The organism is Vibrio sp. FF266, assembly GCF_041439695.1.
GTDB classification, from domain to species: domain Bacteria; phylum Pseudomonadota; class Gammaproteobacteria; order Enterobacterales; family Vibrionaceae; genus Vibrio; species Vibrio tasmaniensis_A.
Window position 1 is genome coordinate 70,750 of record NZ_JBGOOO010000001.1, and the last position, 57,671, is coordinate 128,420.

Annotated in this window: 51 protein-coding genes; 20 read left to right on the forward strand and 31 right to left on the reverse strand. The window is 43.6% G+C overall.

The annotated features are described in order from the left end of the window. Window positions 1–64 precede the first annotated feature (64 nt). From cyoE to ACED59_RS00330, 4 genes are all read right to left on the reverse strand, one after another. On the reverse strand, window positions 65–1,039 hold the full coding sequence (cyoE, locus tag ACED59_RS00315) for a heme o synthase (protein WP_069595552.1): 975 nt from the start codon (window positions 1,037–1,039) through the stop codon (window positions 65–67). Next, window positions 1,029–2,084: a heme A synthase gene (locus ACED59_RS00320; protein WP_017097018.1), complete on the reverse strand. Its 1,056-nt coding sequence runs from the start codon at window positions 2,082–2,084 to the stop codon at window positions 1,029–1,031. The genes cyoE and ACED59_RS00320 overlap by 11 nt, the downstream gene beginning before the upstream one ends. Before the next feature lie 116 nt (window positions 2,085–2,200). Beyond that, window positions 2,201–2,809, reverse strand: coding sequence for a hypothetical protein (locus tag ACED59_RS00325; RefSeq protein WP_017097019.1), 609 nt, complete (start codon window positions 2,807–2,809; stop codon window positions 2,201–2,203). Then, the gene (locus ACED59_RS00330; protein WP_331283858.1) at window positions 2,802–3,698 is read right to left on the reverse strand and encodes an SURF1 family protein; all 897 of its coding nucleotides are present in this window, start codon (window positions 3,696–3,698) and stop codon (window positions 2,802–2,804) included. The genes ACED59_RS00325 and ACED59_RS00330 overlap by 8 nt, the downstream gene beginning before the upstream one ends. Between ACED59_RS00330 and ACED59_RS00335 the strand changes: the two genes are divergently transcribed. After that, window positions 3,637–3,867, forward strand: a complete 231-nt coding sequence (locus tag ACED59_RS00335; protein WP_009845660.1) for a DUF2909 family protein — start codon at window positions 3,637–3,639, stop codon at window positions 3,865–3,867. The two genes, ACED59_RS00330 and ACED59_RS00335, sit on opposite strands and share 62 nt — an antisense overlap. 62 nt (window positions 3,868–3,929) lie before the next feature. Here the strand turns inward: ACED59_RS00335 and ACED59_RS00340 are convergent, their stop codons facing one another. The 4 genes from ACED59_RS00340 to coxB are packed head-to-tail and all read right to left on the reverse strand — an operon-like array spanning window position 3,930 to window position 8,456. Then, entirely contained in the window at window positions 3,930–4,814 is an 885-nt protein-coding gene (locus ACED59_RS00340) for a cytochrome c oxidase subunit 3 (protein ID WP_017097020.1), read from the reverse strand. A 38-nt stretch (window positions 4,815–4,852) separates the two neighbouring features. Then, window positions 4,853–5,527, reverse strand: a complete 675-nt coding sequence (locus ACED59_RS00345) for a cytochrome c oxidase assembly protein (RefSeq protein WP_017097021.1) — start codon at window positions 5,525–5,527, stop codon at window positions 4,853–4,855. An 11-nt stretch (window positions 5,528–5,538) separates the two neighbouring features. Further along, window positions 5,539–7,200: a cytochrome c oxidase subunit I gene (gene ctaD / locus ACED59_RS00350; RefSeq protein WP_017097022.1), complete on the reverse strand. Its 1,662-nt coding sequence runs from the start codon at window positions 7,198–7,200 to the stop codon at window positions 5,539–5,541. Beyond that, window positions 7,197–8,456, reverse strand: coding sequence for a cytochrome c oxidase subunit II (gene coxB / locus ACED59_RS00355; RefSeq protein ID WP_017097023.1), 1,260 nt, complete (start codon window positions 8,454–8,456; stop codon window positions 7,197–7,199). The genes ctaD and coxB overlap by 4 nt, the downstream gene beginning before the upstream one ends. Before the next feature lie 523 nt (window positions 8,457–8,979). Between coxB and ACED59_RS00360 the strand changes: the two genes are divergently transcribed. Continuing rightward, window positions 8,980–10,704 carry a phospho-sugar mutase gene (locus ACED59_RS00360; protein WP_029223817.1) on the forward strand — a complete coding sequence of 575 codons (1,725 nt, stop codon included), beginning with the start codon at window positions 8,980–8,982 and terminating at the stop codon, window positions 10,702–10,704. A 127-nt stretch (window positions 10,705–10,831) separates the two neighbouring features. Here ACED59_RS00360 and ACED59_RS00365 read toward each other — a convergent pair whose 3' ends face one another. The 4 genes from ACED59_RS00365 to yegD form a co-directional block, all read right to left on the reverse strand. Next, window positions 10,832–11,464: a LysE family translocator gene (locus tag ACED59_RS00365; RefSeq protein WP_017097025.1), complete on the reverse strand. Its 633-nt coding sequence runs from the start codon at window positions 11,462–11,464 to the stop codon at window positions 10,832–10,834. A gap of 150 nt (window positions 11,465–11,614) precedes the next feature. Next, window positions 11,615–12,247 (reverse strand): fumarylacetoacetate hydrolase family protein, encoded by a 633-nt coding sequence (locus ACED59_RS00370; RefSeq protein ID WP_009845667.1) that lies wholly within the window; start codon window positions 12,245–12,247, stop codon window positions 11,615–11,617. Between the two features lie 390 nt (window positions 12,248–12,637). Continuing rightward, the gene (locus ACED59_RS00375) at window positions 12,638–13,693 is read right to left on the reverse strand and encodes a porin (RefSeq protein WP_017097026.1); all 1,056 of its coding nucleotides are present in this window, start codon (window positions 13,691–13,693) and stop codon (window positions 12,638–12,640) included. A gap of 510 nt (window positions 13,694–14,203) precedes the next feature. Continuing rightward, the gene (gene yegD / locus ACED59_RS00380; RefSeq protein ID WP_009845669.1) at window positions 14,204–15,556 is read right to left on the reverse strand and encodes a molecular chaperone; all 1,353 of its coding nucleotides are present in this window, start codon (window positions 15,554–15,556) and stop codon (window positions 14,204–14,206) included. 424 nt (window positions 15,557–15,980) lie between these two features. Between yegD and ACED59_RS00385 the strand changes: the two genes are divergently transcribed. Then, complete coding sequence (locus ACED59_RS00385; RefSeq protein ID WP_009845670.1) at window positions 15,981–16,289, forward strand: DUF1289 domain-containing protein; 309 nt, start codon at window positions 15,981–15,983, stop codon at window positions 16,287–16,289. A gap of 128 nt (window positions 16,290–16,417) precedes the next feature. On the opposite strand, the gene ACED59_RS00390 is transcribed toward ACED59_RS00385, so the two are convergent. The 6 genes from ACED59_RS00390 to ACED59_RS00415 form a co-directional block, all read right to left on the reverse strand. Next, entirely contained in the window at window positions 16,418–16,768 is a 351-nt protein-coding gene (locus tag ACED59_RS00390; RefSeq protein WP_017097028.1) for a HopJ type III effector protein, read from the reverse strand. Between the two features lie 104 nt (window positions 16,769–16,872). Then, window positions 16,873–19,446 carry a quorum-sensing autoinducer 2 sensor kinase/phosphatase LuxQ gene (gene luxQ, locus ACED59_RS00395; protein ID WP_017097029.1) on the reverse strand — a complete coding sequence of 858 codons (2,574 nt, stop codon included), beginning with the start codon at window positions 19,444–19,446 and terminating at the stop codon, window positions 16,873–16,875. Beyond that, window positions 19,446–20,540, reverse strand: a complete 1,095-nt coding sequence (locus ACED59_RS00400; protein WP_017097030.1) for a substrate-binding domain-containing protein — start codon at window positions 20,538–20,540, stop codon at window positions 19,446–19,448. The genes luxQ and ACED59_RS00400 overlap by 1 nt, the downstream gene beginning before the upstream one ends. A 306-nt stretch (window positions 20,541–20,846) precedes the next feature. Beyond that, window positions 20,847–21,161, reverse strand: coding sequence for a GIY-YIG nuclease family protein (locus tag ACED59_RS00405; protein WP_009845674.1), 315 nt, complete (start codon window positions 21,159–21,161; stop codon window positions 20,847–20,849). After that, complete coding sequence (locus ACED59_RS00410; RefSeq protein WP_017097031.1) at window positions 21,162–21,818, reverse strand: YceH family protein; 657 nt, start codon at window positions 21,816–21,818, stop codon at window positions 21,162–21,164. A gap of 63 nt (window positions 21,819–21,881) precedes the next feature. Beyond that, complete coding sequence (locus tag ACED59_RS00415) at window positions 21,882–22,082, reverse strand: hypothetical protein (RefSeq protein WP_009845676.1); 201 nt, start codon at window positions 22,080–22,082, stop codon at window positions 21,882–21,884. 195 nt (window positions 22,083–22,277) lie between these two features. Here ACED59_RS00415 and ACED59_RS00420 point away from each other — a divergent pair, with 195 nt between their 5' ends. The 3 genes from ACED59_RS00420 (at window position 22,278) to ACED59_RS00430 (ending at window position 23,790) form a co-directional block, all read left to right on the forward strand. Further along, complete coding sequence (locus ACED59_RS00420; protein WP_004730049.1) at window positions 22,278–22,592, forward strand: DUF496 family protein; 315 nt, start codon at window positions 22,278–22,280, stop codon at window positions 22,590–22,592. Window positions 22,593–22,762: 170 nt separating this feature from the next. Next, window positions 22,763–23,389, forward strand: coding sequence for a D-Ala-D-Ala carboxypeptidase family metallohydrolase (locus tag ACED59_RS00425; protein WP_009845677.1), 627 nt, complete (start codon window positions 22,763–22,765; stop codon window positions 23,387–23,389). 164 nt (window positions 23,390–23,553) lie between these two features. After that, window positions 23,554–23,790 (forward strand): hypothetical protein, encoded by a 237-nt coding sequence (locus tag ACED59_RS00430; protein ID WP_009845678.1) that lies wholly within the window; start codon window positions 23,554–23,556, stop codon window positions 23,788–23,790. 32 nt (window positions 23,791–23,822) lie between these two features. Here the strand turns inward: ACED59_RS00430 and ACED59_RS00435 are convergent, their stop codons facing one another. Then, the gene (locus tag ACED59_RS00435) at window positions 23,823–26,414 is read right to left on the reverse strand and encodes an ATP-binding protein (RefSeq protein WP_029223818.1); all 2,592 of its coding nucleotides are present in this window, start codon (window positions 26,412–26,414) and stop codon (window positions 23,823–23,825) included. A gap of 813 nt (window positions 26,415–27,227) precedes the next feature. Between ACED59_RS00435 and ACED59_RS00440 the strand changes: the two genes are divergently transcribed. Further along, window positions 27,228–28,664, forward strand: coding sequence for a glyceraldehyde-3-phosphate dehydrogenase (locus tag ACED59_RS00440; protein ID WP_017097033.1), 1,437 nt, complete (start codon window positions 27,228–27,230; stop codon window positions 28,662–28,664). 245 nt (window positions 28,665–28,909) lie between these two features. Here the strand turns inward: ACED59_RS00440 and ACED59_RS00445 are convergent, their stop codons facing one another. Continuing rightward, on the reverse strand, window positions 28,910–29,989 hold the full coding sequence (locus tag ACED59_RS00445; RefSeq protein ID WP_017097034.1) for a hybrid-cluster NAD(P)-dependent oxidoreductase: 1,080 nt from the start codon (window positions 29,987–29,989) through the stop codon (window positions 28,910–28,912). A 112-nt stretch (window positions 29,990–30,101) separates the two neighbouring features. Then, a complete protein-coding gene (hcp, locus tag ACED59_RS00450) occupies window positions 30,102–31,763 on the reverse strand; it encodes a hydroxylamine reductase (RefSeq protein ID WP_017097035.1) in 1,662 nt (553 codons plus the stop codon). Between the two features lie 276 nt (window positions 31,764–32,039). Here hcp and ACED59_RS00455 point away from each other — a divergent pair, with 276 nt between their 5' ends. Both ACED59_RS00455 and ACED59_RS00460 read left to right on the forward strand, forming a co-directional pair. Further along, window positions 32,040–32,270, forward strand: coding sequence for a hypothetical protein (locus ACED59_RS00455; protein ID WP_009845683.1), 231 nt, complete (start codon window positions 32,040–32,042; stop codon window positions 32,268–32,270). Between the two features lie 53 nt (window positions 32,271–32,323). Next, the gene (locus tag ACED59_RS00460) at window positions 32,324–33,487 is read left to right on the forward strand and encodes a carboxylesterase (protein ID WP_012600309.1); all 1,164 of its coding nucleotides are present in this window, start codon (window positions 32,324–32,326) and stop codon (window positions 33,485–33,487) included. 109 nt (window positions 33,488–33,596) lie between these two features. On the opposite strand, the gene ACED59_RS00465 is transcribed toward ACED59_RS00460, so the two are convergent. The 3 genes from ACED59_RS00465 to ACED59_RS00475 all read right to left on the reverse strand — a co-directional run bounded on the left by ACED59_RS00465 (window position 33,597) and on the right by ACED59_RS00475 (window position 35,814). Next, on the reverse strand, window positions 33,597–34,211 hold the full coding sequence (locus tag ACED59_RS00465; RefSeq protein ID WP_009845685.1) for a LysE family translocator: 615 nt from the start codon (window positions 34,209–34,211) through the stop codon (window positions 33,597–33,599). 100 nt (window positions 34,212–34,311) lie between these two features. Beyond that, window positions 34,312–35,259: a LysR family transcriptional regulator gene (locus tag ACED59_RS00470; RefSeq protein WP_009845686.1), complete on the reverse strand. Its 948-nt coding sequence runs from the start codon at window positions 35,257–35,259 to the stop codon at window positions 34,312–34,314. A 93-nt stretch (window positions 35,260–35,352) separates the two neighbouring features. Beyond that, on the reverse strand, window positions 35,353–35,814 hold the full coding sequence (locus ACED59_RS00475; RefSeq protein WP_017097037.1) for an Lrp/AsnC family transcriptional regulator: 462 nt from the start codon (window positions 35,812–35,814) through the stop codon (window positions 35,353–35,355). Between the two features lie 243 nt (window positions 35,815–36,057). Here ACED59_RS00475 and yjeH point away from each other — a divergent pair, with 243 nt between their 5' ends. Further along, window positions 36,058–37,329 (forward strand): L-methionine/branched-chain amino acid transporter, encoded by a 1,272-nt coding sequence (yjeH, locus tag ACED59_RS00480; RefSeq protein ID WP_017097038.1) that lies wholly within the window; start codon window positions 36,058–36,060, stop codon window positions 37,327–37,329. A 46-nt stretch (window positions 37,330–37,375) separates the two neighbouring features. Here yjeH and ACED59_RS00485 read toward each other — a convergent pair whose 3' ends face one another. Continuing rightward, window positions 37,376–38,833 (reverse strand): PLP-dependent aminotransferase family protein, encoded by a 1,458-nt coding sequence (locus ACED59_RS00485; protein WP_017097039.1) that lies wholly within the window; start codon window positions 38,831–38,833, stop codon window positions 37,376–37,378. 90 nt (window positions 38,834–38,923) lie between these two features. On the opposite strand from ACED59_RS00485, the gene ACED59_RS00490 reads away from it, so the two are divergent. Together ACED59_RS00490 and ACED59_RS00495 are read left to right on the forward strand one after the other, a co-directional pair. Then, on the forward strand, window positions 38,924–39,583 hold the full coding sequence (locus ACED59_RS00490; protein WP_371704960.1) for a pyridoxamine 5'-phosphate oxidase family protein: 660 nt from the start codon (window positions 38,924–38,926) through the stop codon (window positions 39,581–39,583). Window positions 39,584–39,666: 83 nt separating this feature from the next. Then, window positions 39,667–40,569, forward strand: a complete 903-nt coding sequence (locus tag ACED59_RS00495; RefSeq protein ID WP_029223819.1) for an urea transporter — start codon at window positions 39,667–39,669, stop codon at window positions 40,567–40,569. Between the two features lie 6 nt (window positions 40,570–40,575). Here ACED59_RS00495 and ACED59_RS00500 read toward each other — a convergent pair whose 3' ends face one another. Beyond that, a complete protein-coding gene (locus ACED59_RS00500; RefSeq protein WP_017097042.1) occupies window positions 40,576–41,583 on the reverse strand; it encodes an AraC family transcriptional regulator in 1,008 nt (335 codons plus the stop codon). Between the two features lie 134 nt (window positions 41,584–41,717). Here ACED59_RS00500 and ACED59_RS00505 point away from each other — a divergent pair, with 134 nt between their 5' ends. The 6 genes from ACED59_RS00505 (at window position 41,718) to ACED59_RS00530 (ending at window position 48,528) form a co-directional block, all read left to right on the forward strand. Next, the gene (locus ACED59_RS00505) at window positions 41,718–42,068 is read left to right on the forward strand and encodes a hypothetical protein (RefSeq protein WP_012600300.1); all 351 of its coding nucleotides are present in this window, start codon (window positions 41,718–41,720) and stop codon (window positions 42,066–42,068) included. Then, entirely contained in the window at window positions 42,062–43,285 is a 1,224-nt protein-coding gene (locus ACED59_RS00510; RefSeq protein WP_017097043.1) for an HlyD family secretion protein, read from the forward strand. Before ACED59_RS00505 ends, ACED59_RS00510 begins: the two co-directional genes overlap by 7 nt. A 725-nt stretch (window positions 43,286–44,010) precedes the next feature. Continuing rightward, window positions 44,011–45,249: a cytosine permease gene (gene codB / locus ACED59_RS00515; protein WP_032499239.1), complete on the forward strand. Its 1,239-nt coding sequence runs from the start codon at window positions 44,011–44,013 to the stop codon at window positions 45,247–45,249. 9 nt (window positions 45,250–45,258) lie between these two features. Continuing rightward, entirely contained in the window at window positions 45,259–46,536 is a 1,278-nt protein-coding gene (locus ACED59_RS00520; RefSeq protein ID WP_017097045.1) for a cytosine deaminase, read from the forward strand. A gap of 361 nt (window positions 46,537–46,897) precedes the next feature. After that, entirely contained in the window at window positions 46,898–47,110 is a 213-nt protein-coding gene (locus ACED59_RS00525) for a cold-shock protein (RefSeq protein ID WP_004730009.1), read from the forward strand. Window positions 47,111–47,511: 401 nt separating this feature from the next. Beyond that, window positions 47,512–48,528: a GGDEF domain-containing protein gene (locus ACED59_RS00530; RefSeq protein WP_029223820.1), complete on the forward strand. Its 1,017-nt coding sequence runs from the start codon at window positions 47,512–47,514 to the stop codon at window positions 48,526–48,528. A gap of 257 nt (window positions 48,529–48,785) precedes the next feature. Here the strand turns inward: ACED59_RS00530 and ACED59_RS00535 are convergent, their stop codons facing one another. Then, window positions 48,786–49,388 carry a malate synthase gene (locus tag ACED59_RS00535; RefSeq protein ID WP_009845698.1) on the reverse strand — a complete coding sequence of 201 codons (603 nt, stop codon included), beginning with the start codon at window positions 49,386–49,388 and terminating at the stop codon, window positions 48,786–48,788. A gap of 170 nt (window positions 49,389–49,558) precedes the next feature. Here ACED59_RS00535 and ACED59_RS00540 point away from each other — a divergent pair, with 170 nt between their 5' ends. Then, a complete protein-coding gene (locus tag ACED59_RS00540; RefSeq protein WP_017097047.1) occupies window positions 49,559–51,091 on the forward strand; it encodes a DUF3612 domain-containing protein in 1,533 nt (510 codons plus the stop codon). A 914-nt stretch (window positions 51,092–52,005) separates the two neighbouring features. Here ACED59_RS00540 and ACED59_RS00545 read toward each other — a convergent pair. Continuing rightward, window positions 52,006–53,577, reverse strand: coding sequence for a DEAD/DEAH box helicase (locus ACED59_RS00545; protein WP_017097048.1), 1,572 nt, complete (start codon window positions 53,575–53,577; stop codon window positions 52,006–52,008). 164 nt (window positions 53,578–53,741) lie between these two features. After that, complete coding sequence (locus ACED59_RS00550) at window positions 53,742–55,097, reverse strand: diguanylate cyclase (protein WP_371705170.1); 1,356 nt, start codon at window positions 55,095–55,097, stop codon at window positions 53,742–53,744. A 273-nt stretch (window positions 55,098–55,370) separates the two neighbouring features. On the opposite strand from ACED59_RS00550, the gene ACED59_RS00555 reads away from it, so the two are divergent. Beyond that, window positions 55,371–56,579, forward strand: coding sequence for a DUF3541 domain-containing protein (locus ACED59_RS00555; RefSeq protein ID WP_017097050.1), 1,209 nt, complete (start codon window positions 55,371–55,373; stop codon window positions 56,577–56,579). Between the two features lie 97 nt (window positions 56,580–56,676). Here the strand turns inward: ACED59_RS00555 and ACED59_RS00560 are convergent, their stop codons facing one another. After that, window positions 56,677–57,288 carry a trans-aconitate 2-methyltransferase gene (locus tag ACED59_RS00560; protein WP_017097051.1) on the reverse strand — a complete coding sequence of 204 codons (612 nt, stop codon included), beginning with the start codon at window positions 57,286–57,288 and terminating at the stop codon, window positions 56,677–56,679. A 45-nt stretch (window positions 57,289–57,333) separates the two neighbouring features. Then, a complete protein-coding gene (locus ACED59_RS00565) occupies window positions 57,334–57,603 on the reverse strand; it encodes a hypothetical protein (protein WP_017097052.1) in 270 nt (89 codons plus the stop codon). Window positions 57,604–57,671: the final 68 nt, after the last annotated feature.

The following is a 57,671-nucleotide window of genomic DNA, read 5'->3' on the forward strand; positions in this document are numbered from 1 at the left end:
TATACAGCTATCAGAGCTATCAGAGCTATCAGAGCTATCAGAGCTATCAGAGCTATCAGAGCTATCAGAGCAAATAATGATCCGCCAACAGAGCAACAAACAAAATCATAAGATGATAAATGGAGAACTTGAAGGTCTTCATCGCCATGTTAGGCTCATCACGATACTTAAGTACCCAAGCGTGATAAACAAACCCACCGTTGAGTATCAATGAAGCGCTCAGATATATCCAGCTGCTCATGCCGACCAATACAGGCAATATACACACGATGCTAAGCAACAAGGTATAGAGCAAAATAGAAGTCTTGGTGTATTCGATTCCGTGGGTCACAGGCAGCATGGGGATGCTCACTTTGGCATACTCGTCACGACGGTGAATTGCCAATGCCCAAAAGTGCGGAGGGGTCCAGATAAAGATGATCATCACCAACAACCAAGCGTTTGAATGCAGCTCGTTGGTGACTGCCGTCCAGCCCAAAAGCGGAGGCATAGCGCCTGCGATCCCTGCAATTACGATGTTCTGTGGCGTCGCTCGCTTCAAGTACATGGTATAGATCACCGCGTAGCCCAATAAGCTTGCAAAGGTTAACCAAGCGGTGAGTTGATTGACCCACACCACAAGCGTGACGAAACCAAGTAAGCCAATACCCGCGGCAAAGCTGAACACGCGCGCACTACTCAGTTCACCGGATGGTAAAGGTCGTCGATTTGTTCGAGTCATTTGTCCATCGATCTTTTTGTCGATCAAATGGTTAAACGCAGCTGCCGAACCAGCCATTAACCCTATCCCAATCATCCCGAACAGAGTTTGTTGCAAAGGCAATCCATTCGGCACAGCCAAACACATTCCAACCAATGCAGTTAGCAGCATCAAAGCCACCACTTTCGGCTTGGTCAGTGTTAAATAGACCTTCCAAACAGCTTTGTTTTTTGCAGCCGTTTCGTTATTTAAAGCGATGTCATTGCTAGCTGCTATCTTAGGACTTGAGGCTACGCCTTGAACCACCACTCCATGTTGTGTTGACGTTCTACTGACCATGATTACCTCCTTGTAATACACTGTTCTTCACCAAGCTCTCACTCGGTTTGCGTTGCCAGACCACAAAATTGGTCACCACCATGCTGATTAGCAACATCGCTGCGACTAGGTTATGCAAAACCGCAACTGAAATGGGTAAATGAAACCATACGTTACTGATCCCAAGGCTGATTTGAGTAAACAATACTAATGCGACAATCACGCTCAGCTTTTGGTGAGGCACTTGGCCAAATTTCCATAGCTGGTACACGATCATCAGCACCGTTAACGTCGCCAAAATAGCCCCGAACCTGTGCATGACATGGATGGTGAGCCTTGCGGGATATTCCAACACACCAAACTCATAGTTATCATGGCCGTGTTGAGCAAAATCAAACGCATTTTTGAAGTCGAGATAGCTCATCCAGTTACCTTCACATATGGGTAACTGTGTACACACCAACGCGGCATAGTTCGACGATGTCCAACCACCAAGCAGTATCTGCCCGACCACAATGAGTAGCCCGAACAGCGCCCAAGCCTTAAGTGACGAAGTATACGTAGCCTCACCAAAACGGCTTTGAAATTGAGACAAACGACAGTAGAGCAGACACAATAGCGACAGTAGCGTGAAGCCCCCCATCAAATGTGCCATAACCACAACGGGCATCAACTTGAGAGTCACCGTCCACATTCCAAGCAAAGCCTGAAATATTACGGTTGCCGAGATAAGTAATGGTAGCCCAGCTGAAGTAATGTTCTTCTTAATACACCAAGCGACGACTACAAAGATAAGCAGCCCTAATGTTCCGGCAAAGTAGCGATGAATCATCTCTATCCACGCTTTGTCTGCTTCGAGAACACGTTCTGGAAATTGTAGATTGGCTTGATTCACTGCTTGGGCATCAGAAGGAACGGTTATCTTGCCGTAACACCCTGGCCAATCAGGACAGCCAAGGCCAGCATCCGACAAACGGGTATAAGCGCCGAGCACGATCACGATAAGGGTTAATAAGATCGTTAATCTCATCATGTGTATGAGTAAATCAGGGGCTCTATTCTGCATCGTTTATCTCCCTATATTTATTCCCTTTTCGCTAACAACACTCAGCATTAACGCAATTTGCTACAGCCCACCAACTCAAGCTCATCAATTCCAGCTTATCAACTTAAGCTAATTAACTACCCAACTCGTGACAGCTTAAGCAGCTTTCTTAGATCATGAATCATGCCTTTAGATTGACTAACTAACTGAGACGGGTCAGAAACACTTTTGTATTCCATGACCAACTGCCCCAGTGGGTCAATAATGACAATCGAAGCAGGCGAAAACTCAGTGCTTAACTGATCACCACCAGCTAACAAAGATAAATCCGGCTTATCGAGCGAACCCGATAACGAATTACCTTCTGAGACAAAAACAACGGCAGTCACGCGCTCTTTGTTTTTCCCTAACGCTAAGTAGCTTTGATTCAAATAATGAAGCTGTTGTTCACACAAGCTTTCGCACTCCATCGGTGCGATATAACCCACTAACCACCCTTCTCCAGCCATGGGTACCGTTACTCCGAAATCCGCAAGCGTGGTTCTTGGTTCTACCAATTCGCCTGAGTTAGTGACACCTGAGGTATACCAATTCTGGTCTAGCACAGTTTTGGCGATAATGGCTGGCAAAGCGAAAATTAAAACAAGTCCAATTAATACCAAGCGCCCTTTAGTACGACGGCTTCTGAGCTCAGCCATGTTTGCCTCGGTAATTTCCCTGTTCACTTGTGCTTGAGATTTATCCATCCTTGTTCCTCGTGATAGGTGTTGCCTTTAGGTACCGATAGCCAATCAACATCGTCAAAAACAAAAGTACCGCAGCCATAACAAACCATTGAAATGAGTAACCAAAGTGCTTCTCAGATTTCATCGCCGTTGGACGCCATAACATTTCATAGGGCCATGCATCTAAACTCTGAGGTTGGAAGACAAAGGGCAGCACTTCTTGCCCGGTGTACTGTGATAGCGCTGTTATGTTGATGTTCTGAATTCTTTTAGGCATTGTGTTTTCTAAACCCAGCTCATGACTTAGAGGGTTCAACGAACGAGTGTACAAACGCCCTGACATATTGGTTGGTAGTGTTATGTTTCCTAGTTGTGGAAGCTCTCTTCTGTCATTACTTGCCGCAACGAACCCCAGATCGATCAATAACTGCTTTTCAGCCACTAAGGAATTGTTTTCATCTTTAAAGCGAACCTCACCCAACATGTAAATCACATACCCCACTGTTCCTTGGTTAATCTGGTTGTCTAACAAAACCACTAATCCACTGGGTGTTTCCAGCTCCACGTCAACTCTCAAACCATTTAAAGACGGCAGTTCAGATGCACCTTGCATTTGTGTACGCGAGCCCTTCCATTCAGAGATAACCGTATCCAATGACCTAGACGATTGCTGCGCTCTTTCTGATAGCTGCATTTCATAGCGCAATTTCTCGTTACCTCGATCTAACTGCCACAAACCCAACTTGATTAAAATGCCGACTGAAACCACAGTTAAAACAACCGCTATCCAAAAACCTTTACTGCGGGACTTGTGTTCATAATCAATCAATCGGTTTGGAGTTATCACTATGGCGTCATCTACCTTTGTGTTGTTGTTTAAAATTGTGTTAGTCGCTTTGCTGTTCTTCATCGCTTTCAATTTGATGAAAGGCCTAATTCAAATCGCCTCAGGTAAACACAATGGCAAAAGACTGAGTCACTTCTTAGGTCGCCGTGTGATGCTGTCTGCCATCGTAGTGCTATTATTGTTACTTGCCCTAGCCTCAGGCACCATCACTCCAAATCCAAGACCTTACTAAGGCATTCAAGTTTTCAAACTTATTTATTCTTCAAAACACGACTTAAAGCAGCCCGTACATCATCAAAGTACATAGACAAACACGAACAGACCTAACCAAACCACATCAACAAAGTGCCAATACCAACTGCCCGCTTGGAACGCAAAGTGGTCTTTCGGAGTGAAGTGGTCTTTCGCAACTCTTGCCAGCAACACGATCAAAAAGATAGTTCCTAAACAGACATGCAAACCATGGAACCCAGTCAACAAGAAGAAGGTATTGCCGTAGATACCAGACTGAAGTGTCAGCCCCATCTCTTGATAAGCGTGAAGATACTCTTCAACTTGAAAGAACAGGAAGAAGCCAGCCAGAACAATGGTTATCTCCAACCAGACGATCAAAGCCATACGCTTATTTTGTTCAAGACTGATATGTGCCATGTGCAGCGTCACAGAGGAAAGCAGCAGGATAATGGTGTTCTTAAGCGGGATACCTTGCCAAGGCATGGCTTGTGTCGTTACGCCATCAGGGGTAGTCGTTAATGGCCATATCGATTGGAACATCGGCCACAATACTTCATGGGTCATTTCATTATTACCCGCACCACCAATCCAAGGTACAGAAATCATACGAGCATAGAAAAGCGCGCCAAAGAAAGCGCCGAAGAACATGATTTCGGAGAAAATAAACCAACTCATTCCTTGTCTAAAAGAACGAGATATCTGCTCAGAATAAACGCCACTTAATGATTCTGTGATCACATTGCTGAACCAACCTGCGAGCATGTAAAGCAGCACAGCAAACCCGACTAACAACACCGCTTTGCCAAATACACCACCGGCTGCGTCGGTGCCCATATTTTGCACCGTCAAGCCAGCACCAACCGCGACCAAAAACAGTGCTACAGCACCCACTAATGGCCAGTGACTTTGATGTGGAACGAAATAAACTTCCTTTTTAGAACTCATCGTTCAACTCCTTATGTTGATACTGGTTCTGTAAATCCCTAGTTACTTGCGAGTGTGCTCGCTTTTGGTGAGCCAGATTGTAGTGTGCTCAATGTTGATGTACTCACTTCAGGCTTACTTGCCTTTCCACTCACCTGACTCGTGATGTTAAACAGCGTATATGAGAGCGTGAGTGTATGTATCGATTCTGGAATATCTGGCTCAATGTAAAATATCAAACCCATTTCTGCGCTCTTGTGCCCGTCCAATGGCTGCTGATTAAAGCAAAAGCATTCCATCTTATTGAAATAAGTTGCCCCAATACCTGGAGAAACCGATGGTACGGCTTGGCCAACCAATGAGGCTCCAGAGAGGTTTTTGGCAATGTAGTTAGTTTGAACCACCTCACCAGGATGAACCTCTAACACTCGAACTTCAGGCGAAAACTGCCACGGCATATCTGGCTTAATGTGCGACATGAATTCCACTCGAACAGTACGAGAGTAATCAGGCTGCATTCCCTGAGGTTGAACGGCAGAGACCGTGTTGGTTTTGCCGTTGATCCCCAAGGCTTCACACATTACGTCATACAGAGGAACCAAAGCGAAACCGAAGCCAAACATCGCAACCACGCTCAACACCAAGTAGCCCGTCAGCTTTTTAGTCGATCGCTTATTAGACAGCTGCTTGGGTTGTTTATTATCTTGATTGGGGTCGCTTTGCTTATCACTCATAGCTCATTCCTCTAATCAACTTTAGGTGGATGAGTAAAGGTGTGGTGAGGCGCTGGGCTTGGTACTGTCCATTCTAGCCCTTCAGCCCTATCCCAAGGCTTGCTTGGTGCAGGCTCTCCGCCTCTTACGCACTTAATAGCTAGCCATAAGAAAATCAACTGAGACAACCCAAAGGCAAAACCTCCAATCGACACGACTTGGTTAACGTCAGCAAATTGAATGGCGTAATCTGGAATACGACGCGGCATGCCCGCTAGCCCTAAAAAGTGCATAGGGAAGAACAGTACATTAACTGAGATTACCGACGTCCAGAAATGCCACAGACTGAGCTTGTGGTCGTACATATGCCCAGTCCATTTCGGCAGCCAGTAATAAGCTGCGGCCATAATTGAGAACACGGCGCCTGTCACCAGAACATAGTGGAAATGAGCCACAACAAAATAGGTATCGTGGTATTGGAAATCCGCAGGCACGATAGCAAGCATCAATCCAGATAACCCACCAATCGTAAACAAAACAATAAAGGCAATCGCAAACAGCATTGGGGTCTCAAAGGTCAAAGCACCCCGCCACATGGTCGCCACCCAGTTGAAGACTTTCACACCGGTCGGCACCGCAATCAGCATAGTGCAATACATGAAGAACAATTCGGCAAATACTGGCATACCCGTGGTGAACATGTGGTGCGCCCAAACCAAGAATGACAACAATGCGATACTACAAGTCGCGTACACCATAGAGTGGTAGCCAAACAGACGCTTACCACTGAATGCTGGAATGATGGCTGAGACAATACCAAAAGACGGCAAGATCATGATGTACACTTCGGGGTGCCCAAAGAACCAGAATATGTGCTGGAACATCACTGGGTCCCCACCACCAGCGGCATCAAAGAAGCTTGTCCCAAAATATTTGTCAGTCAGTACCATGGTCACAGCCCCGGCGAGCACGGGCATCACGGCTATCAGCAAGAAAGCGGTAATTAACCAAGTCCATACGAACATCGGTAGCTTGAACCAAGTCATGCCCGGCGCGCGCATGTTCACTATGGTTACGATCACGTTAATCGCCCCCATGATCGAACTGATCCCCATAATATGAACTGAGAATACGAATAGCGCGGTGCTGTCTGGGCCATAAGTTGTTGAGAGTGGCGCGTAGAAGGTCCAACCAAAGCTCGGGCCGCCCCCTTCTGTAAACAAAGATCCGATTAAGATTAGAAACGCAAAAGGCAGAATCCAGAAACTGAGGTTGTTCATTCTCGGCAGCGCCATATCTGGTGCACCGATCATCATCGGAATCATCCAGTTAGCCAAGCCCGTAAAAGCGGGCATTACTGCGCCAAACACCATGATCAAGCCATGGACAGTCGTCATCTGATTAAAGAAATCGGGCTCAACGAGTTGTAACCCTGGTTGAAAGAGCTCTGCACGGATCACCATTGCCATGGCACCACCCGTTAAGAACATCGCAAAACTGAACCAAAGATATAATGTACCAATGTCTTTATGATTGGTTGAGTAAAGCCAACGCGCCCAACCTTTGGGTGCCGCATGTGAGTCGTGATCATCAACAGGCAAATCATTATTGCCTAGTGTACCTTCCGTAGAATGGCTCAGTGCTTGGTCTTCTGCTGGAGCCGATTTCACCGGCTTTTTGATTGGTGAACTCATAACTGCTCCTTAGCATCGTTTTGTGCTTCATCCATTAAGCCTTGCGTTCCATCCGTTGAACCTTGCGTTTCGTCCGTTGAACCTTGTTCGTCAGAAGCTTGTTCCCCGCCTTCTTGCTTGGCTTTATAAGCGTTCACATCTGAAGCCTGAACAATATCGCCCGTATCATTACCCCAAGCGTTTCGTTGATAAGTCACGACCGCTGCGATCTCTTTCTCGGTTAACTGATTATCGAATGCTTGCATCGCCGTCCCGCCACGACCATAAACAATAGTGTCGATATGAACATCCACATCGCCAAGCGCAATAGGGCTTCCTTTTATGGCAGGAAATGCTCCGGGAATACCTTCGCCGTTAACTTGGTGACACACCGCACAACGAGTTTTATACACCTCTTCGCCAATGGTATTGAGATCTTCCAAGGAAAGTGACGCATCTAATGCATCTTGCGCAGCTTGCTGTGCGTCTACCGCCAATTCTTTTTGTTCGGCTAACCATGCGTCATACTCAGCTTCTTCCATCGCATGCACCACTATCGGCATAAAGCCATGAGCACGACCACATAACTCAGCACACTGGCCTCGATAAACACCGGGCTCATCTATCTTTGTCCAAGCCTCATTGATGAAACCCGGAATGGTATCTTTCTTAACGGCAAAAGCTGGTACCCACCATGAGTGAATAACATCATCGGAAGTCATCAAAAAGCGGACTTTACGATTGATAGGCAGTACAAGTGGCTTATCAACTTCTAGCAGGTAATGCGCGCCTTTCACTTCAATGCCTTCAATCTCTTTATCACTGGTTGCTAGGAGGCTGAAAAACTCAACGTCTTCACCAAAATAGCTGTAATGCCATTTCCATTGTGACCCTGTGATTTTAACGGTCAGATCTGATTGGGAGGTGTCTTCCATCGCTATCAAGGTTTTAGTGGCGGGTATCGCCATAGCGATAAGGATAATAATAGGGATGATGGTCCAAAGAATTTCTACTTTCGTGCTTTCGTGAAAATGAGCAGCAACCGCCCCCTTCGACTTTCTGTGCCTCAGAATCGAATAGAACATCACTCCAAAAACAACAAAGGCAATCGCACAGCAGATATAGAAGATCAGCATATGAAGCTCGTATACCTTACCGCTGATCTCAGTGACACCTTGAGTCATGTTGTATTCAGTGCTTGCATGCACCAAAGGCGACACCAAAACCACAACAAAACTTTTCAAAAGCCACGCTAGCCTAACCAGTAATCTTTTCAAAAGATCTCTCCTTATCCTTCCTAATTGGATACTTGCGACCTAAATGTCGTTGCGAGCTGTGTTTCGTTACGAGCTATATTCGTTGCGAGCTACGTTTCATTACGAACTACATGTCATTCCGAGCCAGACAACATTCATTGTTATTCCAGCTGAACATGAAAAGCTGAATCTCAATCTACAACTCACATGGAGCTAGCCTGTAAACGGGCTGCTGACCTCATCTGAACTTAAGAACCAATACGGATCATAAGTGTTGTAAGTTTCCACTAAAGATTCAAAAACGACGAACTTGTTAAGTTTTGTTATATTTATGTAAAAGGCTAGTTAGTGATATCCAATTGTTCAAGGTAAGTTTACTTATTAAACAGTCAATTATTTGAAGTGGCTTTACCCATATGCCTTTCCCTTACTGTTGGAATTTATTTTAAATCGAGTTTTACGATTGCTTTCATAGAAATGATAATCAGTATCATTTAAATTAAATCAACAGAAAGACACCCCGATATTAAAAGGTTTAGTGATTATGCAAGATGCAATGAACTGGTTAGCGAGAGACCCAGACCCAAGAACTCGTGAAGAGCTTCAATACCTTATCGATGAGGGAATGCACGACGAACTTGAAGACCGCTTTATTCAACGATTAGAATTCGGAACGGCGGGACTGCGCGGCAAAGTCGGATGCGGCCCAAATAGAATGAACCGCTTGGTCATACAAGAAACAGCAACAGGCCTTGGCCACTATTTAATTGAACATGTCGAAAATGCCTCTATGCGTGGTGTAGTGGTTGGCTACGACGGTCGTTTAGATTCAAAGCAATTCGCGATTGATACAGCTTCTGTACTCACCGCTTTAGGTATTAAGGTTTACCTAACTTCGAATGTTGCAGCGACACCTATCGTTGCCTTTGGTATTGAGCACTTCAACGCGGCAGCGGCGGTTGTCGTGACGGCGAGCCACAACCCGCCGGAGTACAATGGCTTCAAAGTGTACTGGGAGAATGGCGCTCAAATCATTCCCCCTCATGATGCAGGCATTGCTGCTGAAATAGACATCGCATCGACCAAGGCCATCCCATTGATGAGCCTTAGTGACGCTGAAACACAAGGTAAGTTGGTATGGTTAACTGAAGGCTATTATCAAACGTACCGCGCTGCGATCAACCAGAGCCCACACGTGAGTAAAGAGATCGAATCGGCGAACACCACCATCACCTATACCGCTATGCATGGTGTCGGCGCACAAATGGCGGAAGATCTACTTCATGATTCTGGATTCCATAAGGTGTTCAGTGTTGCCGAACAGAGAGAGCCAGATGGTCACTTCCCAACCGTGAACTTCCCCAACCCGGAAGAAAAAGGCGCGATGGATCTTGTGGTTAACTTAGCAAAAAGTGTCGATGCCGACATCGCTTGCGCTAATGACCCAGATGCAGACCGATTTGCGGTTGCCGTTCGAACCGATGATAAAGTCAGAACTGAAGATGCTTCCTATAAAATGCTCACGGGTGACCAAGTGGGTGTGTTATTCGCGCACTACTTGCTATCAAAGCCACACACTAAAAACCAGTTAGTTGGTAACAGTATCGTATCTTCAACTCTACTTGAGAAAGTGGCTCAATCCCATGGTGCGACTTACTTCCAAACGCTGACTGGCTTTAAATGGTTAGCGAATATTGGCATGCAATTAGAAGATGAGAAAAACGAGTTCTTGTTCGCCTATGAAGAAGCATTAGGCTACACAATTGGTACTCAGGTACGAGACAAAGATGGGCTGTCTGCTATCGTCGTGTTTGCTCAACTGGTTGAGGAGTTAAAATCTCAAGGGCGAACCGTTTGGGATCTTCTCGCTCAAATTTCATTTGAACATGGGGTTCATACCAACGCGCAGCGAAGTATTGCCCTAGACCCAGATTCACCATCGATTGGTTCTAAGCTCCGCTCAGCACAGCCTAAAGCGATTAACGGTGTCGCTATCTCTGTGATTGAAGATCTGCAGTCTTCTTTACGCTTCGTCATTGGAGGCAATACTGAAGCCATTAACCTGCCTGCAAGTGACGTACTCATCTATCACCTCGAGGATGGTTCACGCATTATCGTAAGACCTTCAGGTACAGAGCCAAAAGTTAAGGTTTATTATGAGACGGTAACAAAGTTCGAAGGGACAGAAACCTATGACGATACTCGCAAGCGCGGTGAAGAGTACATGGATAAGCTCATCGAACAACACCAGAAAGAGCTGAACTCTTAGCTCATCATTCTTTCAAAACATCAGTTCAATGAAGTACAATATGTAACTGATAGACATAAAAAATGGACGCTCGAAGCGTCCATTTTTGTATCGGCGGCCAACCCCAATAAACTGTTTGAGTTGCAGTCTACGAGGTAAAGAAAGAAGACAGCATCCACACCGCTAACACGATGAAAACTCCGCCCATCACTTTTTGCTGATAGGTACGAAACTTAGCATTTTCTACCAAAGATTTACCAATAGTACCCACTAACGCCACAAGTAAAAAGTTGAACGTCAAACCTAGCACATTCAGCAATAAGCCCAGAACGAGCATCTGCTCACCCGAAGTCGCTTCAATACTCGTCGATACAAACTGCGGTAAGAACATCACGAAAAAAACCAACGCTTTAGGATTAAGCAGGTTACTAATAAGTGCTCGTTGGTAGTACGCTTTTGCAGCACGGTTGTCGCTTAACTCAGGCGTACTGCCCTGTTCTGTTCGAAGACAATCCCACCCCATCTTTAATAAGTATGCACCGCCTAATAGATGAAGGGCTTTTAAAGCCACTGGACTCATCGCAATCAATGCTGAAACGCCCATTGCTGCCAATACTGTCAGGATAATTCCAGAAGTCGCATTACCTAAGCTCGCAAACACACCGACTTTACGGCCATAGCTCATGCTTGAGCTTGCGATGAGTAACATATCAGGGCCTGGTAAAAGGAGAAGAGCTACAACGGCCGTCAGGTAAACAGGTAGGATGGTTAAATCGATCATGGGTTTCAGTATTGATAAAAATGGAGGCGAATTTTATATCAATTACTAACACCCTTCCAGATGCAATCAGTTGCTAGGTGTTAAATTAATCGAATTAAACACCATCAATGAACAGTAAAGCCAATTTATTAACTAAATACAAAAGACTAATTAACGTGCTACCCACTCGATCTCAATCACAGTGGTTTCGCCACACTTTAGACGACCAAGGAAAATATCACCTTGATGTACCTCTCCAACACCTTTCGGAGTGCCCGTCATCACAACATCACCGTCAAGCAAAGTCGTATAAGAAGATAACTCTTCGAGGATGGTCTGTGGGGAATAAAGCATCTGTTCAACATGCCCTTTTTGAACGCGGACACAGTTAATAAATAACTCTATGTTTAAGTCAGAGAGGTCCAAGTTATCTATGGGAACAAAGCGACTAAAAACAGCAGAACCATCAAAAGCTTTAGCACGCTCCCAAGGCAGACCTTTCGCCTTCAAACTACTTTGTAACTCGCGTTTGGTAAGGTCTAAACCTAGCCCCACGGCAGAGTATTCACCGTTTTCAACAATGAAGCAGATTTCAGCTTCATAATGTAACGTTTCTTGATGGAAAGATGATAGAGAAGACGTAACGCTAGTGCTCGGCTTATTAAACACCACCATAGAGTCAGGGATAACATTATTAAGCTCTTCGATGTGATCAACATAATTGCGCCCAATACACAGTACTTTGCTGGGTGTTGCTGTTCGTTTCGAATTCATCAATTGCTCCTGATCTACAACGCTGCTCATAGTTTGTCCCTAAACTGTTTTTTGGAGCGCAGAGTTTACCGCATCATTAAAAGAGAATCTTCGGCAAGATGGTTATCAATATCTAAATTCTGATCTTTAGCTCAATTAAATGATTTAAATACTTTTATTCGAAGATCGCGACGTATAAGAACTGATGACAAGAGCCATAGCAGCGTAGATCATAGCTGCGTAGACCATCGCTACGTAGATGAAATGAATGGCAAGGTAACATGAAGGGAAAGCTAAAACAGATGCATATAGAACGAAAGCAGCCCTCTCAAACCAAAAGGCTTGAGAGGGCTTAGCATGGTGTCTAGGACAGTATCCGAAAAGATAAATTTAAGGAGTAAACACTATGCATAATAGTGGTCAAACTAAATGAGTCGCGACTTATAGGTAGAAACGAGCACCAATAGTCCACTTGTCGTCAGTTTTTCTGTTGTCTGCATCGTTTAGATCAAACTGATAGCCAGTGTAGCCAACAACATTACTCGTAAAGTTGTATTCAGCTTGTAGAGCTAGCTCTTCACGGTCAGTTTGTGTTGCCGCGCCTTTCGTCGCTTCGCCTTCAACAACTTCGTAGTTAACGCTTAAGTTTAAGCTGTTCGCTAAAGCGTAAGCCGCTAGCAATTCATATGCATCACTTTCTTCAAGGCCTACGTTCATGTTTTCGTTTGAAGCGTAGATACCTGCTAGGTATAAACCTGAGCCGTAAGAACCGTATGCAGCAGAAACTAGGTGAGATTCAGCCGTCTTAGAAACACCACCCTCTTTGAAGTCACCAGTGTTGAAGGCATAACCCAATTTAACACCAGCGATTGAGTAACCAAGAGTCGCTTGAATACGGTCATCGTAAGACACCGTTGAACGAGTAGTAACAACAACACCACCAAGAACGTTTTCAGTGTCAGTCGTTACGTCATTGCTGCCCTGCCAACCTAGACCAAAGCTAAGCTCACCCGCTTCACCAAAATCAAATCCGTTGCGGTAACTTGCCATTTTGTCTGCACGACCAGTACCTAGTGCACCGTGGTTGTCGTATAAGAAATCGTTCGCGAAAGCGATCGGCATATCAGTAGCTGAAGCTACATCGTAGTATGGCGCCCACTGCGTACCTGCAACAGCACGACCTAGCTCATCATGAGTTAAACCTACGTAACCAAGACGAGTAGTAAACGATTCATCACCACCGTTTAGGTAGTTAAGCGCCCATTCGCCTTTAGCGTCAGCTGTGAAGCCATTGCCTAATTCTTGCGTAGCATTAAAGTTGATGCGTGGTGAGTTTGTACCAACATCCGTATCGCCTTTCTCTGAACCATTCAGGTTTACAGAAACGTGACCACCAACAGAGAAGGCTGTACCGTCTTCGTTATAAAGCTCTACCGCAACTGCCTGTGTACCAAATACTGCACCAGAAATTGCTAGCGCTAAAAGTTTCTTATTCATTGTCATATCCATTTGTAACTGGGAGAGTGATTCCATAACAACCTCGTGCTTACGGAGAGGTTGTTACCTGCATTTAACAAGTGGGAAAACACTAATATACGACTGACAAAAAAGTTGCATTAAAATATATAAAATAAAAAAAATCGCGCTATAAAAATAAAAAAAACCATTAAAAACAAATAATTAATAACAAACCGTAAGCTAATTTTTGGTATATTTTGATATAAAAAACCTTCAATTTTTTGATTTTCCAATCATAAAAACAGCATTAGACACTTAGGCTACAAACGACTTTCCAGACCATTCTGCGACATACCATTAACTTAGAAACATCCTGTAACATAATGAGCCGTGCTGAAATATTTAGCCTTGTGAAACAATTCCCAATTTGAACTAGGAAAAGTTGCTTTATTGGTTATTGGTTATTGCTTTATTGAAAGTTCACTAGAGAAAATACAAAAAAGGGCAACCAATCCGTGACTGGTTGCCCTAATACAAGTTAGTACATTCTTATTTGAAGCAAACCTCAGCCCAACGTGCTAGGCCTGAGGTTACGGAACCAAAATAGTTACCACTCACAATTGGCACATTCGGTACGGCTTGTTGTACTGCTTCTCGAAGAATAGGAGAACGGGCTGAACCACCCGTCATGTAGATGACATCTGGCTTTTTCTGACCTTGTTGAATCGCTTCTTTAACCAATTCAATCATCTTAGATTTTGGCGTTTCAATCGCTTCAATCATCTGCTCAACGGAGATATCCACTTCAATCAGCTCTGATGCAACATTGATTGCTGTTCGATATTGGGAGGATTCTGCCAATGCAATCTTGGCTTCTTCCGCCCGACGCACAATGCTGTAACCTAAAGTATCGTGATAGACCTTCATTAAACGGTCTAACTTTTGAGGCTCTGAAGCTTCTTTACGAAGTAACTTTAACGCGGCTAGGTTTTCCCTTGAATAGAAGTTTTTTTGAGCTTCTACATTGTTTATCGCAATTGGATTCCAGAATTGAGTCAACGGCATATCGATACCCGAAATACCCTTACTACCCATACCGAAAGGTGACATCAATTGTTTGAAGGCAAGGTAAATATCAAGATCATTACCCCCAACCCTTTGTCCACTGTGTGCTAACAAGCTTTGGGTGCGGTTCGCTTTACCAGACCAACTTGGCCCCATTTCTAACAATGAGCAATCGGTGGTACCACCACCAATATCGACAACTAATACCGTTTGGTTCTCAGTCAGAGTACTTTCGTAATCAAGGCCTGCAGCGACCGGTTCAAACTGAAAAGCGATATCAAGGAAACCTGCACGTTTGGCTGCACGTGAGAGTATATCTTCTGCTTGTCGGTTTGCTTCTTCACCACCACGACCGTGGAAGTTAATTGGTCGCCCAATAACAGCTTGTTTGATCGGCTCTTGAGTCGTGATTTCAGCTTGATGCTTGATATTCGCCATCATGGCGCACACTAAATCTTCGAAGAAACTCACCTGAACATCATGCAATCCACTGGCACCAAGGAAAGACTTAGGGGACTTAACGTAATAAACGTCACGAGGGTCTTCCAAATAAAGGTCCAATGCAGCCTGACCAAATGCCATGTCTTCTGGCACTAGGTCGATACTCTCTTCTCGGTTCAGAGCGATAGCACGTCGCAACACCTGCTCACCAATCGCATCACTCGGTTTGATATTCAAATGGCGAAATAGGTGCTCAGAAACGCTCTCACGAGTAGGTGCAAATACCGTTGAGGGAATATAATGGTTGCTACCTTCTAATGGTAACAGGCTTGGTTCTCCATCAACCATCGCCGCGACAGAACAGTTCGCTGTTCCATAATCAAACCCAATAAACATAATATCCCCCACTCAACAAAAGGGGCGAGATGCTACATGAAAAACCTTTAAATTACGAGGTCATTTGTCGATTTTACTTAGGGTCTGTTGACCTTTCGTGGTTAAATTTTTGTTCGAGATAGAATCGTTTTAGGCGCGGCAAGATGTATGTAGCCTAGTCATTCTAAGTAAATACATCTTAACAAAGTATAAAACGATTCTAACCGAACCCTTCGGGCAGCCTTTGTGGTTCATTTCTACTGTGTTATCGGCTTCTCATGTAGGCTAGCTACACTTCAAAGCCTCTGCCTTGTAGAAATTTCCCACAAAGTGCTGCAAAAATCAGCTCAAAAGTTCAACAGACCCTTGTGTTTTTGGTTTGATGACTCTTAAAAAGGAAACAAATATGCTACATTTCAGCCCAAATGAATCATGGGTTAGATAGATGAAAACACCTTGCCGAGCGGCTTGTAAAAATAATGGCGGAATGTGCAGTGGCTGCTTTCGAACAATGGATGAAATTATAGGTTGGAAAGGCTTATCTGAAGACGAACGAACGTCAGTCATGGATAACCTTAGTGGCGAGAGTTCGACTCACCAATGTCCGCAGTGTCATGAGCCAGCTCAATGCGATATTAGTGCGGGTAAAGAGACGTGTTGGTGCTTTGAGTTAGAGAAGCGTGATACTAGCAATATTCCAAAAACTGGTGCTTGCATGTGCCGTAAATGCCTGTCTGCCTTGCCTATTCAGTAGCTTACGAACCTAGTCAAGAGTTTGCGAGCCTGTTCATCATATACAAAAAAGCGAGAGGTTGGTCTCTCGCTTCAAGATACGACATTAAGTTTCGACCTACTACTTACTAATAGTTATCTAGTTAGTGGTTACTTCGATTTTGCAATCAGCGCAGGCTGAGAAAACTGTACTCCGCTCCAGCCATGAGTCATGAAGTTACGAATATTTTGATGGTCAGTGTTCTCGGGAAAACCTAATACGTCATTACGATAAAATTGACCAAAACAAGCAAGTGTTTGCTCTGCAGATAGACCTTGCTCTAAACCAAAAGCAAAAATCTTACACGAACCATTATTCTGCCCAGCGGCATTCACTACATCGCCATTACGAAATTCACTCTCAGCAAAATCATAATGAGCTTCTATCACTTGTATTGTATCTTCAAATTGCACGCTTTCTGGGGTATCAGCCAGAGTATTCAATAAGGTTTGCAGTTCCATCCAATATTTCTCCATCAAGTACATATCTGAAGCAGTGTATTTTGTTTTTCAGCAAGAGTAAGCCGTTGTTTACTTGAATCAGTGACTCACTTTCTAGCTTCGACTTAATACTGAGTATCATCCCAGTACAATTGTTTGAAATGAACAAAAGCTTTGTGCAACGACGCTTCTTTTATCGGTTTTACGATCACGTAATTTGCTCCAGCAGCCATGAATCTATCTCTTGTTGACTCTTGAGCATCGGCAGTACACGCATAAATCGGAGCTGTTACGCCAATTTGCTCTCTTAGTTGCTGTGTGGTTTCAATCCCACCAAGATTAGGGAGTTGATTATCCATTAAGATAAGATCGTAAACCGTGCTTTTTGCTAGCTCTATCGCTTCCAAGCCACCTTTTGCCCAAGTAACCACCATCCCATACTTTTTGCAAAATGCCTGTGCGATAAAGGCGTTGGTGTGATTATCTTCCACTAGCAGCACTTTCAACGAACGACTAAACAATGCCTCAGGCTCCATGTCGGCTTGTTTCTTAACGTCGGCTAACAGAGGCTTGGAGTGTAACTCCACTGGGATTTCTATAATGAACTCAGACCCCTGATCTTTAACGCTTCGGACTTGAATGTCTCCCTCCAGCATATCGACAAGGTTCTTTACAATCGTGAGCCCAAGTCCTGAACCGCCATACTCCCGAGTCGTCGTTTCTTCTGCTTGAACAAAAGGTTCAAAAATAGCATCGATCTTACTCTCATCAATACCGATGCCACTGTCTTTTACTCGAACAATCAAGCTAGCGTAATCAGTATTCAAGATACTTTCGATTTCAAAACTGACGGAAATACTGCCTTGATGAGTGAACTTAAGGGCATTGCTCAGTAAATTAAACATGATCTGGTTCAAGCGAACCTGGTCGGTGTGTATTTTGATGTCATCAACCAAGTGATTCACAATGGTGAACTCGACGGATTTATCCTCACAAAGTGGGCGATAGATGCTATCTAAGGTGTTAACCAACTCGCCTAGAAGGAAATCTTTCTTCTGAATATTGAATTGTCCCTGCTCTATCTTAGAGAAGTCCAAAATATCGTTTAGTACCGCCAGTAGATGTTCTGCACTATGGCAAAGTACATCAACCTGATCGCGGTTATCTTCACTGTGTATTGAACGTTTAAGCAACTGAGAGACACCGAGAATACCATTCAGTGGCGTACGAATTTCGTGACTCATTTTAGCGAGGAAGTCTGCACGCACACTGGCAAGATGCTCTGCCTCTTCACGCGCTCGATCTGCCTGTCTTTCTGCTTCTATAAGTTTAGTAATATCTTGACCTTGCACCACCACACCGGTAATGCCGTGTTCAACTCGGATTGCAGACATGTTCCAGCGAAAAACCTTCTCGCCGATTGGCACGTTAATGCCCGTTAGTTTAGAGCCTTGAACCACCATCTGGATATTCGGCAACATACGGAGCTCAAACTCTCGAGCCATTGCACCATAGTTATCATCTTCATCAAATAGCGCCATACGAGCCGCTGGGTTCATCTGAATTAAGTCACCTTTTTCGGACCAAACCAAAATTGGAGAATGCGCAAAATTAAACAGATCTTGAAATTTTTGGTGTTGCTCAGATAAGCGCTCAAAAGTATCTTCCAACGTGCAGCCAATGTGGTGAAATTCGAAAATATTTGAACCATCAAACTTGCTGAACTCTTCATTACCACTTGCAGAACGAGTGAATTCCATTAACTTATCAAGTTCTGCCGCGACTCTTCTTTGAATCCAAGATCGCGCAAGGAAAGACATGATGATGATCACCACAATCATAACAATGATGGTACGTTCATAATTATCTTCGAGTGCAATGAGGTTAGTGTTTTTCTGGATCGCGCGAATGGTTAGGGGGGTTTCAACAGCATTGATCTTAATGGTTGCAATAGTGACGAAATGACGAGGTAGCTGCTCGTACATTTCATAGCTGAGGACGTCTTTTATCGTATAGCTTTCATCGCCACTGAATGTCGATGTCACCGGAGTACCATGCGCTTCAATAACGATATTTTCGCAATTGCTGCCTTGCTGGATAGATTCAGCCAATGAAAAATTGTTGTCGAGCACAATAGCGACATAAAGCTGCCCTAGAACTTCACCGGTTTTGTTATCAACAATAGGGGTTCGCCGAGCCAACAAATGACGCTTACCGATATCCGTAGTCAGCTGAATGAAGTGCCAGTTACTGCTAAAAGCGACCTCATCAGATATATGTTTTAAACTAGATTCATCCAAACCATAGAACTGCCCATTGCCATCTTCCCAAGCTAAACCATTATAAGTTGAAACAAAACGCAAATCAGGAGCATGATCAGGCTCACGTTGGTCAACACCATAAAAAAAGTAGCTCAGAGCCTCTTCATTATTGGTATCAAAATACTCCCTTAAAGTTTCACTGTGTGAGCTACTGTCTTGATGGATTTGCAGCACTGACAATCGATAATCGAACATGTTTTGGATCAAGCTAGAAGTTTGCTTAACCGTTCTATTCGTCTCTTGCTTAACGATCCTACTGCTTGTTTCGTAGTTATGAATAAGCACGCCAAGCGCCATCACGCCAATCACTAAAATAATGATACGCGTAATTAATTTGGCTAAAGTGTTCTTTGGTGTAATGGCGTAGCTTTTTTTCATTATTGGTCTGAGTACCTAAATGCTCGCTGCTTAAGTTCTAAAATACGATCTGGAGAATCCTCTTTAGTCACAATTTCAAACTCACCTGAATAAACGGTAGGAACTTCCAACCCGGTAAGATCCCATTTAATTGCCTCTGCCATCGCAATACCCGTATCATCATTCATGCGCATGACCGTAACATCTAAGTCGCCCCTTGCTATAGCTTCCAATTCTGCAGAGCCGCCTCCCCAGCCATTCACTAATACATCTCGACCAGATTCTCGAATAGCTTCTGCTGCGCCCAGAGCAACATCCGTTGAGCATGCATAAATAAAGTTTAGATCCTTATCGTTAGCTAGGCTGATTTTAGCTGCTTGGTAACCGCTCTCTTTACTTGATTTTGTGTAAAACGACGACTTAAGAGCAAAGTTAGTATCAGAATTCACATCATGGACAAAGGTATCTCCACGAGCATCACTAATATAACCTTCAGAACGATATAACACAGAATACTTGCTGTCCGGTTCACTCACTTGTTTGAAATAATCCGCCAGCTTTAAGCTACCTGTCATATGGTCGAAACCCACGTACATGAACGGCTGCCTATCTGCCCAAGCGCGTACTGGCGTGGTAATATTTTGCAAAATCAATTTGGTGTCCGTTGAGCTCAACACATGCTCAATAAACTTACGGTGCCGCGTCGTCTCTAACGTAAAAATCAAATAATCCGTTTTATTTTCAATCGCTTCTTGCAAAGAGATACTTTGCTGAGAAGGGTTGGCATTATCACGAGTAAAAACCTGATTTATTTGATAATTAATTCTCAATTTATCTAGGCGTTTCTCAAAGGCTTGGATATTACGAACCCAATAATCAGAGATCTGTTGCCCCGGGTACACAACTGAAATCGTGATAGGTTCATCCTGAACTTGCCTCAATGGCACAGGGAGATTTTGCACAGCTTCAACCATTTTATCGGTCAATGCTTTTTGCTCTGGAAATTTAGTGAGGTAATCCTGATATTCCCAATAGCCATTCAGGACGTGGGTACCGTGGGAGAGAGCAGACGCAGAAAACACGGCAACTCCCAATAATATAAGTAAACGTTTCATATTTTTCTCGTTTTATATGAGCTACTTTGGCTCATTTTTTTAACCTAGCATGACACCATCTCTTTGTATGGCTGAAAGATATTATGTAGGACAACGAGGATAAATGATAGCGTCTAATACTAATTGGAATGTCATTCTAAATGTGCAGTGTGTAAATTTGGAACAGAGATTAAGATTAATGAGTCCTAAGATAAAAAAACTCAATTAAAAACAAAAACATTACCATTTAATCAATAACTTAAGTGGTAACCTTGCAACAATTCACGTGACTAACATTCAGCCGAGAATAAGAACTCTAACGATAAGTTACGATACTGGAATATACTGAATTTTATCTTGTTGCCACTCAATGATTAGTTTGAGTGATACTAATTTTTCTTTACGAGATTTAGGTAATTGTTTGATCGCGTATTCGGTCTTTAACGCCTCACTTTTTGACCCAACACCAATACTCCAAACCAGCTTAAGTGGGCCTTTACCTTTTAAGGCTTTTGCACCTTTGCCCGTTTGATGTTGTTCGAATCGACGTTCTAAGTTATTCGTCACTCCACAATAAAGGGCATTGTGTCGATTGCGGATCAAATACACGACCCAATCCGCATTTTTGTCAGATTCCGACATTTAAAGCAGTGATTCAACCAGAGCCTTAAGCTCTGCCACTTCTTCACGTAAGCTCGCGACTTCGGATTCAAGTTCTTCAAACTTTTCACTGGATGCAGATGATGAAACAGCGCTTACCGATGCCGTCGCAAACGCTTCAATGTCTACTTCGCCGCTCAGTAAGTGTTGGTAGCGTGATTCTCGTTTACCCGCTTCTCGTGGTAACTTCACGACTAACGCACCCGCTTCTCTTGCCGCGAGTTTTTCGAGTATTGATTCAACCTCTTTCACATCGCCAAAGTTTGCAAGACGACCAGTTCGAGTACGAAGCTCACCCGGGGTTTGGGCCCCACGAAGCAGCATGCAGCAGATGATTGCACGCTCTTGCTCTGTAAATTGCAGATCACCAAATTCAGTGTTGCAGAAACGGTGCTGATACTTATTAACTCGGCTGTTGAAGCTGCTTTCATCGCTCACCATACGACGTCCGATCAAACCATCAACCGCATCTAAAACGTCTGACTCAGACAGAGAGAGCACAGGTTCACGGTTACTCTTTTGATTACAAGCCGTTGTTAAACTATTTAGTGTCAGTGGGTAATGATCTGGAGTAGTCACTTCTTTCTCGATCAAACAACCGATAATTCTCGCTTCAATTGGGGAAAGTACTGTGTTCATCGTTTTTCCTTTTTATTATTTTGATAATTCCATCTCAACATTTAACAATGCAGCCAGTTATGGCTAATGCTCAGACAAAATCGGTACTCGTTTCTTTCTGCCTTGTTCATCAATCATTATGATCTTAGAACGATTTAGCTCTATTTCCACGACTTCCAAATTAGTGCGCTCTTGTACATACGCATCACGAAGCTTATTTTGTTCTGCCGAAGATTCAACGACATCGTCGCCCAAATCTTCTGTTTCCAATTGTTGTTGATTCATTTCACATGTCGTATCAATGCAGTATCTAAATGGGATACTAACTTGAACGGTAAGATAAAAACAATCGTACGTTAGAGAGAGTGACGAATAATTAAACAACCTTACTTTTGCTTTGATCTAAATACTGTTACATCATCAATTGATGTGCTTTAATCAGAACCAGACAACGTATTTGACGATTAGGAAAAGGAATCTATGAGCAGCGTATTTGAAATTGTTAACCAAGCACGACGTAAGAACAAACTTAAGCGTGAACTTTTAGACAACGAAAAGAAAGTTCGTGACAACCGCAAGCGTGTCGACCTTCTTGATAACCTACTTGATTACATCAAGCCAGAGATGACTCACGACGAGATCCTAGGCATTATCAAAAACATGAAAGCTGACTACGAAGACCGCGTTGATGATCACATCATCAAGAGTGCAGAGATCTCTAAAGCTCGTCGCGACATCAGCCGTCGTATTCGTGAACTAACAGAAGAAGACAAGCAAACTCAAGGTAAGAAGTAATCTAACCTAAAGAATTTACTTGCAACAATGTTAGTAACCCACTCTTTGTAGTGGGTTTTTTTGTGCCTAAATTCCGGCGTCTATACTTAATCGAACGTAATATCCTTAGTGTACGTAAGTAACTAGGTGAACGTTAATAACTAGGCGAACCTAAGCGATGGAGAGACTTTATGTACGGAAGTATTCTGATTACCTTGGCACTATCAACAACGCAACCTTACCCTGAAAAATTTGAGAAACTTTATACCGAAGAAACCGAAATCACTTATGACGACCTCGTGGTCGATGTTCATGGCTATAAGGTTCCCACGAGATCTGCATTTCGAGGTTGGATGCTCCTTAACCACGCCCAAGATCAAGTCAAGGCGATCGGACAGCAACTCAAAGATAACGGCATCACCCAAAGCATGCCTCTGCACTTAGTCTTGTTGCAAGGCACCGACTGGGCAATGAGCAACACCACTCTGTTTACCCTACCCAATAAAAAGCATGTACCAAAAATGATTAATACCCTTAAGTACATTCAACAATATATTGAGCCTGAGATTGGCGTTGTTATTCCTGTGTCTGGAGAAAGAACCGATATCTACAATAAGCAAGCGGGTGGCGCACTGCGAAGTAAACACTTAGAGTTCTGCGCTTTAGACTTAGTGCCTGCTAATGATATTACTCGCGAAAATCTACACGTGAAGCTTAAAAAGATTCATGCGGAATTTGGGCAAAAGAATAACGTTGGACTGGGTTTGTATTCTGGTGTTCGATTCCACATCGATACTTGTGGATTCAGACAGTGGTAAGAACATAGATAGGTCATAAAGACATACAAAGAAACAGAGTCATTACGACTCAAAAATAGAAGCAATAAAATTAAACCATTGATTTGATGATAAAAACATAACTGGAACGCTAATTGCTATTGATAACAAGTATCATAATTATTAATAGCAATTAGGAATTCAATATGAAGACGATGACTCAACGCTTTCAAACTCTACTTTCTGTTTCAAATTTCAGTTTAGCGATCACCGCCTTGCTAATGCTACTCAGTATTATTGTTGCTTATCCGATGGCCGATTACTTCTCACTACCCATTCAAATTTTCGCACACATCAGCACCATATTAGTGGCCGGGTTACTAAAAATCAGCTACGTAGGCCGCTGTGTTGCACAATACAGCCTTGGGCAAGAAGTACGCTAAATCACACAGCGCTAGCCTTGATACTGGGACCATTAGACAATATCAAGGCTACTGAAAAGATCATACAGTTGGTGGGATTTATAAGGTTTCGGCAAGTAGGCGTTCATGCCTGCTTCAAAGCAATTTTTGATGTCCTCTTCTAAGACACTAGCGGTTAAAGCAATAATGGGTAGTGGTGGGGTTTGTTGATCTGTCTCCCACTCTCGAATCACACGAGTCGCCGTTATACCATCCATAACTGGCATCATGCAGTCCATTAGAATGGCATCAAACTGAGCGCCCTGGGTGATGACATCGACCGCCTCTTGGCCATTGCTGGCAATCAAATATTCATAGCCCGCTTGCTCAAGGAAGAAGCTCGCTATCTTCTGATTCATCAGGTTGTCTTCAACAATCAGAATACGTCGATTCAGAGAACGAACTTTTTCATCTTTTACTTCCACCGTCGGTGATTGTACTTCACCGGCATCAAGCGATCGTAGGCTGTTTAAGAAGCGTCTACCCAAAAATGGTAATGTATGGGTCGAGTGAACCGTTTCTGTGATTAGATTGGTTTTAAATAGGTGATGCTGGCACACAATAACGCGAGTCAGCGGATACAACGCCTTTAACGCCTCAAGATCTTTCCTCATAGAGTGATGCAGCGTGTGACAATAAAGTACCAAGTCACTTTCTTTCAGGCTCTCACCAAGATCCGAAATGGATGACACAACATTAGGTCGAACATTTAAGCGCTCGCACTCTTTGACCAATTGATCGAGGTAATTGAAAGAATTAGAAATAATTGTCGCACGGCTTAGGTTATCGAACGTTTGAGCGTGAGCCTCGACCGTGTCTACGTACAAACAAAAGGTGAATGTAGAGCCTCCTCCTTTCACTGAGCGTGCGGTAATATAGCCGCCCATCAAGTCAACAAGCTGCCGACAAATCGCAAGCCCTAGCCCTGTACCGCCGAATTGGCGAGTAATACTGCCATCTTCTTGAGTGAAAGGTTCAAAAATGGACTCTAGCTTCTCTGGCTCAATCCCAATCCCGCTATCAGACACACTGCATTCAAGCTTACCTCGCCCCAAAGACATCGGTGTATAAGCAATATCCGTTGTAATCGTGCCTTTTGAGGTAAATTTAATAGCATTAGACAGCAAATTGGTTAGCACTTGTCGAACACGATACTCATCGAAAAACAGCTGTGTTGGGGTTTGAGCATCAATGTTGATGTCGAGTTCAATGTCTTTACTGATCGCTTTCGACAAAATTACGCTCACAGAGTCGTAAACCGCTTCTCGCAAATCGGCATTATGCGGCGACAACATTAAGTTACCCGACTCTATCTTAGAAAGATCGAGAATGTCATTGAGTAACACCAACAACGAATGTGAAGACGACTCGATATCCTCAAGTACCTCTTGTTGGTTAGCGCTCAGTTGACTCTGAGATAAAATTTCCGCCATACCGATAATTCCATTAAGCGGCGTACGTATTTCATGGGACATGTTCGCTAAAAATGCACTCTTGGCCTTGTTAGCCGAAATTGCATCTTCTTTTGCTATTATCAGCTCTTTGTTGTGATGATAGTTACGTTCCATCACTCGATTGAGGGTTTCAGTAAACTCGGCAAGTTCATCGTTACCTTGAATATGAATCACCTTAGGCTTGCCGTAACTATCCGCGCATTCAGACACCCCTTTCAAGATAATCGATAAGTTTCTATTTAAGCGCAAAGATGTCGCGACACCAAGCCATAACAAAGCACCTGAAACAACAAGGATAAGCAATGTCATAACCGCCGTTTGCCTTTTCTGTAGCGCTATATTTTTTGTCAAATCAAACTTTAATTGATCGGTATAAGCACCAACCGCCTTTGAGATCGCCAATTTCTTTCGCTCTAAACTTTCCACATGTTCATATATTTCAGGTGCCGAGAAGTCACCTTTGAGAAGCCGAGAAGTAAATCGGTCTTGAAATTCATCTTGGGAGAACATGTTTAACAGTTTGCTAATTTCCAGCGAGTGGCTGTCTGATCGTAAAAACGTATCTAACAGCTGTTGTTGCCTTTCTAAAGCACCAACATAGCTCAATAAATATTGATCAATCAGCTCTGGAGAACGATACAAGCGGTAACTCAGCCACGCTTCTCGCTGAGTCCAGAACACGTAGTGAGTAAGATTGATAAACATCGTATCTGTTTGGCTGATCTTTTCGTCCACTATATTGGCACGATATTCAGACAGCTCCATTAACACGCCTTTTAACAGGTCAAAGGCTCGTTCTGTTTGCCGTGCGTTGCTGACAGTAATCTGTGATGCGTCGCTGTCAATACTAGTGGTTACCCGCGCGAGCTTCTTTAACACACTCTTTAACTCAATCAACTGCGTCTCGACAGTCCAACTGTTGTCGAACTGTTGAAGTTGTATTTCGTAATGAGCAAGCCTATCCACTTCCGCTTGCAGCTCTAAAAACAATGGACCTTTCTCTGGGGAGTCTTTAGACAGCACTAACCATTGATAAGCACCACTTGAAACAGCATTAAAAGATTGAAGTGCTTCCACCTTAATTCGCGTTGCTTCAAGGTGATTCATCTTCTTATCGTTCTTGAGCACTTCATTGACTGTAAACCCAAACATAATGAATACAGAAACTGTTGAAAGAAAAATAAGACGCCATCTAATTGACATATTTATCATTTTTATAACGACTCCTTTCCCGATAGTATTTTTACCTAGCCCAATATAAGAATAGGACATTAACAGGAGTTATTGATCAAATTGAATATGAACAAATGACATTATGAGCTAATCATGGGAATTGGCGTCAGTCGTTATCCACGTACAGGATTTAAAGAGGAAGGTCTGTTTTAAACAAGTGAAAGGATAAGGTTATGCCTCTAGATGACAGCAAGTCACTGCTCTAGAAACCAATAAACACCAAAGTTAAGTCAAATTTGTGAGATCTAATCGTTTGCGTCACTAACTTTCTGTACTCAAACTCAGCTTATTCAAAAGTCGAACAAGAAAACTCGCTGAATACCTTATCTGTCGTTTACTTTTTAAGTGTAACTAGTGCTAATGATCACATCTTTAATGATCGCAATTCCCTTTATTACACATTATGTTTTGATCTGAGTATTTTTTGGCGAAAATTAAGTGCTACAGACTGTTAAAGTCAATAGCCTTTCTTGACACTAAAATCTTAATTTATGACCAATTAAAAGCCAATTTTCAGACAATTAATCTGCATTTATTTTTCCTAGCAGAATAACTCGTCGTACCTTACAATCCTGCCACATAAAAATTACAAATTACACACAAGGCATATCAAGCAAATTTAAGTGGCGTTAAAGACCACCAAAGCTTAGATAGCTCAACTCCCCCATGCACTCATGGCTACCCTACATTCGCTATGATTGCAGACATTAACGTGAAAGGTCCCGAGTAAAGATGAGTCCCGAAAAGCACCTCCTAGACTGGCAAACTAGTCAAACTATTGCTGAATCAATCGCTCCTACTTTAGGTCAGTTGTACCGCCAAAAAGGCGTTGAAGTTATCCTCTTCGGTAAAACACTGGTTAACGCAACAACTATCGACATCATCAAAGCTCACCGCATCGCAAAACGTTACACAGGTTCTCCGCTTACCGCAGAACAGACTCAACCCATCATTCAACACCTTCTCTCTATGGACTTGTCTCCATGTCGTATCGATGTTGGTCGCCTTGCTCATACATTCTGGCAAGATCGCGAAGACACACACGGGTTGGATGATTTCCTACAAACTGCACTTTTAGAATCGCTTGAAGGCGAGGCGATGACAGAACCTCGCGATGTTGTATTGTACGGTTTTGGTCGTATTGGCCGCTTGCTTACTCGTCTATTGATCGAGAAAAGTGGCCCAGGTTACCCACTGCGTTTACGTGCAATTGTTGTTCGTGGCGGCAAAGATGGTGACTTAGAAAAACGTGCAAGCTTGCTACGTCGTGACTCTGTTCATGGCCAATTCAACGGCAGCATTGTTGTAGACCAAGAACGTAAAGCGATCATCGTTAACGGTAACTTCATCCAAGTCATCTACGCAAACAAGCCAGCAGACGTGGATTACACATCTTACGGTATCGAGAATGCACTTGTGGTTGATAACACAGGTGTGTGGCGTGACGCTGAAGGCCTAAGCCAGCACGTTGCGTGTAATGGTGCGAAGAAGGTTCTACTGACTGCGCCAGGCAAAGGTGAAATCAAGAACGTCGTATTTGGTGTAAACCAAAATGACATTCAACCAGAAGATACGATCATCTCTGCTGCAAGCTGTACAACAAACGCAATTACGCCAGTATTAAAAGCGGTTCACGACAAGTTTGGTGTCCTATCAGGTCACATCGAAACGGTTCACTCATTTACCAATGACCAAAACCTAATCGACAACTTCCACTCAGGTGATCGTCGTGGTCGTGCTGCGTCATTGAACATGGTACTGACATCGACTGGCGCTGCTAAAGCGGTATCAAAAGCGATGCCAGAAATGGAAGGTAAGCTAACAGGTAATGCGATTCGCGTACCTACGCCAAACGTTTCAATGGCAGTAGCAAACCTAAACCTTGAGAAAGGCACAAACAAAGAAGAGTTGAACGAATACCTACGTGAAATGGCGCTATCTTCAACTTTATCTGCACAGATTGATTACACCGACTCAACCGAGATTGTATCTACCGATTTGGTTGGTTCTCGCCACCCAGGTGTGGTTGACGGTGTTGCAACTATCGCGCAAGACAACCGCGCTGTTCTTTACATTTGGTACGACAACGAGTTTGGCTACAGCTGCCAAGTTGTTCACTGTATGGAACAGATGATGGGTGTTCGTTACAAGACATACCCTGAAGTTTAAACGACTTCGATCTTGTAACTAACTCAGCGCAAACGGCTCCACAACATAATAATTATATCTGCGAAGTCTATTATGGGCTTCGCAACCCTTCTTGTTTTACTCCCCCGTATAAACAGGAAGGTTGCCACTTAGATCTGCTCTCTCTATCTGATCTAAGTGGCCTTTTTACATCTGTTACTTTAATTTTGGTCTCTATTACGCCAACTTTGTCTTTACCATTCTAACAAAGCTCGACTTCACATCTGTTACAGCTCAACCTCAACGTCTGACTGAATCGTACTCGAACACGCAAGGACATAACCTTGCTCAATCTGTTCTGGCGTCAAAGTCTCTTGGCTGCTTGATTCCACTGAACCTTTGGTTACTTTGCACTTGCAAGAACCACAAATCCCACTGCGACAGGCAATAATAATCGGAACACCAGCTTTCTCTAATGAATCAGCCAATGGTGTACCCGCTTCCGCTTCTACTTCTGCGCCAAATGCAGGAACAAACACCTTAACGGCACCATTTGAATCTGCAGACGCTTCCGCTTGTGACTCTTCTGAAGCTGTGTTGCTATTGACCAATGAATCCGTGTTTGGGTTCGCTGGCGTGAAACTTTCTTGATAGAAATTTTCCATGTTGAATTCTAGTTCTTTCAGGTAGCTTTCTATGTTTTGCATAAAGCCAACTGGGCCGCACAGATAAACAGTTCGGTCTAAAATATCTGGGCTGAGTGTTACCAACCAACTCTTGTCTAGACGACCTTGGGGAGCAGTTGTTCCTTCACTGTCTTTTAGCAGCAATTTAAGATTGAAGTTGCTGTGCGCCTCATCAAGTTGGTTAAGCTCTTCAAAGTAGATGGTCTCGCGTCGATTACGTGCCATGTGAACAAAATCGATCTCAATATCACTGCCTTGAGCTAGCCAATACTTTGCCATCGCCATCACAGGTGTAATACCGCAACCTGCACTCACCAGCGTCACTTTTTTCGTCGCTGTTGGCATGCAATCAATACAGTTAAACGCGCCAGCAGGCTTCAATACTGAAACCTCATCACCTTCATCAAGCTCATCAACAATAAAGTTCGAAACCAAGCCACCTTCCACACGTTTCACCGTCAGCTTCAGGCGATTATCTTCAGGACAAGAAGCCACAGAATAGGCGCGATAATCGGTTTTCGTCGGCATATCTAAACCCAGAGTAATGAATTGCCCAGGCTTAAAATTGAAATGTAAGTCTTGTGGAATACTGCCAAGCTCAAAGCTGACCGTATCTGGCGTCTCGTGCCATTTCTTTAAACACACTAAATTGATTGAATCGCTATCCGACCATGCATACATAGTTCACGCACCTTACTGATGATTAAATGACTAAAGATTTAAATCTAAAAAGCCCCGCAGCTGTTTGTTTTATTAAAAACGTCACAACAACGAGGCTTCAGGTTGGCTTAAATTAAGCCGCTAAGATTGTTTTAAGATCTTGTTCTGGCGTTGAAATAGAACGCATATCGAACTCGTCTTGCATAATCTTAAGTAGGTTTTCAGTTAGGAACGCAGGTGCTGTAGGGCCTGTGTAGATACCTTTCACACCTAGAGCGAACAGAGTAAGCAAGATAACGATCGCTTTTTGCTCGAACCAAGATAGAACCAGCGTTAACGGAAGTTCGTTGATACCACAATCAAACTCTTGAGACAGTGCGATAGCAAGCTGAATCGCAGAGTAAGCATCGTTACATTGGCCAACATCTAACAGACGTGGGATACCGTTAATGTCGCCGAATTGGTTTTTGTTGAAACGGAATTTACCACATGCCAATGTCAGGATTACTGAATCTTCTGGCGCTTGAGCTGTGAAGTCTGTGTAGTAGCTACGTTCAGATTTGTCACCGTCACAACCACCGACTAGGAAGAAGTGTTTAATGTTGCCTTCTTTTACTTGCTCAACAACCGCAGGTGCCGCTTCCATCAATGCGTTACGACCAAAACCGACAGTGATCATTTGCTCGATCTCGTCGTGTTTGAAACCTTCTTGCGCTAGTGCACAATCAATTACTGCGCTGAAATCGTCGCCTTCAAGGTGATCAACACCCGGCCAGCCCACGATGCTACGTGTAAATAGACGGTCTGCGTAAGAACCTACATCAGGGTTAAGCAGGCAGTTAGACGTCATTACAATTGCGCCAGGGAAGTTAGCGAATTCTTTTTGCTGGTTCTGCCAAGCGCTGCCGTAGTTACCCGCAAGGTGTGGGTACTTGTTTAGCTCTGGGTAACCGTGTGCTGGTAGCATCTCACCGTTAGTGTAAACGTTGATGCCCTTGCCTTCCGTTTGTTGAAGGATCTTTTCTAGATCATGCAGGTCGTGACCAGAAACAAGGATACAGTGACCTTGCTTCGTCTTCACATTCACGGTTGTTGGTTGAGGGTGACCAAATGTATCTGTCTCGCCTTTATCCAACATTTCCATGACTTTGTAGTTCATTAAGCCAATCTGCATAGACGTATCTAACAGTTGTTTTAGGTCTGATGGATCTGTACCTAGGAACGCCATGATTTCATGGTACTCAGCAAAGATAGCATTGTCAGTTTGACCAAGAACACGAGCGTGCTCCATGTAGGCTGCCGCACCTTTTAAGCCGTATAGGCAAAGAAGACGAAGACCAATCACATCTTCGTGTTGAGAGTCGTGACCACGGTTTACAGCAGCTTGAGGCGCAAGTGCCAATAGCTCTGAAGAATCTGTTGGAAGATCGAACTGTGCTGCTGCAGAAAGCTCTGGAATTTCAAAACCAATCAATGTTGCTGCTGCACGAACTTTTTGCTCTAAACGCTGCTTGAATTCATGAGACTGTTGTGCGAATTCGATAATACGAGCAGGGTCGAAGTTAACGTTAGTCAGTGTTGCGAAGAACGCTTTTGGCGCCCACTCATCAACTTCTGTATCAATAACATCGCAAGCGCGACCTAAGCTTGCCCAAAAAGAAACGCCTTGAAGAGAATGCACCAACACGTCTTGAAGGTCGGATACTTCCGAGGTTTTTCCACACATGCCTTGTGCGAAAGAACAGCCTTTTACGGTTGGGGTTTGAATTGTTTGTTCACATTGAATACAGAACATATAAGGGGCTCCAGTAATTTTTTATTAGCTGTAAGTACTTTGCTTACAGTGACTTATTCCAACCCCTATAGAGCATCAAGCGTGCCAACTTTTAAGTTGTTGATTTTATGGAACTTACTGTTATTCCATGATTTTAGTGCGTGATTATGACTACATATAAACTCTCAATCCACACACACCTGTGTCATAGTGACTCTCTGATATTTATTAACGGTGTTCATGTTTCGTTCAGAATGGAAGCGATATAGTAACAACATAGAGAAAAGAGGAATGAATATGAAAAATATATTAGTTACGATTGTTGCGTTGTTTACTGGCCTATTGGCGTTATTCACGAGCTTGATTCTTGCTATTCCTTTAGCTATTGCAGCTTTAATCACTGGCAAGCGCATTCAGAATCAAATGAAAAAACAGGGTTTCGCAGCTCACATGAACACACGTCAATCATCTACCAGTGATGCCGGTGTTATTGAAGGTGAATACGAAGACCTTTCAAGCAGAAAGTAATCTAAACTTCAGTTTCAGACATAGTAGAAGAACAACAGAGACAACATCAAAAAATGCATAGAAATACCATTCTAACGCTGCTCGCCTTAACGACTTTAAGTCTCGTTGGTTGTTCCAACGAGACAACGATACCTGCTTACGAAACATCTCCAAACTTGCCTGAATATCAGCAAGACAGCTTTGATGCCTACGTCAATGAAACTCAAGATTGGTTATTGAAAAACCGTGTATTCATGACCAAAGACAAGCAGCTAGAGATTCGACTCAATTCACCCACCGAATACAAACCTGCGGCACCTAACGGTAAGGCAGTTTTATTGGTACATGGTTTAGGTGATTCTCCGTACTCATTTAAAGACATCGCAACGCACTTAGCAGAACAAGGCTACCTAGTGAGAACGGTATTGCTACCGGGCCACGGCAGTCGTGTCGGTGACTTAATGCAACCAAGCTTAGAAGATTGGCAAGGTGTTGTAGCTCATCATACGAAGCTATTGGAGCAAGAGTATGATTCTGTGTGGCTTGGCGGTTATTCAACAGGTGCGAACCTTGTGACTTCACAGGCGATGAACGATCCTAAGATCTCTGGGTTACTGTTGTTCTCTCCTGCGTTTCAACCGAGCTCTTCTGCAGTTCAATATGCGGAGCTAGCAAGCTATTTTGTCACTTGGGCGGATCAAGATCCTGAAGACAATGTACTTCGCTATAACTCACTGCCAATGAATGGTGCTTCGGTTTACTACCAAACCTCAGAAGTGGTTCGTGAGGGCCTTCAAGACAAACACTTTGATAAGCCCGTGTTTATTATGATGAGTGAAGGCGACAGTGTCATTGATACCCACTTCGTTCAGCAGGCATTTACGGAATCCATGCCAAACCCAAATAACGTGTTGATTTGGCAAGGGGAAACCACACTTGACGATCCTCGCGCTGTTCAATACAGCATGAAGATCCCAGAGCAACGTATCTCGAACGGCTCTCACATGGGCTTACTGTTCTCGCCAAGCAATCCTTACTACGGGATCAATGGTAGCGAGAAGATCTGCTCCAATGGTCAAGAGGAAGGTTTTGAAGCACAGTGCAACGCGACAAGTGAAGTGTGGTACTCAGCGTGGGGATATCGTGAAGAAGGTAAAAACCATGCGCGCTTGACCTACAACCCGTACTTCTCCGACTCGATGGAAAAGCTCGATGCTGTACTGAATTCAGAAGGCTAACAAGCTCAAACCTGTCGAAGCCAATCCATAGAAGTCAAAAAGGCTCACTAGATAACGTCTAGTGAGCCTTTTTAATGGATATTGTTTCTTACTGGTATATGGACTATCGCTATATCGTCCACACCACACGCACAGCAAGCAGGATTAAAACCACGCCAGACAATCGATCGATCAACTGCGCTTTTGCTCGAATGCGCTCTACGATCAACGGGCTAGAGAGCACTAGAGTAATAAAGGTATACCAAAGGCCATCAACAATCAGTGGCGTTGAGACAATAATCACTTGATTGCTCAGTTCGTTACCTAACGCCACAAATTGGCTAAATAGAGCGATAAAGAACAGAGCGATCTTAGGGCTCAAGATAGAGATCAAGAAAGCCTCGCGAGCAGACTGCATGTAGCTCATCTGTTCACCCGCTTCCAATTTCGCAGCAACTCCACCTTTTGAGCGCAACGCGTTTACACCGAGATAGAGCAGATACGCAGCACCCGCTAAACTGATCCCTTTGAACAACATTGGTGATTGCTCAAGCACAACGGCTAAACCGACAATGGTTGCGAACGCGTAGATACCTATACCCGCAGCGTGTGACCAAGCTGCGATAAGTCCGTTCATACGGCCACCAGCCAAACTGTGCTTAGCGATCATCGCCAAGCTTGGGCCCGGAGACATTGCACCCAATAAGCAAATCGCTAATAAAGAAAACCAAATTGTTACTGTCATCATTCCATTCCTAGTAAAACAAAGCGTTCCAGCTGAACACTCTACAATTAATACTCAATACTTAGCGCTTACAATAAGCCGCAGTAGGTATTATTTGAAATCAAAGATTATCATCACTGGTATGATTTGAAATCATACTTATATTGTAACTCGACTTTTGGATGGCTTTAAACGCTTTCTCTCGAGCCCATTTATGGGCAGAGTCGTTGTCATACTTAGGATGCCACATCAGCCAATAGGTATGCATTTCTGTCTCAAACGGCAGCGAAAAGTAAGCGACATCGAGATGTCGACCCAAGTTGTAAGCAATATGCTCCGGCACAATCATCAAGTAGTCGTCTTGCATTAACACGTTTCCCGCCGATGAAAAGAACGGTACCTGCAATGCGATTCTGCGTTTATGTCCCTGTTTCTTTAACGCAATATCCGAATAGCTGTCTTTGTCTCCCCCACCCGTGACTTTGATATGTGAGTAATTCACGATGTCTTCCGAGCTTATGGCTGATTGCTTAGCCAGCGGATGAGAGGCTCTCATCAAACACACGGACTTATCCTCTCCGAGCTTGATACTTGAGACATGATCTGGCTTTTTGGGGAACATACTCGACGCCAAGTGAATACCTGATTCATTAAGCGTTTCAAGGAAGTTAGGCTGCCACAAACGATAAGCCAAGTTGATATGGGGCGCGTCCTTCGACACCTCGGACACAATAATGGGCAAGATATACTGAGCAACATAATCACTCGAAGCCAACACCAATTCACCTTGCCAGTCTTGTGGATCAAATGGCTTATCATCTAAGAGGTGGTCAAACTCGCCCAGCAAGTCATCGAGCTTGCCTTTAAGCAACAAAGCACGGTTGGTTGGCACCAGTTTGTTCCCATCACGAACCAGAAGAGGATCACCACATAGATCTCTAAGCTGAGCCAGTTGACGACTAACCGCCGACTGCGTGATGTGCAGACGCTGAGCGGCTCGGCTTACATGGCACTCTTCAAGAAGCACATGCAGCGACCGCAGTAAATTTAAATTGATATTACCTAACATCAGCAACCTTAGAGTGAATAAGAATAGAGCGAGTAAGAATAAGTTGAGTAAGTACGGACAAATGACGACACAGTGAAGGTAAGCAGCACTCACTCAAGACATATTAAAAGACGAAGTTTGCTTGTTGAAGAATTCCGTTAAGACAGTATGAGTCATAAGATGTCGAAGTTCAGGATAGCCTTGCAGCTGGTCACGAATTTGGTTCAAACGCTCCATGCTTTCAACTTCAACATAAAGCATCATGTCGGTCTCACCGCTAATAGAGTGACACCACTGCACACCATTAATGGCGTAGATATTTTTAGCGTAAGACTCACAATTATGGTTACTGCTCGACATGTCAAACTTCAAAGAGATATAAGCGCCAACGTTCTTCGGTAAATCAGGCTCGGTCACCTGTGCACAATATCCTGTGATGATCTTATCGTTTTCCAGCTTCTTGATTCTGGCGTTCACTGCAGAGCGAGACAGGCTGACATCTCTTGCGATATCGCTCACTGAGCATCGAGCGTTAGTTTTTAGAATATCTAAAATTTGGCGATCAAATTTATCCATGCTTCTGATTCTTTCCATTTATTGTTCTATTTATAACGCCTAATTTGACACAACTTTCTAACTTATAACAGCCATTATGACAGCCGACACTTTCACGCTTAATCAAATTAATACCGTTAAATTGACGGTGTCTTAAGACGTTTCGCTAGCTGTATTATTGATGTCGACAATGTATGCTTTCAATCTCAGCCTCACAAGACTGCACCATAAAACCGATATCAAAGCCAATAGCAAGGACAGCGAATGACGCAACTCAAACAAGAAATCACGCTTATTTCAGGAATTGGACAACTCTCTACGACCTTGCTTGGCACAGGATTGTTTATGATCCCTGCGATCGCAGCAGGCATTGCAGGGCAGTTATCGCTATTAGCATGGTTAATCCTGTTTATCGCCATTTGCCCGATTGCACTAACCTTCGCAGCATTAGGGAAACGCTACCCCAATGCAGGAGGCACGGCCTATTTTGTGCGCCAAGCATTCAGCGAGCGATTAGAAACCAGTGTGGCTTGGTTGTTTGTGAGTGTTATTCCTGTCGGTATTCCAGCGGCGATTGCATTGGCAGGAGGCTTTGCTCAACAACTGTTACCAGCACCACTCGACACACCATTAGGTGCTCAATCCTTTACCATCGCTCTGCTTATTGCCGTCAATTTGATGGGCAGTAAGTCTTCAGGCCGCTTGCAAACCGTGATTGCCTTGTCGATTTTTGCTTTAGTCAGCGCTTTTGTCTGGAAAGCCGACATCACAGCAGCTGACATCGCAGTTCCGACTATGACATCCGATTCAATGTGGTCTATTGGTGCAGCACTGGCGGTTATGTTTTGGTGCTTTGTAGGAATCGAAGCCTTTGCTCACATGGGAGAGGAATTTAAGAATCCACAGCGTGACTTCCCCATCGCCATCATTACCGGGTGTTTCGTCGCAGGTTTGGTGTACTGGGCTTGTTCAGTGGTTATTATCAAGCTAGGCGCTTATGGTTCGCCGGAATTTGATGCTGCCTCTATCCCGTGGGTGACAGAGCAACTGTTTGGCAATGGCTTTAAAACCGTCATCAGTGTACTTGGCTTCTTTGCTTGTTTTGCTAGCCTAAACCTTTACACCCAAAGCTTGTCTCGCATGATTTGGGCTCAAGCTCGCCAACACACTCCGACCAGTAAAATGGCGCAGCTCAACAGCCGTGGCGTACCACTTTATCCAACCTTAGCAATTGGCTTTATTGCGCTTATCTCGTGTGTAATCGGCGAGCTGTCTAATTTGGATCTCGAATTCTTTCTTAAACTCGCCAACGGTATTTTCGTACTGGTTTATCTGCTTGCGATGTTAGCGGCTTGCCGATTATTGACTGGCGCATCGAGATACACAGCCATGATTTCACTGGTGATCTGTACCTTGGTGTTTATCTGCCTAAGCTGGTCGATGCTCTATGCTGTGACTGTTTTTGTGACATTGTCACTCCCTTGGCGGAAGTGGCTAGGCAAAGGTAAACCCACTGTCTCTATCGACAAGTTGTAACTCGATTAGTGATGAATCAGAAAATTGTAAACAAGCCCTACCAATATTACTGATAAAAAAGCCGAGCGATCTGTTTGATCTTCGGCTTTATGTCAGCCAGTCGGATATTACCAAACCCCAGCACTGCACCACTCCAATCACGAGCATCACTTGATCCATATTCATAAAAGTCAAAAGGACGAATGATGATATTTTCAAACTCTGCTCTACGGCTCCACTCATGTTCAGATATCCCTTGATACCACTTCACTGTCACATGTAGCCCTGCAGCCTGACTGATCACTTCAAGATCGCCATGAAACTCACTTTTAATCGCTTCTATCATCGCTTCATGCTTGAGTTTGTATGAACGACGCACCTTTCTAATATGGCGCAATAAATCGCCTTCACGTACAAAGTCCGCCAGCGCTTCTTGTGTATGTGAGGCCGTGTCTCCAGTGAGCGCATCTTTAATCTCAAGACACTTCGCCACCAGACTTTCTGGCACCACCAAATAACCTAGTCGCAAGCCATTGAACATCACCTTACTCAGGGATCCGACATAGATGATGCGATCATCGAACCCTAACTTTCCCGCTAACCCTTGCATGCTGGTATAAGGGCGATGAGCAAACTGAAACTCACTGTCGTAATCATCCTCAATGATCCATGACTGATGTCGATTGGCCCAATCGATCAGTTTAAGTCGTTGCTCGGTATTCAAGGTCGTGCCCATTGGGTATTGGTTACTCGGCGTGACATACAGAGCCTTGGCGTTACTGGACAGCACTTTTTCAATATCTAACCCAACCTTTTCACGCACACTCACACCGTCTAGCTCTAGCCTCAACAGATCGATGATTTTATGCACTTGTCGATAGCCGGGCTCTTCCACAAGGATTTTGTCCCCCATAGCTAACGTCGCCATCAAACCAATTGAGATGGCTTGCTGCGCACCTGCGGTGATGATGATTCTATCGGTACTGCAGTGAACCGAGCGACTACTCGCAAGATACCCGCTCAATGCTTCCCTCAAGGCCAAGCTTCCCTGAACCTCTTGATTACCCGCAATGTTCTGACGTGTAGAGTGACGTTGCAGCAGCCTCTGCCATTTCGCAAAAGGGAACGCATCTAAGTCAGGAACTCCGGGGGCAAAGCTGCGGTTAATGTCGTTAGGTGTCGCTATGTTTGCAGCCGGTTTACTGACTGTTTGTTTAACCTTCGGATCCTGAACACTGTTTGGCTGAGACAAACTTAGAAAGTGCTCTGGTTGTTCAACCGAGACATAAAACCCTGAGCCTTGCTTACTCTCGATATAGCCTTCGGTGACCAGTTGTTCGTACGCATAAATCACCGTATTTCGACTTACCGACAGTTCTACGGCCAACTTACGCGTTGAGGGTAACTTACTGCCCTTACTCCATAAATCTTGAACAATCTTTTCTCTGATCGCATGAAACAAGGCGGTTTGACGCGTGTCATGTTGCTCGTCTAACTGTAGGTCACCGACATCAATAGGCTGCATAACTGGATCCAAATAGTGTTTAAAAGTGGCTCTATTTAATAGACCAGTTAATCGCTACATTAATCAAAAGGCAATGATTAAGGAGCGATTATGTTATCTAGCACGAAAAGAACCACGATTAAAAAAGGGGCTCACAAAGCCGTATTTGAACAAGAGAAACTGCACCAAATTATTGATGAGAGCTTAATCGCACACATTGCATTGCAGGGTGAACAAGGGCCAATGGTTATCCCGATGCTCGCGTGGCGAGTAGATGATATGGTCTACATTCATGGGGCTAAAAACAGTCGCTTACTAAAAGGGTTAAAAAAGGGAGAGCCCACCTGTTTAACGTTCACTTTGTTCGATGGTTGGGTATTGGCCCGTTCGGCATTTCATCACAGCGCGCATTATCGTTCTGCTGTGGTATTAGGATCATTTTCAGTCATCGATGACAATCAAGAAAAGGATCGCTTGTTGAATATTTTTATTGAGCAAATCGCGCCGGGAAGAACCGACGAAGTCAGGCTCAATAATGAGAAAGAGCTCACCGCCACCGAGCTATTGGCGATCCCTTTAACAGAAGCCTCCGTGAAGATAGGTAAACATGGAGTGAATGATGATAAAGCTGATATGGATATCCCGGTATGGGCTGGCGTATTACCTTATCGAACGGTCGTTGGGCCATTAGAAACCGTTCCAGAGCAAGAAGGCATCATTGAAACACCAGATTACCAACAAGCCTATGGTGAGCGCTGGTATCAGAATTGATACGCAAAGATGGTCAACTTAATAAAATTGCATACAATCTGAGCTACAAAAGATTCAACATAGCAAAAGAATGTAGTCAGACAATGAGAACGAATAAGGATATTCTACCATTTCAAGGCTTGCTCAATGGCATTGGGCAAGTCTATTTCACACCGTCTGTTATGACGTCGCTTCTGCTATTGTTTGCCATTTCTATTGAGTCACTTGCGCTGGCTTTTCTTACCTTGTTTGGCGCCAGTTGCAGCTATGGATTTGCCTTACTGACCAATAAACCGTCTCATGATATTGAGAATGGCATGTATGCGCTAAATGGCGCTTTAGTTGGTTTATTTATCGGTAACTTTTTTGGTGTCACCCCATTTTTGGTTGTAGTGACAATGTTAGGCGCATTACTCACAGTACCTATTGCCCGCATCGTATTCAGTTTTAAGAAATATCGCGGTTACACTAGTGCCTTTATCCTCACCAGTTGGCTGATTTATGCTATCCAATCAGCCTTGGATCTATCGGCATTTTCTCCATCCAACTCCGCATTGATACCCATCATCAGTCTTGAGGTAGACTCGTGGTTCAGCTTACCAACAGCGGTGCTCCCGTTATTGAAAGGGATCAGCCAAGTCAGCTTTATCGATAATGCACTATCGGGTCTAGTCATCTTGGTTGCCATCGCACTCAACAATATCAAGCATGCGCTATGGGTAGTACTCACAGTGTTAATCAGCACTGTTTTTAGCCACATGATTGGCGCTTCTGGCGCGCTAATTGAGCAAGGTCTTTACGGGTACAACGCCACTCTTGCCACTCTAGCACTTGTGCTCTATCCGCGAATTCCTTGGCCGTTAACCCTATTAGGCATGCTGTTGAGCTGTCTCATCACACTTGGTTTTCATGAACTGTCACTGCTACCACTTACCGCGCCTTTTGTCCTTAGCACTTGGATAATCGTTTACCTATCCACTCATTTTAAAAAGCTAGATGAAGACTAATGATGATCAGTATTGACTATCAAAACGCTCAATATACTGCTTAGGCGTCAAACCTCGATGTTTCTTAAACATCCGATTAAAGCTCGCGACGTTGGTATAACCTAACCTCTTCGAGACCTCTTCCACTGGCACTGAATACATCAGTAGCTCTACCGCCACGTTGCTTAACGCATACCCCATAATGGTAGAAAAATTGATGCCCGATTTATGCAAACGGCGTTGAAACTGCTGCTCAGAGAGCCCTAATAAACTGGAAACCTTGTGAAGGGTTGGTAAACCAAAGTGGCGACTGTAGTTGATCATCTCATAGGTGACCTTATGTTCATCACCAGCATCTGGCATGTTTAGATAGTTATCCAAGTCATGAAAGTTCATCGCCAGATTTGCTTTACTGTTCGATAGTGATTGATTGATGGATAACCTCGATTCACTCGGGATCCAAACCTCTGTGCGAGGCTGTCCCCATTGAATCGTACAGCCGAAATATTCATGGTAGAGGTCAACATTCTCTCGACGACCGGCTATTGAAACCGCGACGGGTTTAAAGTCATCACCCAAATATCGACGTAAAATCTTCATAATGAAAACCGCGACTCTTATTGAGTCATGCACTTTACCCGTTTCTGAGTAAGCAGGATTGTCGTAGCACCATTTAATCATTGTCCCTACCTGTGCACCGTATAAGAACGCACCAGACTGTAAACAGTGCAGGCCGATGTTCACTCGGCGGATCGTAGAAGCAAGATCATGTCCAGAAAAAAACCAGTTGGTTAACGGGCCTAATTTTTCAATATCCACTCGGTCAGACAGTTTCAGAATAATATCTGGATCATTAGTTTGCTGTTCAAGAAACCCATACCATTTATCGACTTCATTGACCGGAATAAGATTCATTGAGTTAGTAAACACAGACTTCGGAATACCTAAACGCTCCGTATTAACCACAGGGTTTGTGACAGCGTGTTGATAAATACCCAAAATCCCTAACGCTCTTAAGAAGTTACAATTGTTCATTAGTCGCTAGCCCTTAGAAAGGAGATCATAGATCAAATCATATAATTGCCATTATCGAAGTAATTAGTAAATTTACAACCTGTAAATCCAACTTCCATCACACTCGGCGTTCAAATTTTACTTAGGGTTGATCAATGAGTTTACTAAGTGTCCCATTTGTTGGAACAGGCGCAGACACCGCATTACACGTCGTAGCTGGCGTTGTGTTGGTCGCAACAATCGCAGCTGCATGTTACGGCTTTTGGCGTGTTCATGAATTACCAATCAATAAAGCCCACAGTAAAGAGCATCACCAGCTCGGTTTAATCACAGCTTTAACTTGGATTGGCTTCATATGGCACTGGGTATGGGTACTTGCCGTCATTTTAGCGTTTGTTGATATGGAAAAAGCCATCATAAACCTGAGAGACACATGGAAAGCACCTGCGGAGCCAACAGAACAACAAGTTAAGAATGATCAAGATGGGGAGAGCCAAACATGTTAGAAGGCTTAGCTCTGTGGGCACTGTTCATCTATCTACTTAGGCTTATTGGTATGCCATGGAATAAAGGCACCAAAGCATTTTCTTATCTAGGTGGTACATCATGGTTATTGTTTGTTTGGGTTGGACTCATTAACTACACTCCGATGGATCTCTCTGGAGGTTCAGTCGTTCAATCACCACACATTCAGCTACGTCCAGATTCAACCAATGTGTCAGGCAAAACAACCAAGGTTCACATTAGACCGAACCAAGACGTGATTGAAGGTCAGCTTATTTACGAAATTGATGACACCAAATATGTTATTGCAAGAGATAAGGCTAGCGTGCAACTTGAATCGGCGAACGTTGCTTTAGATACCGCTCGCCAAGAAGTGAGCATCGCTAAAGTAAGCTATCAGTCAGCGCTTGAAGATATCAAAGCCTCTGTCGCTCAGATAGAATCAGCAAAAACAGATCTTGTTCTGCAATCTAAAACACTTGACCGTTACCAAAAGCAAAACAAAGTTGTAGAACATACGATTACTGAGACTGACATCGACCAACAAACGGCAAAGGTAGACTTGGCAACGTATAACGTCACCACATTGGAATCTCAACTGAGTAAGAAAGAAGTTGATGCTGAGAACGCGAAGTTAAACATCCACAAGGCAGAAACCAACGTCAGTAAGAAACAAACTGAGGTAGATTCGGCAAAAGCAACATTGGCTCAAGCTCTATGGGATTTGAACAGTACCAAAGTAACGGCGCCGACTGACGGCTTTGTAACTAACTTCATTCTTCGTGAAGGACAGCGAGTATCAATGATGCCTCGTATCCAAATGTACACTGAAGAAAAATACGTGTTAATGCGAGTGAATCACCAAGCTATTCGTAACGTAAAAGTGGGCCAGCCTGCAGAGTTTGCAACGGCGGTATACCCAGGCAAGATATTCTCTGCAACCGTAGAAGGCATTGTTGAAGCGACGGGTGAAGCACAAGCTAGCCTATTAGGTATTGATGAACAAGTTCGTGTCACCACAGGTCGAAATCTTCAGAACAAGCACCACTTTGTCCGCTTAAAAATTGACGAGGCGGAAGGTTACGATATTCCAGTCGGCTCTGTAGGGTTAGCTTGGGTAAGCGGTGAGAAGCCTATCAGCTTAATGGCGTTCCTAGACGTAATACGCGGGATCATCATTAGAATGAAGTCCCAGTTATACTTCTTCTACTCGATCTAATACTTGTTTTAGATAAAACGATACAAAGCCCGTGAAATCTGAGATCGCACGGGCGTTTTATCTATTTTACCGTTAGTTGCAGACAGAGCAGCAAAAATCAAAAACTAAGCAGTATTCAGTATTCAGTATTCACTTTTATCGTTTATTCCTTAATGACAATCATTGTAAATCGCAAAATGCAATTGCAAAACGCAACTATCAACTTTCAAAATGCAAAAAAACCGTTTAAATACGCACCAAATTGCTATAAAACACCCATTTTACGTTGCTTTAAAAGTTGGCACACTAACTGCAATGTACATATTGACCCTTCTTAAGCCGAGGGTCACCTAGCCAACTGACGTTGTTAGTGAACCTTTCTTGTTCACGATATATATAGGCCAATTGCGAGTATTGCGATTGGCCATTTTTTTGCCTGAAATTTAAGAAACATCGTCCATCCAATATACAGACACCCATTCATAGCCATAATCGCCAGCATTCATAGTGAAGTTCAACTCTGGCTCACCACCTACGCCATAGAAAACGTTTTCTAATTATTTTTTAAGAATAAATATAAAAAGTAACCTTATGTTTTAAATGTCTATTCTTAACATAACCGCCTTAATAGATGGCTTATTGATAAAACTAGCATTGACTATGTTATTTATATCACGATAATGCGCACGTTTGCCTGCAATACGGCGACCGTTAATTTTAATTTTGAACAATTGCGGAGGTAAAAAATGGCTGCGGATAATAACTACAGTCTTGGGCCGGTTCCAACATCGGCTAGGAAAGGAGTTGCTTCACTCACCATGGTAATGCTTGGACTCACTTTCTTCTCTGCAAGTATGTGGACAGGTGGTTCACTCGGGACAGGTCTTTCTTTCAACGATTTCTTCCTCGCCGTTCTCATCGGTAACCTAATTCTTGGTATTTACACTTCTTTTCTTGGCTACATCGGCTCATCTACTGGCCTCTCTACTCACCTCCTAGCGCGTTTCTCTTTCGGTACAAAAGGCTCATGGCTTCCTTCTGCTCTACTTGGTGGTACACAAGTCGGCTGGTTTGGTGTAGGCGTTGCCATGTTCGCAATTCCGGTACAGAAAGCCACAGGCATTGATACCAACACCTTGATTATTGTGTCAGGCCTTTTGATGACGGGTACGGTGTACTTCGGTATTAAAGCGCTAATGGTGCTTTCAGCAATTGCGGTGCCCGCGATTGCGATTCTGGGTGGTTACTCAGTGCTAACAGCCGTAGACAGTGTTGGTGGACTAGAGCAACTGCAGCTGATTAAGCCAGAGACGCCAATGGACTTCTCAATGGCACTAGCAATGGTTGTAGGTTCGTTTGTAAGTGCAGGTACGTTGACTGCCGATTTCGTTCGCTTCGGTAAAAAGCCAGCAAGCGCCGTGTTAATTACAATGGTCGCGTTCTTCATCGGTAACTCGCTGATGTTTATCTTCGGCGCAGCAGGCGCAGCAGCAACCGGTCAGGCTGATATTTCAGATGTGATGATCGCGCAAGGTCTACTGCTTCCAGCCATCATCGTGCTTGGCTTGAATATCTGGACAACCAATGAAAATGCACTTTATGCGTCAGGTCTGGGTTTATCTAACATCACAGGTCGCTCAAGTACTACAATGTCTATCATTAACGGCATTATCGGTACGATTTTCGCGCTTTGGTTATACAACAACTTCGTTGGTTGGTTAACCTTCCTTTCGCTGGCGATTCCACCCATTGGTGGCGTAATCATCGCCGACTTCTTCGCGAACCGTAAACGTTACAAAGATTTTGCAAATGCAGAGTTCCAAACCGTTAACTGGGCTGGCATTATCGCGGTAGCAACAGGCGTAGCCGCTGGTCACTTCCTACCTGGCATCGTTCCTTTGAATGCCGTGTTTGGTGGTGCAATCAGTTACCTCGTGCTAAATCCTCTATTGAACAAAAAAGCTCTGAAATCTCAGGCCGCTTAAGGACACACTATGACAACCTTATTAATCAAGAACGCGAAACTTCAAGACCAAGAGGGCTTGAAACAGATTCTGATTGAAAATGGTCAATTTTCTCGCATTCTCGATAATGACGCTCAAATCACTCATCAAGGCGACACCCTTGATGCTGAAGGTGGCATTGCAGTTACTCCTTTCTGTGAACCGCACATCCACCTAGATACTACGCAAACTGCTGGTGAGCCTAACTGGAACATCTCTGGCACTTTGTTTGAAGGTATTGAGCGTTGGGCTGAGCGTAAAGAACTGCTATCAATCGAAGACGTAAAGTCTCGTGCCAAGCAAACACTGAAATGGCAGATAGCTAACGGTGTTCAACACGTTCGTACACACGTTGATGTGTCAGACCCAACACTCGTTGCGTTAAGAGCGATGGTTGAAGTTCGTGAAGAGATGAAAGAGTGGGTCGACATCCAGATCGTTGCATTCCCTCAAGAAGGCATTCTTTCATACCCTAACGGCAAAGAGTTGCTTGAAGAAGCAGTGAAGATCGGCGCTGACGTTATCGGTGCTATCCCTCACTTCGAATTCACTCGTGAATACGGTGTTGAATCTCTGCATTACGTGTTCGATCTTGCACGCAAGTACGACTGCCTGATCGATGTTCACTGTGATGAGATTGACGATGAACAATCTCGCTTTGTTGAAACGCTGGCAGCCCTTGCGCACAAATTCGAAATGGGTGAGAAGGTAACGGCAAGCCATACCACAGCAATGGGGTCTTATAACGGTGCTTACGCATCTCGCTTGTTCCGTCTATTGAAGATGTCTGGTATTAACTTCGTGGCTAACCCGTTAGTGAATATTCACTTACAGGGTCGCTTCGACGACTACCCGAAACGTCGTGGCGTAACGCGTGTTAAAGAAATGCTAGCAGCAAATATCAATGTGTGTTTCGGCCACGATGATGTGTTTGACCCATGGTACCCACTAGGTACAGCGAATATGCTTCAAGTTCTGCACATGGGACTGCACGTAACGCAAGTGATGGGCTACGACCAAATCAACACCTCACTTGATTTGATCAGCAAGAACTCAGCACGCACACTGCATATCCAAGACAACTACGGCATTGAAGAAGGTAAGCCAGGAAGCTTACTAATTCTTCCTGCAGATAACGGTTTTGATGCAGTACGTCGCCAAGTTCCAGTGCAGTACTCTATTCGCCACGGAAAAATAATCGCAGAGACTCAACCAGCTAAGACTAAAATTAATTTAGATAAGACTGAAGATATCAACTTCAAACGATAATATCGTCTATACTAACGAAGAAAAGGAGGCTTAGGCTTCCTTTTTACTTTGTCATGGCGTGTAACTTTATAAACCTATCAGCTGTTGTAGGTAGTTTTTGTTAACGAGCGCAACATGACAAAAAAACTCGCTGATTTATCAATCAATGAGTGTACAACCCGAAAGACTGTGTTAACATGCACTCGCTCTGTTAGCCGGAGTTATTTAAGTTAGATGAATAGTAAAAAATGACATGTAAAATCGTTACCCGTTTTTGTAAGTAGTTTTTCCTTATTTCTTAGCAATATTAAATAATTCAATTATCAGCGCATTGCAGTAATGCAATCAACAATTTAGAAAATTTATGAATAAGGGACAAATTATGTCTAACACAAATACTGGCACTGTAAAATGGTTTAACGAAGAGAAAGGTTTCGGTTTCATTTCTCAAGACAACGGCGGCGCTGACGTATTCGTACACTTCCGTGCTATCGCTTCTGAAGGTTTCAAAACTCTGAAAGAAGGCCAAAAGGTTTCTTTCGAAGTTGAAAACGGTCAAAAAGGCCTACAAGCAGCAAACGTTGTTGCTCAATAATTAGCTTTTCGCTAAAAAGAATTTTAAAGCGCTGATTTTTATCGGCGCTTTTTTATGCCTGAAATAAAACTTCCACTGAGTTACTACCTCTTCCACACTCACCCGTATTACCCATTTTTCGGCAGAGTGTTTGAACAAGCTTGGCTAACCCATTATTGACCGCGATTGGTATTACAGCCAACCCTTACCAACAGCCGCCCCCCCCAACCGGACCTCTCCTCTTTGGTCAAATAACACCCTATTTATTATTCGATATAAATATGCAATCGATTTCCATAATGAAAATGAGTTGTTTACCCAATCCTCATCCATTAATTATATAATTTTTAAAGCAAAGATCGGTAAAATCCGCTAATCTTGGTCGCAGTGGCTTAGTTAGTTTGGTATCTGCAGTAAAAATCATGAAAAAAGACGAATTTCAAAAATCCACCGCAAATCTAAAAAAAGCGGTGCCTCTTATGATGAAGAACCGGGTGTCTACTACACCTGCAAATTACGCACTTTGGTACACCTATGTTGACAATGCTATCCCACAGCTGACAAAAGACATGGATGGTATCTTGGAATACTATGGCATTTGTCCTCCAGCCGTTGGTGAGCAGCTTTACAATAATTATGTTGCTAGCAAGTCTGAAACGAATATCAATGACCTCCGCGCCAATTTAGAATTGTTGGTCTCGGAAGTTTCGAATTCGATGAATGACACACTGACCGATACCTCTGCTTTTTCTGAGATGATTGATAAAAGCTTCGAAGATTTAGCCCGCGTTGACAATGAAAGTTTATCGATCGATGAAGTCATGTCTTTAGTTCGTCAGTTAGTTTCTGAATCTCGTCATATTCGTCACTCTACTCAATTTTTAAATTCTCAGTTGAATTCTGCGACATCAGAAATCACTAAGCTAAAGTCTCAGCTAGTCGAAGTGCAGAAAGATGCACTCTTTGACAGCACAACGACACTCTATAACCGTCGCTCTTTCGACCGTGATATAGAAACCTTGTGTGAAGCGAAACAACCTCTGTGTTTAATTCTTCTCGATATCGATCATTTTAAAAACTTCAACGACACTTATGGCCACCTATTTGGTGACATGGTTCTTAAAGGCATTGCGCGCAAATTGAAACAAATGTGCCGTGAAGGTATTGCTGCTTACCGGTTTGGTGGTGAAGAGTTCGCGATAATTGTGCCAAACAAATCATTACGCATTGCACGCCAGCTTGCTGACACCAACCGCCGCTCTCTAGAAAAGCTATCGATTAAAGATCGTCGTAGCGGGCAACAGGTGGGTAGCATCACCGCATCGTTTGGTGTTGCTGAACTTGAACCCGGTGAATCGGCACAATCACTGATCGAACGCGCTGATAAGCTACTTTACGAAGCGAAGTCACTTGGTCGAAATAGAGTGATGCCGCTGTAGTCTGCAATCATCTAAAAAATTTACAGTTAAACGGCGTACTTACTAAACCCTGATTTCTAGGCTCAAGGCTCAAGGCTCAAAAATAGACTCGTAATTGACATCGAAAGCAAAAAGCCCCAATCAATAACCAGTAGGTTAATCGTTGGGGCTTTGTCGTTTATGCATAGTCGTCAGTGTTTAATGCTAAATACATTCAGAGTGTTTAACACTACACTGGCTCTACATCTTTCATAAATACCAAAGATGTAGCTGTGACATTAAAGGGCGTAGCAATAGTTAAGACAGTAATCCTCACCGCTCTTAGCTCGGAACTCTTTGTCTTCGCTGCATGCTTTTGGTTTACCCTTCTCATCACCTTGAACTAGGCTGATCCAGTGACGTATTGCTGTAGTGATTCCTTGACGCTCAGTATTCGTTTGTACCGCTTCCATTGGCGACTGGCCAAACGTGGTGCACGACTCTAACTGAATATCATCGATATCGACCAATTCAATACACCCCGTCCCTTTATGACAACCAAACATCACTTCTAAATGGCTTCCACTGCTATCTCGGAACAAGATTGAGTCTGGGTCACACTTCTCACCCATGTAAGCTACAAACTGCTTAGGATGCTTTAGACCGCTGTGTTGGCCATCTTTGAAATAAGCCATGATATGGCGGTAATCAACTACGTAGCTCGTTACATCTTGATGTGAGCCGTTCTCTAATGGGAACAATCTGTCTAGCAGTTGCTTCGCTTTGAGTTGCTTCTCAGTTTGCTGTTTGGCACTGATAGTCTCCACGGCAAAGACAGCTTCAGCGATAAATGGTTTTGTTTGTTTTTGGATTTCTGTTTTATCGAATGTCAGCATATTCATAGTCTTTCCCTCTTGACTAACCCGGTGAACATTCACCGATTTTTATAGCAAAAATGTGTCCTAGAGCAATTATTCCAAACTAACGCTTAACTTATTTGTCATTTTGTGAATTGCTTAGTTTGTAGACTAGCGCTTTTTTACCTACAATTTCACAACAAAAATTTTACAATGTGAATTTTACAAATATGGCCTTGTCAAAAAGTTTAGTTCGTCAGTCTCATTTCCTAGGTACGAAAATACGTAACCTAAGAAAACGTAACCATTTAACGATGGAAGATCTGTCTGCGCGTTGTATTAGAATCAACCCAGAATACGCACCTTCCGTTTCTTACCTTTCAATGATTGAACGTGGAAAGCGCGTCCCAAGCATCGATATGCTAGAAGTAATCGCGCAGGTCTTTCAGAAGAACCCAACCTGGTTCCTTGACGACGAATCTGAACAACAAGCCATTGCTCCTGATAAAGGGAATCGTGGTGGGATAAGTGGCATGGCACTCGAGCCTAGCTTTCTTTTCTCCAACGACATCCTGCAAATTGCAATTCCAGAGATGCTATCTCAAACGGGGATCTCAGGCCGCCAGTTTGCACACCTCTTGATTCGAGCACACCAAGAAAGCAATCAGAACCACTTCCCTGACCTTGAGCGCGCAGCGGAAGAAGTTGGCTTAAAACGTCTTAACCTCAGCGTAGAAGACCTTATAGACATCGCTAGAAGCCTAGGAATTAACATCCGTTGGGTAACACGCACACCGAAAGACGTTGTTGATGAACTCGGAATTAATGCCAAACAGCTAGTCACTTCGTTCTTTGAACCTCCTAGCACAATCTTCTTAAACGAAATCCTGAAAGAGTACCCCACTCGTCTGAAATACGATTTATCGGTCTATATTGGCCATTGTATTCTGCATAGCAAAGAAGGCTTAAAGAGTGTGTTGTCGGTCGGCAACAACAACACATGGGACGACAACCAGGTTTCAGGCTCTTCGCAACTTAATTCTCAAGATATTCTTCAAGCATGGCGAGACTTTGAATCTAGCTTCTTTGCTGGCGCACTTCTTTGCCCGAAAGTTCCATTTAGACAGTTGCTTGACCGCACTGGTTACGAAATCGACGTTCACAAAAGAGCGGGGGTTTCCCCCTCTGTTGCTATGCGTCGAATGACGGTAGTATCGCCCTACCCTCACTGGCACTACTTTGATGCTTATGGGCCAGGGAAACTCAAGGCGGTGTACCGCGGGAACGGGATTCCACTGCCTTGGGGAAATATGAGAACTGTTGCCGATCCATGTCAACATTGGGCTGTGTTCCGTCGATTGTCAGAACCTCGCGCAGGGAGTTCGGCTCAAATATCTATTTTAAATGTGGGTGATGAACCAAGAATCTACTGCTGTGAATCCATCAATATGACGGACCCTGCAGGTAACAATCGCGTATTGTGTGCTGGCATAGACCTTAACCCTGCAATTGATGCACAAGGCGGTAATTCAAGAGACATTGCAGAGCAACTTAAAGCATCATGCGTTAACAATGGTGGCTCTGTGGTAATCCCGCGTAACATCAAGAAAGATCTCACGACAATAGCCAAGATTCTAAATATAAATTGGATTGAACGTGGGATTGAGACAGAGGCTAGGCTTATCTGCTCCCGAGGTGGAGAATGCCCGCGCCAACCAAGCTGTTACTCAAAGTGTGGTGAGTGTTAGCGCAAGAATGGTATGAGCATGATTAGTAAATTGTCGTGCTCTGCTTGTTTTTCTTGAGCTAACTGCACTTAATAATAAGTGTAGTAATAACAATTAATAAAAAGTAATACCAACAAGTAGAACTCAAAATTCAGGCAAAAAAAAACCAATCACAAAAGGGTGATTGGTCATATATTTTGTGTGAACAATATGGGTTCACTAACAACGTCAGTTGGCTAGGTGACCCTCGGCTTAAGAAGGGTCACTATTACTAATGCACTATGCGTGCCAACTTTAAACATACGTATTTACTACGCATCTGAACACGTATTCGCCATAAATGCCTGTTTGTTTTGCAAACTGAAATTGCAAATTGCAAAACCCAACAAATCGCTAGTGATTATGTTGTTATTAATAGATCATTAAAGATTAATTTCTCTTCCTATAAATACCTACTTTTCAATAAATTCGATAGCTTCAACTCTGAAGAAACCTCTTCTTGTTTGCTTAGGGCGTGTTGATCTTTCGAGCTGATTTTTGCAGCGAGTTGCTGGGTATTTATACAAGGAAGAGGTTTCGATGTGTAGCTAGCCTACATGAGAAGCCGATAACGTAGTAGAAATGACCAGCAAACGCTGCCCAAAGGGTTCAGCTAAAAGCGTTTTACTCTTTGTTGAGGGAGATTTGCTTAGAATGACTAGGCGACTTCGCCCTCGCCGCGATTAAAACACTTTTAGCTCGAACAAAATTTAACCGCGAAAGGTCAACACGCCCTAATTACACCCATAAAAAAACGCGAACATTGAAATTCAATATTCGCGCTTGTTCGAGTTCGATAGCAGGAAGTCGTCAATGAACGAGAACCCTCCTACGAAGCGATCTCGTTACATAATCTTTGCAAAGCTATGCTCAACGTTCTGTCTACCAAAGAGCTACTATTTCTGAGATGCAGGCTTAGAACGGCTTCTAGATGGTGAAGGTTTGTTACCTGTAGGCTTGTTACCTGCTGACTTGTTAGACGGTTTGCTCGAACCATTACTTCCTCCGAAACCAGACTTTTTAGGTTTACCTGCACCACCTGGCTTGCCAGAACTATTCGTAGAAGGCTTGTTACCGCGCTTATAGTTGCTGCCATTATTTCTTAAAGACTTATCATCACCAGCAGCTGAAGAGTTGCTGTCTGAAGCTTTGTTGCCTGAGTTAGGCTTACGCTTTGGAGCAGATCCATTACCTGCTACATGACGCTTGTTCTTGCCTGCTGGCTTATGGCCGCGAGCATTCTCACCAGAACGTTGGCCATCCGAGTGTTCGCGTGTCTTTTTCGGTTTCTTAGGCTTAATCGGACGCGAATCCAAGCGAGATTCTGGTAATTTGTTTACGGGTGCAAAACCTTCCAGTTCACGACGCTCCAGTACTTGTTGAATAAGGCGTTCAATACCGAATAGCTCACCCACTTCATCTGCACAAACCAATGAAATTGCTTTACCAACTTCACCAGCACGGCCAGTACGACCAATACGGTGAACGTAATCTTCTGATACGTTTGGAAGGTCGAAGTTAACCACTTGAGGAAGTTGTGGGATATCAATACCACGAGCAGCGATATCGGTCGCTACGAGTACTCGTACCTTACCGGTTTTAAAGTTCTCTAAGGCTTTAGTACGCGCGCCTTGGCTCTTGTTACCATGGATAGGAGCAGAAGTGATGTCTTGCTCTTCAAGGAAACGAGCAAGCTTGTTTGCACCATGTTTTGTTTTGCTGAACACCAACACTTGTCGCCAATCATTATCTTTGATCAGCTTAGCTAGCATTGGCGCTTTTTTCTTTTTATCTACTGGATAAATACTTTGTTCAACAGTGGGTGCTGTTGAGTTTGCAGGGCTTACCGATATTTCAACTGGGTTATTTACTAAGCCTTTAGCCAAGCTACGAATATCATCAGAGAACGTTGCAGAGAACAGTAAGTTCTGACGCTTCTTAGGTAGAAAAGCCAAGATCTTACGGATGTCGCGGATGAAACCCATGTCTAACATGCGATCAGCTTCATCTAATACTAGAATCTCTAGCTGATCAAAACGCACTGCATTTTGGTTGTATAGGTCAAGTAGACGACCCGGTGTTGCCACCAACACATCACTGCCTTTACGAAGTTTTTGCATCTGAGGGTTAATTTTCACGCCACCAAACACGACCGTAGAAGTAAGCGGTAAGTTAATACCGTATTTAACTACGCTGCCATTCACTTGCGCAGCAAGTTCACGGGTCGGTGTTAGCACTAGTGCACGAACTTGGTTCTGACGTACGCGAGGGCCTTTTGATAACATTTCAAGAATAGGTAGCGTGAAGCCAGCAGTTTTACCTGTACCTGTTTGAGCAGCGGCCATTACATCTTTGCCCGTTAGGACAGCTGGTACGGCTTTCTCTTGGATTGGTGATGGCTTATCGTAACCTTGTGCTTCAATAGCTTTAAGGATCGGTTCAGAAAGGCCAAGGGAGGTAAAACTCATAGATTATTTTCTCAGTTGAATAACATTTAGTATGAGCAACGCGCAGAAAGAAGTCGTTGCTACAGCTTTCGCTCATCAATAGGATTGATAAAGAGCAAAGCGCGGTATTCTGAGGCTTTTCCCCACATTCAGCAACTAAATTCTAATAACAGATCCAATCCAACCTATAAAATTTGTCGTTTCTGTTCGTACATTTTTTCATCAGCTGCTTTGAGTAGTGCATCGACATCACTGTAGTTATTGCTATGAATTACCCAACCAACGCTAATTCGAAGATAAATCGAGTGCGTATCATAAACAACAGGTGTGCTACATATCGCTCTTCGAAGTTTAGCTACAATCGAAGAGACATGTTGATCATCAATGATGCGTGGTAACAAAACTAAGAACTCATCACCACCGATTCTCGCAACGATATCTGAACCACGTAACTCGCTCTTAATGCGATTAGCACACTCAATAAGCACCTGATCGCCAGCCGCATGCCCAAAAGTATCATTGATCGCTTTAAAGCCATCAAGATCGATATTTACCACAGCAAAGGTTCTTGCTCTCTGCTTTTGGGTGACTTTGAACGCCTGCTTTAGGCTGTACATAAAGTATCGACGATTAGGTAGCATGGTGAGTTCATCATGCATAGAGCGACTATCTGCAATTCGGTACAGGCGATAAATAGTAAAGAAGGCAAACGCCAGCACTAACATTATGGTGTAACCCACCAACCTTACTGCTTGAATTCGATACCACTGCACATCCATCAACACATGCTCATTACCAGAGAGAGCAAGGTACCAACCACCGTATGGAAAGCTCACCTGTTCAGTCACAAAAGCATTATCAAATACGTCCTGAGAGCCATAAAAGACCGCGCCATCTTTACCCGAACTGTTTGCACCGCGAATCGCGAGTTTATACTTGTTTTCGAGTATCCCAATTCCGACATCTTCAAACAGCTCATCTAAACTAATAACGGCACTGGATACACCCCAATAGTCTTCGCTAAAAGGCGGGTCTCGAAAGATCGGAGTGCGCGTAATGATAGCTTGGCCACCTTGAAACAGCTCAAAAGGACCAGCAATAAAGGTGTTGCCAAGATTACGGGCTATCTCAACAGACTCCCATTGGTCTGGATAATCACGATAATTAATACCGAGAATCTGCTCATTGCCTTCCATAGGGTAAACAAAGTTTAGAATGTCGTCTTTGGCTAGCCCAATAAGACGAATATGGAAACCATCTTTAATAATACTTTCAGCAATCTTGTCCCAATTTTTCACCTCACCATCAGGGTTTATGGTCACTAAGGTCGAAAAATTATTGAGGATATACATATCTGACACGATCGCGGCTTCGATTCGAGAACGAATGATCGATAGCTGCTTTTTTGCCTCAGAGTAGGATTCATCTTTCAGGTAGGATAACTCTTTAGAGTGAAAAAACTCGATAGCACTCATTACCACTAAAAAAAACAGTAAAGATAATAATTTGGCAGGCCATTGCTTGCTAGAACCACTTGGCATTCAGACCTCCTAAACCTTTTTGTTCTTAAATTTGCTCATATCAGACTAACTCTTTAAGTATGCCGTTAAGCTATTTAAATACATACACTTAGCCTAGTGCTCATTTCATTATTGAGTCATTCATCACTTAAAGTCCATTAGACACATTGATTACTGAACCAAATATCGAATCAATCTCATTAAAGATTACAATGTATTGACCAAAACCTTACATTGAAAGATTCATGAGTGTTATTTTATATTCACAATTAATCAGCTTGGTACCTTACGAACATGAAGCTAAAAACGCTAACTCTGTGCACATTGTTATCAATCTCAGTTGCGGTTGCGGTTCACGCACAAGCTACTTCAGATACGCTAACGGCTTTTGACACACAACAGACTGTTACTATACAAGAGCCTGTTAACATACAAGCAACAAGCGTACCAAGTATTCAATTACAAGCTGGTGTTCTCGACTCTCAAGAGCAATCTTTTAAACAATCCGCCGATCTGATTCGCACAACCTACGAAAGCCAACTTTACACTCTGCCTGCATTCAAAGAGGGTCACTATGGTTTGCGTATGTATCGACAAACATTAGACGACAAATATTCTGCCGCGGTATGGAGTGACATGGCACGTGTCGCAAGTAAGCTCAGCCGCTTGTCGAATGATGTTCACACCATGGAACAAATCGTACTGTACTCAGAAAAGCGTGTTGCTTCCTATGTTGGCGATAGCGATGAACGCAGTGTTCGACGCTACAACATCACCAAGCACATGCCAGAATATCTATATCTTGGTGTTGACCTTCTCGGCTCTATGGCGCGTGCCAATGAGTACGGTTTAGAACACAAGAACGATGTCAAACTGCGTGAGATTATTCGTCGTTATGACTTTTCACGATACGTGACCAATGAAGATATGGTGAAAGCGTGGGCAGCCCAACTCGCTAATCAAGTTTACTGGCTACGCCAATTGGGTGAACAAGATGTCGTTGATGAATTTGTCGATACCTTCAAAAAAGCCTACCCAGACGATAACGACAAGAAGCTTTCAAGCCAGCAATACGGCAATAAGATCTATGGTATGACACATGTGATCTTTGGAGATTCTGAGTATTACCAGCACCAAGTAAGCGAGCAAGAACACCAATGGATCTACGATTACTTCAGAGAAAACATCGATACTATCCTGTTACGAGCTAAAGAGGATGTGATTGCTGAGGTTGGGTTGACTTTCTTATTAGCCGGTCTAGAGAATGACCCGGTTGTAGAGAAAACTAGGCTCGCAATCCAGGCATCTATCGATAAGACAAAAGGTATGATCCCTTCAGTCACCGGTGATTTTGATCTCAAGTATGGAGAGCACCGCAACGTACTCGCTATCATGCTACTCGATTGGCAGCAAGTGAACGAAGCACCGACTTATGAAGGTAACCCAAAAGTCTTTACTAACATCCCTTACGGACTAGTTGAAAATCAACCGCTGAAGCACTAGCAGTAATACTTAAGTTGATTTTAGAACCCAAAAAGCCGCAAACCTCTCAAGGTCTGCGGCTTTTTTAACTCTTACCACACCAACACTTCATTCAGACTCAGGGTACGACTTTGTTCATCACTATCGTGAAATCCCCTTCTGCGTATCCTTCTATCAAGGAGACATCGTCACAGAGTGTTTTACAAAATCGATATACGCCTTGAGGGTGATAACTCATCAAGGTATTGCGTGAAGGATATTGGCTTGAATTGAGCAGATTAAAAATCACCGTCTGATTCGCTAGTCCAAACATGCGAGTAATCATGTTAGTCAGATAATCCGAGTCGCGAGAGATGTAATTCAATGAGCCACTGGCGATAACTACATCGTGTACCTCAAGGCTCATTTGGCTCATATCACCCGACAAAAACCGACAACGATCTTCTGTATAACTCTGCTTCGCCTTCTTTAAAAAGCCTGCGTGTTGGTCAACGCCCGTATAAGATTGAATGCGATAGATGCTGTCGAGCAGCTCAAACAGCTCGCCATAGCCACAACCTAAATCTAAAATACTCTTCTTTTCGAAATCAGCCGAACGAGCAATCACTTCAAAGCGACACAATTGGCTCTCTTCGCTGGTCCACCCTAAAGCTTTAGCCTTGTCGCCATTCGAGCGGTTAGCCTGTTTGCGATGATAGCGATACACTTTCCAACGATCGAGCCAGTGCATTCAAACAAATCTCACTTCAATGAACATAAGTACGCCTCAATAAACTTAGACGTCAGAATTTGAAGAAAAGAGCCCACCGATTTTATAACCGACCGCATAACAAACCACGGCGACAGTCACAAACACCAAAGCTGAAAAGACATAAGCCACCGATGCTGCGACGCCAGTGCCCCATACTACGCTAAACACCAAACCGAGATACGCTTCTTGCGGCCACTGATAGATAGGAAACTGAGTACCACCAGCAATAAGATAAACCATCGCAAACAAGCCAATGAAGGTAGCAATAAGACCGATGAGAGCGCGCATGTTCATAGAGAGACCCTTGATAAATTTGAGCTTGGTTGCCGTATTCTTAGTCGGAACGGAATATTCTTATTCGG

Coding starts and splice junctions, on each gene's coding strand:
- cyoE (WP_069595552.1), bottom strand. CDS start 1,039: ATGGTCAGTAGAACGTCAACACAACATGGAGTGGTGGTTCAAGGCGTA.
- ACED59_RS00320 (WP_017097018.1), bottom strand. CDS start 2,084: ATGCAGAATAGAGCCCCTGATTTACTCATACACATGATGAGATTAACG.
- ACED59_RS00325 (WP_017097019.1), bottom strand. CDS start 2,809: ATGGATAAATCTCAAGCACAAGTGAACAGGGAAATTACCGAGGCAAAC.
- ACED59_RS00335 (WP_009845660.1), top strand. CDS start 3,637: ATGGCGTCATCTACCTTTGTGTTGTTGTTTAAAATTGTGTTAGTCGCT.
- ACED59_RS00330 (WP_331283858.1), bottom strand. CDS start 3,698: ATGAAGAACAGCAAAGCGACTAACACAATTTTAAACAACAACACAAAG.
- ACED59_RS00340 (WP_017097020.1), bottom strand. CDS start 4,814: ATGAGTTCTAAAAAGGAAGTTTATTTCGTTCCACATCAAAGTCACTGG.
- ACED59_RS00345 (WP_017097021.1), bottom strand. CDS start 5,527: ATGAGTGATAAGCAAAGCGACCCCAATCAAGATAATAAACAACCCAAG.
- ctaD (WP_017097022.1), bottom strand. CDS start 7,200: ATGAGTTCACCAATCAAAAAGCCGGTGAAATCGGCTCCAGCAGAAGAC.
- ACED59_RS00360 (WP_029223817.1), top strand. CDS start 8,980: ATGCAAGATGCAATGAACTGGTTAGCGAGAGACCCAGACCCAAGAACT.
- ACED59_RS00365 (WP_017097025.1), bottom strand. CDS start 11,464: ATGATCGATTTAACCATCCTACCTGTTTACCTGACGGCCGTTGTAGCT.
- ACED59_RS00370 (WP_009845667.1), bottom strand. CDS start 12,247: ATGAGCAGCGTTGTAGATCAGGAGCAATTGATGAATTCGAAACGAACA.
- ACED59_RS00375 (WP_017097026.1), bottom strand. CDS start 13,693: ATGAATAAGAAACTTTTAGCGCTAGCAATTTCTGGTGCAGTATTTGGT.
- yegD (WP_009845669.1), bottom strand. CDS start 15,556: ATGTTTATTGGGTTTGATTATGGAACAGCGAACTGTTCTGTCGCGGCG.
- ACED59_RS00385 (WP_009845670.1), top strand. CDS start 15,981: ATGAAAACACCTTGCCGAGCGGCTTGTAAAAATAATGGCGGAATGTGC.
- ACED59_RS00390 (WP_017097028.1), bottom strand. CDS start 16,768: ATGGAACTGCAAACCTTATTGAATACTCTGGCTGATACCCCAGAAAGC.
- luxQ (WP_017097029.1), bottom strand. CDS start 19,446: ATGAAAAAAAGCTACGCCATTACACCAAAGAACACTTTAGCCAAATTA.
- ACED59_RS00400 (WP_017097030.1), bottom strand. CDS start 20,540: ATGAAACGTTTACTTATATTATTGGGAGTTGCCGTGTTTTCTGCGTCT.
- ACED59_RS00405 (WP_009845674.1), bottom strand. CDS start 21,161: ATGTCGGAATCTGACAAAAATGCGGATTGGGTCGTGTATTTGATCCGC.
- ACED59_RS00410 (WP_017097031.1), bottom strand. CDS start 21,818: ATGAACACAGTACTTTCCCCAATTGAAGCGAGAATTATCGGTTGTTTG.
- ACED59_RS00415 (WP_009845676.1), bottom strand. CDS start 22,082: ATGAATCAACAACAATTGGAAACAGAAGATTTGGGCGACGATGTCGTT.
- ACED59_RS00420 (WP_004730049.1), top strand. CDS start 22,278: ATGAGCAGCGTATTTGAAATTGTTAACCAAGCACGACGTAAGAACAAA.
- ACED59_RS00425 (WP_009845677.1), top strand. CDS start 22,763: ATGTACGGAAGTATTCTGATTACCTTGGCACTATCAACAACGCAACCT.
- ACED59_RS00430 (WP_009845678.1), top strand. CDS start 23,554: ATGAAGACGATGACTCAACGCTTTCAAACTCTACTTTCTGTTTCAAAT.
- ACED59_RS00435 (WP_029223818.1), bottom strand. CDS start 26,414: ATGTTTGGGTTTACAGTCAATGAAGTGCTCAAGAACGATAAGAAGATG.
- ACED59_RS00440 (WP_017097033.1), top strand. CDS start 27,228: ATGAGTCCCGAAAAGCACCTCCTAGACTGGCAAACTAGTCAAACTATT.
- ACED59_RS00445 (WP_017097034.1), bottom strand. CDS start 29,989: ATGTATGCATGGTCGGATAGCGATTCAATCAATTTAGTGTGTTTAAAG.
- hcp (WP_017097035.1), bottom strand. CDS start 31,763: ATGTTCTGTATTCAATGTGAACAAACAATTCAAACCCCAACCGTAAAA.
- ACED59_RS00455 (WP_009845683.1), top strand. CDS start 32,040: ATGAAAAATATATTAGTTACGATTGTTGCGTTGTTTACTGGCCTATTG.
- ACED59_RS00460 (WP_012600309.1), top strand. CDS start 32,324: ATGCATAGAAATACCATTCTAACGCTGCTCGCCTTAACGACTTTAAGT.
- ACED59_RS00465 (WP_009845685.1), bottom strand. CDS start 34,211: ATGACAGTAACAATTTGGTTTTCTTTATTAGCGATTTGCTTATTGGGT.
- ACED59_RS00470 (WP_009845686.1), bottom strand. CDS start 35,259: ATGTTAGGTAATATCAATTTAAATTTACTGCGGTCGCTGCATGTGCTT.
- ACED59_RS00475 (WP_017097037.1), bottom strand. CDS start 35,814: ATGGATAAATTTGATCGCCAAATTTTAGATATTCTAAAAACTAACGCT.
- yjeH (WP_017097038.1), top strand. CDS start 36,058: ATGACGCAACTCAAACAAGAAATCACGCTTATTTCAGGAATTGGACAA.
- ACED59_RS00485 (WP_017097039.1), bottom strand. CDS start 38,833: ATGCAGCCTATTGATGTCGGTGACCTACAGTTAGACGAGCAACATGAC.
- ACED59_RS00490 (WP_371704960.1), top strand. CDS start 38,924: ATGTTATCTAGCACGAAAAGAACCACGATTAAAAAAGGGGCTCACAAA.
- ACED59_RS00495 (WP_029223819.1), top strand. CDS start 39,667: ATGAGAACGAATAAGGATATTCTACCATTTCAAGGCTTGCTCAATGGC.
- ACED59_RS00500 (WP_017097042.1), bottom strand. CDS start 41,583: ATGAACAATTGTAACTTCTTAAGAGCGTTAGGGATTTTGGGTATTTAT.
- ACED59_RS00505 (WP_012600300.1), top strand. CDS start 41,718: ATGAGTTTACTAAGTGTCCCATTTGTTGGAACAGGCGCAGACACCGCA.
- ACED59_RS00510 (WP_017097043.1), top strand. CDS start 42,062: ATGTTAGAAGGCTTAGCTCTGTGGGCACTGTTCATCTATCTACTTAGG.
- codB (WP_032499239.1), top strand. CDS start 44,011: ATGGCTGCGGATAATAACTACAGTCTTGGGCCGGTTCCAACATCGGCT.
- ACED59_RS00520 (WP_017097045.1), top strand. CDS start 45,259: ATGACAACCTTATTAATCAAGAACGCGAAACTTCAAGACCAAGAGGGC.
- ACED59_RS00525 (WP_004730009.1), top strand. CDS start 46,898: ATGTCTAACACAAATACTGGCACTGTAAAATGGTTTAACGAAGAGAAA.
- ACED59_RS00530 (WP_029223820.1), top strand. CDS start 47,512: ATGAAAAAAGACGAATTTCAAAAATCCACCGCAAATCTAAAAAAAGCG.
- ACED59_RS00535 (WP_009845698.1), bottom strand. CDS start 49,388: ATGAATATGCTGACATTCGATAAAACAGAAATCCAAAAACAAACAAAA.
- ACED59_RS00545 (WP_017097048.1), bottom strand. CDS start 53,577: ATGAGTTTTACCTCCCTTGGCCTTTCTGAACCGATCCTTAAAGCTATT.
- ACED59_RS00550 (WP_371705170.1), bottom strand. CDS start 55,097: ATGCCAAGTGGTTCTAGCAAGCAATGGCCTGCCAAATTATTATCTTTA.
- ACED59_RS00555 (WP_017097050.1), top strand. CDS start 55,371: ATGAAGCTAAAAACGCTAACTCTGTGCACATTGTTATCAATCTCAGTT.
- ACED59_RS00560 (WP_017097051.1), bottom strand. CDS start 57,288: ATGCACTGGCTCGATCGTTGGAAAGTGTATCGCTATCATCGCAAACAG.
- ACED59_RS00565 (WP_017097052.1), bottom strand. CDS start 57,603: ATGAACATGCGCGCTCTCATCGGTCTTATTGCTACCTTCATTGGCTTG.